The organism is Mycetohabitans sp. B3, assembly GCF_021498065.1.
Classification (GTDB): Bacteria; Pseudomonadota; Gammaproteobacteria; order Burkholderiales; family Burkholderiaceae; genus Mycetohabitans.
Window position 1 is genome coordinate 1 of sequence record NZ_JAHLKN010000001.1, and the last position, 53,809, is coordinate 53,809.

A 53,809-nucleotide genomic window follows, 5' to 3' on the forward strand; every position below is an offset into this window, starting at 1 on the left:
GTCTCCCACATAAAACACCGCTTCTTGCATCTTCGCGGCCAGCGCCCCAACCGGCTCGCCTGAGTCCAGCCCATCGAGCAGCATCGCTGCAGATTCACCATACGCTTGCGCCACAGCCTTGACCTGCGCAATGGTCCATGGATTGGCGCCCTTCATCTTCCGGTGAGCCTGCGAATAACTCAGCCCAAGGATGCGCTGTACCTCCACCGCATGTTGGCGTTTGCCAACACCATGGCGGTTCAGTAAATCATGAATTCGCATGGCAATCGCCAGCGACTCTTCTGAAACCTTGTCTTCGCTTGAAAACATGTAATGTCCGAATCGTTCTGCTCGGCCCCAACTTTAGGAGAAAACGCGCATCACATGCAATGTTCTTTTAAGAAACCCAGCAAAATATTGCTTGACATACGATGTTTAGCCGCTAATACTTGCATTCCGTACAACGATTTGACTTGCCATTGATGGGGTAAAGGGTATCCGCCATGAACGTAATAAATCCGACATGGTGCATAGGTTCAGGCAAACGCAATGGATTGAATGGCCTATGCCCGCGTCAATTCAGCGTTGCTTGTCGCGGACTCGATGAGCCGATATTGCAACGGTAAGACGTACGCCTGAACGGACTGGTCAGCCGGTTGCCCTCAATTGACGAATCCCATGCAGTTCAAACGATTGATAACGCAAAAGGCCATGCAATTCATTGCATGGCAGTAATCGCCGCATTGCGCCGCCGGGTTCATCCAAACCACGAGGCGCGTCTACGACATCGAACCGCTCCCGATGGCGCGCAGCCCTATCTGTACGGTTCGATCATGCTGGCCAATGTGAAGGCAAAAGCCACGTGGCCGTTTCCCTTAACGTGGAGGCAACAACGCTGACAATGAACGAGCGTAGTGCAGGCAGGCTTGGACAGCAGGCGACAGTACAGCAAGACACGAACGGACCGGTCCCACCTTTGCGGATTAGGTGCCACGGGTGTCGAAGGCGGGACACAGCGGCATCGGAGGTGGCGGCATGAGCTTCGAGTCAGGTCCACGCGCGAACGCCGCCTTGGAACGGCCGTTGACACGTGACGAGCTCAGCCGCCATGCTGTCGCGTTCGAGGTGGCCAAATGGCTGCATATCGGCGCGGCGGCGGTCATCGTATTGCTGTGCATGATGATTATTTACCGCGCGCTGCAGGATATCGACGCAGGCCACGGCGGACAGTGGAAAATCGCCGCGGCGTTGTTGATCGGCCATCTGGCCGTGCTCTGGGCCATTTTGCGCGCGATGCGCAGCAATCGATATCGGCCGCTGGGCAAAGATGACGAACCGGCTGCCACGCTGCTGCTGGAGGGGATGCGGCACGACGCGCAAGTGCAGGCCTACTGCCAGGCCATCCAGGACGAGCCACGCGCGTTGACGGGCCATGACATCGACGTCTTACAGCGTTATCGCCAATCCATGAGCGTAGGATCCGGCTAGTTCATCCGCGCTTGACACGCCGCCCGCACTCGCCGTAAAGTGAGCGCACAGATCTAGACAAGAGACTATCTGTAAGATGGTCTCTTGCGCGCATCGATCGTGTTGTCTGTTCAGGCCTCTTACAGAATCATGGGAATGGAGGCCGGCAGTGCAAGCCATCGCGATCAAGATTCGTGGCATTGAAGACATCATATCGTTCCTCGACTCACAGCCCCGCATCGCGGGCAGAGCCGGCCTCATCTGGTGGCTGTCGCTCGGTGGGTTGTTTCTCGACGCATTCTCGAATTCAGCGCTAAGCGCGGGCCTCGGGCCGATGACGCGCGATCTCCATCTGACGGCGGCGCAGGTGGCGCTCATGACATCGTTCGCATCATGGGTGGCGATTGCATTCAATCCAATCGGCGGTTGGATGGCCGACCGCTGGGGCCGGATCCGCCCCCTAGTCATCGCGAAACTGCTGTCAGTGCTCGGCGCAGTGCTGGTGGTATTCGCGCCGCGCTTTGAAGTGATCCTGCTGGGGCGCTTCTTCGTTGGCATGGCGTATGGCATCGATTTCGCGATCGCCATGGCCATGCTGGCCGAGTTCACACCAGCACGCTTGAAAAGCCGCCTGAACGCGTGGCAAGGCATGTGGTACACGGCGGTATGCACGAACTTGTTGTTGGCGTTGCTGTTCCACTCATGGAACGTTGGGGATTCGATCTGGCGCTACTCGGTTGCGGCCACTGCCGTATTTGGCGTCGCCATTTTGCTCATGCAGTTTGCATTCCTGATTGAAAGCCCGATTTGGCTCGCTCGCAGGGACAGACTGGATGACGCGGCCCGCGCGATGGCGCAAATCTATGGTCGACCATTCGTCGCTGCGCCGCTGCATGAGCGCGTGCCGCTGGTTAACCCGGCAACGCGCGGGCTGGCCAACGTGCTGTTGATCTTTCGCGGTGTGTACCTGCCGCGCACGGTCCTGGCGGCCACCGTGCAGATCGGACAATCGATCGAGTACTTCGCCATCGGCTGGTATTTGCCGCTGATCAGCGCGGCGCTGTTCGGCAAGGATTTCGTGTACGCGACGCTCGGTGCACTAGTGTTCAACGTATTTGGTATCGCGGGTGGCTTCACTTCGCCGCTGATCGCGCGCCGACTGGGCTTGCGGCATGCATCAGCCATGGGATTTGCAGCGGTCTTCGCGATGTTGCTGATACTAGGCCTGTTCCATGCCCAGATGCCGCTATGGGCATGCGTGGTTATTCCATCGTTGTTCATTCTGCTTCATTCCGGCGGGCCGGGAGCGAATGGCAAGAGTCTGTCGTCACTGTCGTTCCGCGGCGAACTGCGCGCCAGTGCCAACGGCGTTGTCGGCGCGCTCGGCTCGATCGGTGCGGCGCTGGGACTGCTCGTCTTCCCGCTGTTCCTGGAACGATACGGCCTGGAGCAGACCTTCCTGATCCTGGCCGTCGTGCCGTTTGTCGCCAGTGTGATCTGCTTGACGATTCGCTGGGATCCCACGCGCACAACGATCACTCCGGATAACGAGCCGGACGCACCCCAGTTCAAGAATGCCCCGTCGTCCAAGCCAGCGTTGACGAACCCCGCCATCGAGAAGACCCAACCATGACCGCGCATCGAAACGCCATCCTTGCGATCGACGAAGGCACGTCTGGCACACGGGCCGCGCTAGTCGACGCCAGTGGACACGTATCCTGCCTCGAATATCTGCCGCTACACGTGGACAGTCCGCAACCAGGGGTCGTCGAGCAAGATGCGAATGCGATCCTGGACAAGACCATCGCGGTCTGCTACGCGACGCTGGCACAGGCTGCACAGCAAAAGGTGCGTATCGTCGCGGTGGCCATCGCCACCCAGCGGGCAACGGCCGTACTATGGGACACGCACACGGGACGGGCACTGGTCCCCGCGATGGTCTGGCAGGATACGCGTCATGCGGCCGATCTCGAGCGCCTGGCCGCCACCTGGGACCGCAGGTTGGTGGCAGGCGTAGGCCGACCCGCCGGCGTGCGCTCGCCGTATCTATGGGCGGCCCATCAACTACGCACGGTGCCGGCGATCGCCGACGCGTTCCGCGCCCGCCGCCTCGCGTTCGGCACGATCGACACTTGGCTGCTATGGCACCTATCCACCGAGCGTACATGCGTGACCACGCCGACCAATGCGACTTCGGCGAGTGCCTATTTGCTGGGCGAGCATCGGTATTTCGACGCCTGGATCGATGCGCTGGGCTTTCCGCGTGAGCTGCTGCCGGCGTTGCGCGAGGACGCGGACACGTTCGGCCGCACCCGGCCCGAGTTACTCGGGATCGACGTGCCGATCCTGGCCTGCGCGGGCGACCAGCTTGCCGGCGCGATCGGACTCGGGTGCCTCGACCGTGGGCAATCGATGTGCGTACACGGCACGGGCAGCTTCGTCGACCTGCTGACGGGCCCGGCCTTACCGTGCACCACGCTCATGGATGAGCATGGGCACCAGCACCAGCACCAGCACCAGCACCAGCACCAGCACCAGCACCAGCACCCACCATCATACGGCGCAACGCTGGCCATAACAGCGCGCCGCCATGGCGGCGTTTCACACTATTCGCTCGAAACCTTCGTCGCCACGACGGGCTGCGCACTGAATTGGGTTTGCGACACGTTGCGCTGGTTCGACCATCCGGCGCAGATCAGCGCCCTGGCCCGCACCGTGTCGTCGGCGCGCGACGTGCTGTTCGTCCCCGCATTGACTGGGTTGCGCGTGCCGCAGATGGAACCCTGCGCCCGCGCATCGCTATCCGGGATATCCATTGCGACCACGCGGGAAGAGGTCGCGTTCGCTCTCCTCGAGGGCATTGGCCATTCGGTGACGTCATGCATGGAGGCGAACCAAGCGGTGGCACGTATCGACGTGCATGAGCTGGTGGTCGGCGGCGGCCTATCGGGCAGCGACGTGCTGCTGCAGATCCAGGCAGATCTGAGCGGCCTGCCGGTGCGGCGTATCCGCGAGAGCGACCGCGCGAGCCTGCGCGGCGCGGCGTTCCTGGCCGGCGCCTCGGGCCTGTTGTGGGACTCACTGGACGCGGCACGCGCCACGCTGGTTACCGACGCGGTGTTCGAACCGTCGCCCGACACCGGCTTGCGGCAACAGCGGCGCGCGAGATGGCACGCGCGCATCCAATCTGAACTTGCCCATGCGGCCGATTTCGATCACGGTTGAGTACGGAGATTCACCAGTATGATTTTCTTACCATCCAGACGGCCCAGGCAGGATCGGGCTGCGATGACAGCCACATCGCCACTGCACGTAGTGCGTGAGGAACAGCTCGCGCGCCTGGGCGGCGACACATTCGACATGTTGATCGTCGGCGGCGGCGTCACCGGCGCCTATGCGGCACTGGACGCGAGCCTGCGCGGCTACCGCGTCGCGTTGGTCGAGAAAAGTGACTTCGCATCCGGAACGTCATCCAAATCCTCGAAGATGGTTCATGGCGGCCTGCGCTACATCGAGCAGGGCAATCTCAGCCTGGTACGCCACTCGCTGCTGGAGCGGCAGCGCCTGCGCCGCAATGCGCGCCACCTAGTGCAACGGCTGCCGTTCCTGTTCCCAGTGATGGAGCGCGACGGCGTATTCGACAAGCGCCTGGCGAAGGCCTTCGAGAGCCTGTTGTGGACGTATGACCTCGCCGGCGGCTGGCGCGAAGGCATCCTGCACCAGAAACTGACCAAGGCTGAAGTGCTGTCGCACTGCCCAACGTTCAACGAAGCGTACTTAACCGGCGGCTTCATGTATTTCGATGCGCGCGTGGACGATGCGCGGCTGACGCTGACACTGGCGCGCACCGCGGCGTTCCACGGCGCGGCGCTGGCCAATCATGCGCGCGTGGCCGAGGTTACCCGTAATGCGCAAGGACGCGTCGATGGTGCAATCGTGCATGCCGACGGCCGCGAGATCCGCGTGCGCGCCGGCGTGGTGATCATGGCAACCGGCGTCTGGCTGCGCGACTGGGACGGGCGCCGCAAGGGGGATGCACCAGCGCTCCAGGTACGACCAGCCAAGGGCGTGCATGTGGCGATTCCGTGGTTGAAGATTCGCAACGACTGCACCGTCACGATCCCGGTGCCGGGCCGCAACCGGCGTGCGACGATCACCCGCTGGGGCAACGTCTCGTACCTGGGTACCACCGACGAAGACTACGACGGCAACCTGGACAACGTGTACTGCACACGGCAAGAACTTGATTTCCTGCTGGAAGGCGCCCGCTCGGCTTTGAAGACGGACCTGCAGCCGCACGACGTAGTGGGCAGCATCGCCGGCTGCCGGCCGCTGGTCGGCCCCCCCGGCGGCAAGACGATCGAGATGCGCCGCAACCATGAGATCCACATCGCGTCCGACGGCCTGGTGACGATTGTCGGCGGCAAGCTGACGACCTCCCGGCACATGGCGGAGCAGACCATCGACGCGGCGCAGACAGTCATCGGCAAACGCGCGCCATGCCGCACGAAATCGGCCTACCTGCTGGGCGCGGCCGGCTACGACCCGCAGGCGATCGTCGCCTCGGGCGGGCTGGCCGCGCATCTGGGCGAGCGCTACGGCACTGAGGCGCGTTTCGTCAGCGACCTGATCGATGCACGCCCGTCACTGCTCGCCCCGATCGTCGAGGGCTTGCCGTACAGCGAAGCGGAAGTGGTCTACGCTGCGCGCCATGAGTTGGCGCGCAGCGTAGACGACGTGCTGTCGCGGCGCACGCGCGCACGATTGATGGCGCGCGATGCGTCAGCCCGCGCCGCACCGCGCGTGGGTCAGATTCTAAAGGCGGAGCTCGGCTTGTCCGACGCGCTCGTCGCCAGCCAGGTGCGCGACTACGTCGCGGCCGTCCAATACGAGAAATCGGTCCTCATCGGAGATAACGGATGATCAGCAAGGAAGCCATTCAGCGCGGCTACAACCGCGGCAATTATGTCGTCGGCGCTCACACGCCGCCACCGTACTCGCTGAACCTGCCCAGTGTGCCGTACGACGCGCCGGCCGGCAGCATGCAACGCGCACCGGTGCAGGTCTCGGAGCGGCAATGCGACGCGCTGCGGGAAATCGCCGACGAGGTGATCACACAGCCGGCACAAGTGGTCGCGTGGACCCGTGACTGGTGGGCTGCCTCGATGGTCACGGAAACCGCCGGCCGGCCGGCCTCGCCGCACGCCGTTGTCGTACGCGTGTCCAGCGTCGCGCAGGTCCAGGCGGTAATGCGCATTGCGCATGCGGCGTCGATCCCGGTGACGGCGTCGGCCGGGCGCAGCAACGTCACCGGCGCGGCGCTGCCGGTGCGTGGCGGCATCGTGCTGGACTTATGCGGCCTAAACCGGCTACTCAGCGTAGATCAAGAAAGCCAGCTCGTCGAGGTGGAGGCGGGTATGTTCGGCGACGTATTCGAGGCGTCGCTGCAGCGCGAGCACCAGTTGACGACGGGACACTGGCCGTCGTCGTTTGGTATCAGCACCGTGGGGGGGTGGATCGCCTGCCGAGGCGCCGGACAGCTGTCCACGCGCTACGGCAAGATCGAGGACATGGTATACAGCATGGACGTCGTGCTGGCCGACGGCTCGCTGATCAGCGTCGGCGGCTATCCGCGCGCAGCGGTCGGGCCGGACCTGCAGCAGCTGTTCATCGGCAGCGAAGGCACGCTGGGCATCATCGTGCGCGCACGATTGAAGCTGCACCGCCTACCGGACTACGGTCGGGCGATTGCCTATGGCTTCGACTCGTTCGCCGCCGGCCTGCACGCATGCCGCGAAATCATGCAGCGCGGCGCCCAACCAGCGGCGCTGCGTCTGTACGATGCGCTCGAAAGCGGCGTGCAGTTCGGCCTGCCAGACACGAATGTGCTGCTGATCGCCGACGAGGGCACGCGCGAGATTGTGGATGCGGGGATTGCGGTCTGCGAGCAGGTGTGCAAGCCGCAAGGGCAGCGGCTGGCTGGGGAAGCGATCTTTGAGAAGTGGCTCGACACGCGGTATCTGACCGGCAAAAGCGCGGAGGGCTTCAAACGCAGCCCGGGGTTCGTCGCCGACACGCTGGAGATGGCGGGGCGCTGGCGCGATCTGGCCGCGATCTATCGCGATGTGGTCGATGCGCTGCAATCGGTGCCGGGTACGTTGGCGGGCTCCGCGCATCAGTCGCATGCCTATGTGGACGGCGCATGCCTGTACTTCTCGTTGCGCGGCGAAGTGGCCATCGAGCAGCGCGCCGCGTGGTACCGCCGTGCGTGGGACGCGGCCAATGCCGTGCTGATCCAATACAATGCGACGCTGAGCCACCACCATGGTGTAGGTCTACTGCGCGCGCCCTACATGCGCGACTCGCTGGGCAGCGCGTTCCCCGTGCTACAAGCGCTCAAGCGTACGCTGGATCCGAAGAACATTCTCAACCCTGGTAAGCTCGGCCTGGATGACGACATCGTCCCGCCGGCAAGCTGATATTTTGATATGGACAAGTCCCTCGGAGCGCGTCTGGCCCGACATCCTGTGATTGCAACGCTGTATGGCACCGAGCAGCTTGACAGCTTCATCGGCAGCGCGGCCGAAGTCGGCATCGTGGCCAACGTCGAGCTGCGCAAGCTGCAGGCGGTCGTGGTCACGCTGACGCGGGCCGGCAAGTCCGTGATCGTCAATATCGACAGCTGCGATGGGCTGTCGCAGGACAAGGGCGGCGTCGAATATCTCGTCGATATTGGCGTCACCAGCTTAGTGTCCACGCGCGTGGCGACGGTGCAGCGCGCCAACCGCGCCGGTTTGATGACAATGCAGAAGGTTTTCGTGACGGACCGCTCGACGTGGCCGCGCAGCATCAAGGCGATCGAGCAGAGCGATCCCAATTTGGTGCAGCTGATGCCGGCGCCGATGCTGCCGCACCTGCGTGAGCAAAACCGTGCGGCGCTGCCACCGATCGTCGCGTCGGGCTTCGTCTGCAATGAGCACGATGTGCGCCAGGCGCAGGCGCACGGCGCGGTGGCAGTGTCCACCAGCGACAGTCAATTGTGGAACCTGGATCGCCGCGCGGAACGCGCGACGAACCGTGGAAGAGGGAATCAACAGTGAAGCCGCCCTACTTGCAGGTCATTGCCCACTATTTCGCCAAGCCCGGGCAGAGTGAGCGCGTGCTAACGCTGCTCGACGCGCTCGCGCGCGCCACGCGCGATGAGCCGAAGAACCTGGACTACCAGTTCTTCCGCTCGCCGCACGATCCTGACCATTTTGTGATCCTCGAGCAGTATACTGATGCAACGGGGCTGGACGAGCATCGGCAAACGCCGCATTTTCAGCAGCTCGGTTACGGTCAGATCATTCCGATGCTTGAACGCCGCGAGGTCAGAAGCCACATGGTTCACGGAGCAAGCCAATGACCCCCTTCCTCTTTCAGACCGTGCCGACCGTGATCGTGGAGTTCGGCGCGGCACGCCGGCTCGGCGCATTGCTGCGCGAGCACTTCGGCACACTGAGCCGACTGTGCGTGGTCACCGACGCGTTCCTGCATCGCAGCGGACTGCTCGGGCCCGCGCTGGCGGACCTCACCGCGCAGGGCTGGCATGTCACTGTCATCGATGACGTGGTGGCCGATCCGCCCGAACAGGTGGTGCTCCACGCCGCCGCGCGTGCTTCGGCCGTCGGTGCCGAAATCGTGCTCGGACTCGGCGGCGGCTCGTCAATGGACGTGGCCAAACTGATCGCCATCCTGGTGGCCGGGCAGCAACCGCTGGCCGAGATGTACGGCGTAGGCAACGTACGCGGCACGCGCGTGCCACTGGTGCAAATGCCGACCACCGCGGGCACCGGCTCGGAAGTCACCGCGGTGTCGATCGTCACGCTCGACGAGGCGCGCAAGATGGGCGTGGTCGCGCCACAGCTGTTCGCTGACGTCGCGATTCTGGACGCGGAACTCACGCTTGGCCTGCCGCGTGCGACGACCGCGGCCACCGGCATCGATGCCATGGTGCATGCGATCGAGGCGTACACGTCGGCACGCCTGAAGAACCCGCTGTCAGACAGACTCGCGCTGCAGGCGCTGGAGCTGTTGTCCCGCCACCTGCTGCCGGCGTGCGACAACGGGCAGGACCGCGCGGCGCGCGAGGCAATGCTACTCGGCGCGATGCTGGCCGGGCAGGCTTTCGCCAATGCACCGGTGGCCGCCGTGCACGCGCTCGCGTATCCGATCGGCGGCCTGTTTCACGTGCCACACGGCTTGTGCAATGCACTCGTACTGCCCCACGTACTGCGCTTCAACGCGAACGCAGCCGCACAGCAGTATGCGCAGCTTGCGTCGATCGTCGCACCCGACGCACGCGGCAGCGACGAAGCCAGGACCGCGGTATGGATTGCACGGATCGACGCGCTGATTGCCGCCACCGGGATCCCGAGGACGCTGCGCGAAGTCGGCGTCGGCCGGCACGATCTGCCGAGAATGGCCGCTGATGCGATGCTGCAGACCCGTCTGCTCGTGAACAATCCGCGTGAAGTCCGCGAAGCCGACGCCCTCGCCATCTACGAGCAGGCTTGGTAGGACGCCCACGTTTCGTGGACCTGGCCCACATGTCTTTCTTTGCGACCGTGGGCTCGGCCCGCACGCCTTTCTTTGCGATCTTGCCATAGGCCGATTTGGGCAGCGCGTTCCAGAACACGAATAAGCGCGGACCTGTGTAGCGCGCAGTCGGGCATGCCGAGTACCGCGACCTCATGCACGGCCGGGCTACGCACGCCAATCTCGTTTCATTAACACGCATACGTAGCGCAGCGCCGCCCGCGCAGCATCCGCTTGCGCACCACTCGACGGTCGATGTCACCGAGCTGCACCGGGAGTCGTTTCTGATATCGCCGCGCCAGACAGTGCCGTACCTTTACGATACGATCCTCACACATTACAAACGATGCGGCTTCACGCTGAAGATTCGGCCCGAAAACCGCTATTAGCAGACTATCATCAAGCTGGTCGGCCACGGGATTGGCGGGACGGCAGGGGCGCGCGCCCGGCGCAAAAGGGCTGTCGGAAAAGGCGGTGGACCAGGCCCATCCCCGAGCCGGCATCGAACTTGCGCACGACCATCGACGTCTGTCGAAGAAGGCCGAGGAGAGTCGATACCATGCATCCGACGATGCCCCCTGCCGACACGGCGCCGATATGGCCGTCACTGGCCGATCCGCGCCCGGCACATCATCCCCCAGCATTCGTCCATCCGGGGCCTCCGACATCGCCACGCATCGCTCAAGTGCTGACTCATCACAGCACGCACGAGCTACTCATCACGCTGCCGCCGGGCGCTAACTTCGCAACCGCACTGCACCGGACACTGGATGGCTTCACGCAGCGCAGCGGCTGTGCGCGCATCAGTGGCGGCGGCGTATGCGCGCACGTCGAATATCACGTCATCATTCGTGCCGCGCACGCTGGCCCACCGTACGTGTATGGCCCGCCAATCGTCTGTGACGGCGACGTCACGCTAGTGGATGCGACGATCACGATTGGTCGGTGCGAGGACGGCAGCCGCGTGCTGCATTGCCATGGCGGCATGATCGATGCCCGCGGCAGGCACCACGGCGGCCATTTGGACCTGCAGCGGACCGTGGTCGGCCATGAGCCGATGCGGGTCAGGGTATGCCTGTTCGACGAGGTGGAACTGGTCGTCTCCCATGATCCGGAAACCACCTACGACCTGTTGCAACCGATAAGGACACCGCTCGTATGAAAGACCACGTCATGATCGAATCGGGCCGCCTGGGGCGGCTGGTCGTCGCGCGCGTCAAACCTAACGAGGACCTGATCACGTCGCTGGAACACCTGTGCGACGCGCACGGGGTCGAGCGGGCGCTGGTACGCGGTGCGGTCGGCAGCCTACTCGGCGCGACACTGCTGCTGCCGCAGCGTAGTACGAGCGCGGCCATCACGGTCGAGGGTCCCGGGGTCGAAATCCTGAGCCTGTCCGGCGAAATATCGCGTATGGCCGCAACGGGCTGTGCGTCGTCGATCAACGGCATGGTCGCGGACCCGAACGGGCGGATGTTCGCGGGACGCTTGCAACGAGGCGGCAACCGCTCGTTTATCACAATCGAGGTGTCGTTGCAGGAGTGGCTGGTCGACTCCATCATCGAAGGTCCCGCCACGCCGTGACGTTACGCTGCCGCATAGCGGGCTGAATGCCGCGCAAGCGCGACGAAGGCGGCCAGGTAGTCGGTATCGGCATCCGCCTCGCGCATACCCACGAAGATCTGCTTGTCGATGCCGTCGCGTCCCAGCCGCACCGGCTCGATCGGCATCTTGTCCGCATATTCCTGCACCAGCCAGCGCGGCAGCGCGGCAACGCCGCGGCCGCTGGCGACCATTTGCACCATGATGTCGGTGGTCTCGATCGTCTTGTGACGCTTCGGCCGCACGCCGGCCGGCACCAGGAATTGCGCATACACGTCGAGCCGGTCGATATCGACCGGATAGGTAATCAGCACTTCGCCGGCCAACTGCGCCGGCTCGACGTGCGTGCCACGTGTCAGTGCATGTCCGCGCTGGACCACCAGCACCTGCTCGTAGTCGAACACCGGCTCGAAGCGAAGGCCCGAGCGGTGCAACGGATCGGGCGTAACCAAGATGTCGATGTCATAGACGAACAACGCGCCAATGCCGCCGAACTGGAACTTCTGCTTCACGTCCACATCGACGTCCGGCCATTGTGCCAGGTACGGCGACACCACCTTAAGCAACCATTGGTAGCAGGGGTGGCATTCCATCCCGATGCGCAGCGTGCCACGCTCACCCTGCGCGTACTGCACCAGACGTGCCTGCGCGTGCTCCAGCTGCGGCAGTACGCGATTGGCGACCGATAACAGGTATTCGCCCGCCTGCGTCAGCCGCAGATTGCGGCCTTCGCGGCGCCAGACCGCCGTGCCCAGCATCTGCTCCATCTTCTTGACCGTGTGGCTCAGCGCCGATTGGGTCAAGCACAATACCTCGGCGGCAGCGGTCAATGAACCCCGCCGGTCAACCTCGCGCACGATCGCCAGGTGGATACGTTCGAGCATATTGAAATATGAAAATAACTAATGGGCCGATGAAATAATGCCACTTTTTTTCATGGATCCCAACCCCTATGATCGACGCACTCTTGACCCACCCTCTATCAAATTATGGCCATCACGCACAATCTGGGCTTTCCGCGCATCGGCGCGAAGCGGGAATTGAAATTCGCCCTCGAGTCTTACTGGAAGGGACAGTCCTCGCTAAATGAACTGAAGGCAGCGGGCGCTCAACTGCGCCAGCAGCACTGGGCCGACCAGGCGAAACTGGACTGGTCGCCGGTAGGTGATTTCGCGTTCTATGACCAGGTGCTCGACATGAGCTTCACGCTCGGCAACCTGCCGGAGCGAGTACGCGAACTGGACGGCGATTCGCTGGACAACTACTTCCGGATCGCGCGCGGGCGTTCGGCCACGGACGGCGCATGCAGCTGCGGCGTGCAGGCCGGCGAGATGACCAAGTGGTTCGATACCAACTATCACTACATCGTGCCGGAATTGAGCGCGTCCACGACCTTTTCGCTCGATGCATCGCGCCTGCTCGGTGAGTTCGAACAGGCACGTCGCCTTGGCGTGAAAGCCAAGCCGGTGATCATCGGGCCGCTGACGTACCTGTGGCTCGGCAAAGCCAAGGACGACTCGGACAAACTTGCGCTATTGCCAAGACTGCTGCCGGTCTATGCGCAATTGCTAGATGAACTCGCCGCGTGCGGTGCCGAGTGGGTGCAGATCGACGAACCGATCCTCGTCACCGAGCTCGATCCGCAGTGGCAGCAAGCGTTCGTGCGCGCCTACGACACGCTGCGCACCGATCGCGTTAAGCTGCTATTGGCTACCTACTTCGGCCAATTGCAGGAGAACCTGCCGCTTGCATGCCGATTGCCAGTGCAAGGCCTACACGTGGACACGCTCAATGCGCGCGATGAAGTCTGCGACGTCATCGCGGAGCTGCCGGCCGAGCGCGTGCTGTCGCTCGGCGTCGTCAACGGCCGCAATATCTGGAAAACCGATCTCGTCGCCACGCTCGACTGGCTCGAGCCGATCCACCGGCAACTCGGCCAGCGGCTCTGGCTCGCGCCGTCGTGCTCACTGCTGCACGTGCCGGTGGATCTGGCCAGTGAGCGCGAACTCGATGCCGAGCTACGTTCATGGCTTGCTTTCGCACTGCAAAAACTGGACGAACTCAACGTGCTTGCTACGGCACTGAACAACGGTAGGCAGGCCGTAGAGGCTGACCTGCGGGACAATCAGGCCGCCATCGCGGCGCGTAAGGTATCGGCGCGCGTGCATAACCCGGCCGTCAAGGCGGCGCTCGCGCGCATCGACGCCGACATGGAACGCCGCACCAGCCACTACCCGGAGCGCGCGCGCAAACAACACGAGCAGTTGCAACTGCCGCCGTATCCGACCACGACAATTGGCTCGTTTCCACAAACCGAAGACATCCGCCAGGCGCGCAGCCATTTCCGCCGCGGCGAACTGGACGAGGCGAGCTACCACGCGGCCATGCGCGAGCAAATCGCGCGCAGCGTGCGCGAACAGGAAGCGCTGGGGCTTGACGTGCTCGTGCATGGTGAGGCCGAGCGCAACGACATGGTTGAGTATTTCGGCGAGCAGCTCGAAGGCTATGCGTTCAGCCAATTCGGCTGGGTGCAGTCGTATGGCTCGCGGTGCGTGAAACCGCCGATCATGTTCGGTGACATCCGCCGGCCAAAGCCGATGACGGTCGAATGGATCCAATATGCGCAATCGCTGACTCACAAGCCGATGAAAGGTATGTTGACCGGGCCCGTGACGATCCTGAACTGGTCATTCGTGCGTGACGACCAGCCGCGTGCCGTGTCGTGTCAGCAGCTTGCGCTGGCAATCCGCGAAGAGGTGCTTGATCTGGAGCGCGCGGGCGTGCGCGTGATTCAGATCGACGAAGCGGCCTTGCGCGAAGGCTTGCCGCTGCGCAAGTCGCAATGGCATGAGTACCTGCAGTGGGCGGTCGGCGCGTTCCGCATTGCGGCCAACGGCGTGCGCGACGACACGCAGATCCACACACACATGTGCTATTCGGAGTTCAACGACATCATCGCGTCGATTGCGGATATGGACGCAGACGTCATCACAATCGAAACATCGCGCTCCGACATGGAACTGCTCGATGCGTTCGATCACTTCAACTATCCGAATGAGATTGGACCGGGCGTGTACGACATCCATTCACCGAACATCCCGACGCAGGAGCACATCGTCCAGTTGATGCGCAAGGCGGCCGAGCGCATCCCAGCCGAACGCCTGTGGGTTAATCCGGACTGCGGGTTGAAGACACGCGCATGGACAGAAGTCATCCCGGCGCTGCGCAACATGGTGGCCGCCGCGCATACGTTGCGCGGCACTGCATAGCGCGCGCTCAACGGCCTCGGACCGCGAGGCGCCACAGCGACGTCACCTCGCGGGCCCGCGCCGCATGCAACGGATCCGCGACGTCCGACGCTTTGGGATGACGCGGCCGGATATCGGCGCGGTCGAGCACCTGTAAGCCGGCCGCGTCGATCATCGCGAGGAAAGCTTCGCGCGGGCGCAAGCCAAGATGCTCGGCCAAGTCCGACATGATCAGCCAACCCTCGCCGCCGGGTGTCAAATGCGCCGGCAGGCCGGCGAGGAATCCTCGTAACATGCGGCTGTCCGGATCGAACACGGCATGCTCGATCGATGCGCTCGGGCGCGCCGGTACCCACGGCGGATTGCAGACCACCAGCGGCGCGCGACGTGATAACGGAAAAAGATCTGCCTGCACGACCTCCACTTGCGCGGACAGCCCCAGCCGGGCGACATTCTCACGCGCGCAATCCAGCGCGCGAGAATCAACGTCCGTCGCGATCACGCGCCGCACGCCGCGCCGGGCCAGCAATGCAGCGATCACGCCGGTACCGGTGCCAATGTCGAAAACAAGCGCATCGGCACCCTCTGGCAACGGCGCCTGCGCTATCAGGTCCAGGTATTCGCCGCGTACGGGCGAAAACACGCCATAGTGCGGATGGATCCGGTCACCGCCGAGCGCGTCGATGACCACGCCCTTGCAATACCACTCGAACGCGCCGACTATCCCCAGCAACTCACGCAGCGAAACGACGCTTGCCGCATCGCCGCCGGGCGGCGGGCCGTATGCGTGCGCGCACGCCTCACTCAGGTCCGGGGCACGACGCAGCGGTATCCGGTAATGCCCATCGAGCGGCACCAGCAGCATCGCCAGCGTGCGGGCCCGTTGCGATTGCGCCAGCCGGTGCAGGTTGAACATTTCCTGTGGCGTCGCACCGCCCTTGGCCCGACGACGCTCAACACGCCGCGCGATGGCCTGCAGCAGCTGCCGCGCGTTATTGAAGTCGCCCCGCCACAGGATTGCGGTTCCCTCGCATGCCAGGCGATAAGCGTGATCGGCACTGAGCGTGTCATCGGCCGGTACGACGCGCCGCGGCGGCGGCAGCCCAGCGTGCGAGCGCCAGCGCGCATGGCGGGTCTGGCCGCCTTCAGTCCAGTTCAGCATCGGGCACTCAGGTTCGCTCATCGTGTCACCCGCGACAACAAACCGGTTGGCGCGGCGACTTCAATGCGCCGACGCCGAGGCAGGCCGAAGCTCGCACTGTACGTCCAGCTTGCCGGCAGCGCCGAAATTGAGCGTCAACGGAATCGTCGTGCCGACTTTCAGCGTGCTCTTGGGCTGTTCGAGCATCACGTGATAACCGCCCGGCGCAAACTGCAGCGTACCGTGGGCCGGCACGTCAACCGCATCCACATGGACCATCCGCGACGTACTGCCGTTGCTCTGCGTCTGGTGCATCATGACCATCCCGAAGGCCAGCGCATCGACGCCCAGCAGCGAAACCGGCTTGTCTGCGTTGTTTCTTATCGTGAAATAGGCGGATGACGGCAGGGTCGCCGGCATCGTGCGCACCCAGCAGCCGCTCACCTGCACCCCCGCCAGCCCAGCGGCCTGCGTGGTGGCCTGCGCGGCGGCGGGCACGCCAGCGCCCAGCATGGCAAACAGCGCCACAGTGGCGCCTATCAGAGACTTAACCTGCATTCCTACCTCCGAAATCGAACGGCGAACAATCGAACAGCATCGCAGCATTATGCCAACGTCACGGCCAGATAGACTGCATAGAGCACGCCGTTGAACAGCAGCGCCCAGATCGGCAGGCCGCGACCGCGCGACAGCGCGCGGCACCACGCTGCCGCGACCAGTGTGATCACGATACCAGTCAGCACCTCGATGCGCGGCTCCCATGGCGTGAGCATAATGCCCAGCGCCGGCAGCAGTGTGCCTTGGAACACCATCGCGCCGGTGAGGTTTCCAAATGCGAGCGTGTCCTTGCCGCGACGCACCCACAAGATGCTGTTGGTCTTCTCGGGTAACTCCGTGGCGATCGGGATAATCAGCAGCGACAACAGCAGCGGCGACACGCCCAGCAGCTGGGAGACTCCGTCCACGCCATGGATGAATCCCTTCGCGCCGCCGACCAGCAAAGCCAGCGCGAGACCCAGCTGCAGTACGATCGTCACGAGCCGGGTCGGGACACCAAAGCGCGACAGATGCATGACGTGTGGCGCCTCGGTGCCGTGTCCGCCAGCTACCAACGCTTGCGAGGCGTGCAACGTCGCATACACGTAGCGTAGATACACGCATACGAGCGCGGTGCTCAACCCTGCCCGCACCAGCACATTCGTATGCGGCACGTACATCGCAGCGGCCGATAACGCAAACGCAAACAGGAAATAGTTGAGATCGCGGTTGATGCCGCCGGTCTCCGGCCGTATCCGTCCGCAGAGCCCACGCTGGCGCAATACCGCAACGGTCATTAGACACGTGGACAGCGTCGCAAGCATCAGCGGCGCACCTAGGATCGCGCCCACGCCAATCTCCTCGTTGAGCCGCTCGCCGCGTCCCGACACAATGGCGATCAGCGGAATCGACGTCTCGGGCAGCGCAGTGCCAACCGCCGCGAACAATGAGCCGGTCACGCCCTCGGATAGTTTCATCCGCTCGCCCAGGTGTTCTAGCGCGTTCGTGAACAATTCGGCGGCGATCAGGATCACCGCGAGCATCAGCACGAGTTCGAGCACGAGCCAAGTCATGCGCACGCTCCCGTCGCAACGGGCGGCATGACCCAACGGGCAGGCGGGTAAGGGGAATGGGGATGTTGCACGATATCTCCACGGTCGGACACATGAACCATGACGCGGCGCAACGGTCCGACCGGGACGAGGCGCGGCGTCGATGGTCTGGCCAAACCCGGGTGGGCCGAGCGCGCCACGGCATGAGCCGGAGACTGTTGGCGCGATCTTCCTAGCGTACCGGCATCGGACTCACGCGACGCGGCCACCGGGCCGGCCGCCGCATCGCATCCGCGACCCGGCAACGCAGGAAAGGCTACTCCCCAAAGACTGGCGTATTCTAACCGACACGCAGCGGCTCGCATAGAATGAATGCTGCACAGCACCGCGTACCCGCTAGCCCTTATCCGAGACACTGCTGAACATGGCGCGCATCATTCCCGACGACTGGAAACACCTGGACGCAGCAGGCGCCGCCGCCCGCGAGCGCGAGACGTTGACCACGCTGGCCGAGCAACTGCCGGACGGCTACACGGTCTATCACGGCGTGCATTGGACCCGCGTGAACCAGGGCTTCTCAGTATTCGGCGAAGCGGACTTCGTCGTGGTGGGCCCGTCGGGGCGCCTGATGGTGATCGAGCAGAAGTCGGGATTCCTGCGCGAAACGTCTACGGGCCTAGTTAAGGTCTATCTGCAAAAGGAACGCAATGTCGCAGTCCAGTTGGCCCGCACGATCGAAGGCCTGCATCGACGCTTCACCGCGGCGTTCGGCGCCGGCACCTATTGCATCGAGGCGCTGCTGTATTGCCCGGACTATATCGTGCGCGACCCGGGCATTGCTGGCGTCGCCCCAGAGCGCATCGTCGATGCGACGCGTAAAAACCAACTCGCCGCGGTCATCCAGCGCGCGTTGCCGCCCGACGAGGCCCCCTTCGACTGTGCTGCCAAGCTGCATCATTTTCTGTCCGATCACCTTGCGCTGACGCCGGACGCCAGCGCACTGGTCGGGCAGGCAGACACGCTGGTCACGCGGCTCTCCGGCGGCCTAGCCGAATGGGCGCGGCGCCTGTCGTTCGAGCCGTTCAGGCTGCGCGTGACCGGCACGGCGGGCTCAGGCAAGACGCAATTGGCGATCCAGGTGATGAAGGACGCGCTCGCACAGGGCCGGCGCGCGCTGTACGTATGCTTCAACCGTCCACTGGCGGACCATATCGCGCGCGTCGCGCCGCCGGGCGTGAAGGTCGCGACCTACCACCAGCTGTGCGACTGGGTCGTGCGCGACAGCGGGCAAGAGCCGGACTTTGCCTCACCGGATGTCTTCGGTTGGCTCGACGCACGCTTTGCCGACGTACCCCCCGATGAGGCGTGGCGCTTTGACGTATTGATCGTCGACGAGGGACAGGACTTCCGCGCGCATTGGGTCGCCGCGCTGCAACGGCTACTGGCGCCGAGCGGCGCATGGTGGTGGCTGGAAGACCCGATGCAGAATTTGTATATGCGCGAACCAGTCCCGTTGCCAGGTTGGGTCACGTTGAATGCTAGCGTCAACTATCGCAGCCCACGCGAGATCTTCGACTACTTGCGTGAGGTGATCGGCCCGTCGTTCACCGTCGAAAGCGGCAGTCCCTTCGGTGGCTCGGACGTTTCCGTGTCGACCTATGATGGCGACGATCCCCTTGAGCCGACCAAGCGCGCTATCACTCAGGCATTGTCGCTGGGTTTTCGCAAACAGGATATCGCGCTGCTGTCGTTCCGCGGCCGTGAGAAATCACGCTTTGCCGCACTGGAACAGCTCGGGCCGCACCGGCTGCGCAGCTTCACCGGCCGTTACGATCTGTTCGGCAATCCCGAGTACCGCGACGGCGACATGCTGTACGAATCGATCCACCGCTTCAAGGGCCAAGCCGCGCCCTGTGTCATCCTGACCGAGGTAGATTTTGATGCATTCGACGAGCGGGCCGCCCGCAAGCTTTTTGTCGGGGCAACCCGCGCCACGATGAAGCTGATCGTCGTGATGTCCGCCCGCGCTGCGGCGCGGCTGCCGCGACGCTAAACGCCCGCTTAGCCTTATCTGGCCGAATAATGCTCAAGAACACGCCCGCCCTCCCGACGACGGATGCGTATGCCCAACGCCTGGCGTTGTTGGCACAGCCCGCGCATCGCCCGTTGCTAGCGCAAGGTCTGCGTGGCGTCGAGAAGGAGAGCCTGCGGGTCCAGCACGATGGCACGCTGGCACCCACGCCGCATCCGGCCGCATTGGGCTCGGCGCTCACGCACGAGCAGCTGACGACCGACTATTCCGAAGCGTTGCTCGAGATCATCACGCCGGCCGGGCACGCCGCCGATGTAATGCTGGAGCAGCTCGATACGCTGCATCGCTACGTCTACGAATCAATCGGCGACGAGTTACTGTGGAACGCGTCGATGCCCTGCGTGCTGCCGCCCGAGGAACAAATCCCGATCGCGCAATACGGCACGTCGAATATTGGCCGGCTCAAGCACGTTTATCGGCGCGGACTGGCGCTGCGCTATGGCAGGGCGATGCAGTGCATCGCCGGCATTCACTACAATTTTTCGTTGCACGAGGACATTTGGCGCCTGCTGCAACAGCACGAACAAGTCGACGGCTCGCCGCTCCAGTACCAGTCGGATGCCTACCTTGCGCTAATTCGCAATTTCCGCCGCAGCAGTTGGCTGTTGATGTTGCTATTCGGCGCCTCGCCAGCGCTGTCACGCAGCTTCATGCGCGCACGCGCGCATGCGCTGGATACGTTCGATGCCGACACGCTGTTCCTGCCGTACGCGACCAGTCTCCGAATGAGCGACCTGGGCTACCAGAACACATCCGCACAGGCGGCATTGCGCGCGGACTACAACAGCCTGGACGGTTATCTACATAACTTAGCGAACGCGGTCAGCCAGCCCTATGCGCCGTATGAGCAGTTTGGCACCCAGCGCGACGGCGAGTGGTTGCAGATCAACACCAACGTACTGCAGATCGAAAACGAGTTCTACTCGACGATCCGCCCGAAGCGCGTCACGCGACCAGGCGAACGGCCGCTGCACGCGCTCGCGTCGCGCGGCGTGCAGTACATTGAGGTGCGCCTGCTGGACATCGATCCGTTCGAGGCCATCGGGATCTCGGCCACCACCGCGCGTTTTGTCGAAGCGTATCTGTTGTTTTGCGCGCTGGACGCGAGCCCGTTGCTCCATGAGGCGGAGTGCACCGAAGCAGGCAACAACTTCACCCGTGTGGTGACGCAGGGGCGGCGTCCGGAACTTGAATTGTCCCGCGGCGGCCGCCCGGTGCCCTTGCGGGACTGGGCCGTCGAATTGCTCGAGCGGATTGGGCCGGCCGCGGCGTTGCTCGACGCACAGGAGGGCGGCAGCCGATATGGCGACGCACTGGCCGCGCAACGCGCGAAGGTCGAGGACTTCTCGCTGACCCCTTCGGCACGTGTATTGGAAGACATGCGCACGACCGGGCGCTCGTTCACACGCTTCGCGCTCGAGCACAGTGCGCAGCACGCTGCGCAGATGCGTGCCCGGCCGCTGCCGCGCGGGCTGCATGCCCATTATGCGGCCCTGGCAGCGCGCTCGCTGCAGCAACAAGCCGAGATCGAGCGCACCGAAGTCGGCCACTTCGATCAGTTCGTCGCAGCTTACCGCGCGTATACGCTGAACCGGATCAGCGTCTGATGCCCACCGCCGCGCACGGCGACAGCTTCGGCGTCGGCCAGTCGTACAGCGGCCGATAAGCGATCGGCGTGGTGAACGCATTACGCATCGATGGGTTCCGCGCCGAGCGTTGCAGCGCGGACCGCGCCACCGCGCCGTTCCGCGTCGAGCAACGCCGCCTTGCGCTGCAGCCCCCACCGGTAGCCGGCCAACGCACCGCTTTTCTGGACCACGCGATGACAAGGAATGACCAATGCCACCGGATTCGCGGCACATGCGGCGGCGACCGCCCGCACCGCGTTCGGCACGCCAAGTTCAGCCGCGACCTCGGTATAGCTGCGCGTCTGTCCGTACGGAATCCGGCGCAGCGCGTCCCAGACGCGGCGCTGGAACGCAGTCGCCACCCCATCGAACGGCAAGTTCGTCGGATCGGCACGTCCGTCCAGGTAGGCGTCGATACGCTCGACGTAGTGCGCGAGGCGTTCAGGATCGCAGACCCGCTTCGCGTTGCGAAACTCGTCGTGCAATGCGTGTAACAGTGAGGCTTCGTCGTCACCGAACGCCACTTTGCACAGGCCGCGCCCGGTGGCCGCGATTAGTACCGGACCCAGCCGACTCGAGGCGATCGCATAGGCGATCGTCATGCCGGCGCCATGTTTGCGGTACGCCGACGGGGTCATGCCCAGATGCCCTCGTGCGGCATTGCGCAGCGGCGACGCAGATTCGAAGCCGGCGTCCAACGCCGCATCGGTCACGCTGCTGGCCGAACGCAGCGTTTCGCGCAGCCGCTCAGCGCGCAAATTCGCGTGATATTGGCGCGGCGAGATACCCATCATGCGACTGAAGACGCGCTGTAAATGATAGGGACTCGTGTGGACCGCGTCGCCGAGCTGCGCCAGCGTGACGCGCTCGTCGATCCGTTCGGCTAGCACCGAACAGGCCCGCGCGACCAATTCGACCTCGCGGGGAACACGTAGCGGCTGGCAGCGCTTGCACGCGCGGAAACCCGCCGCCATGGCCGCGTCGGCGGACGCGAAGAAGCGCACGTTTTCGCGCCGCGGCGGACGTGACTTGCACGACGGCCGACAGAACACGCCGGTCGTGCGGACCGCAAAGAAGAAATACCCATCGGCGCACGGGTCGTGCGCGCGTACCGCGTTCCAACGCGCATCATCGCTCGCGTAATCGCCCGGCGCGCCGCTGGATGGACTGGCTGTATCGTGCGTCATGACGATCGAATGATACGTCTTCGGCAGGGACGCGGGGGCGACCGCACGCGGTGAACCGGCCCGGTGTGCCGGATAAACTGGCATGGTGGCTCGATCACTCATAATGGACCTGACCTTTACTATGGATAGCGTGTGATTCACTTTATCGATGTCGCCGTACCCGGGCGCCACGTATCTTGCGCTGTCATTCGGCAGGACAAAGCGCTGGTTCGACACTATTAGGAACGGATCATCCGCCGATCGATAGAATGCTTACTCTAAAATTTCCACGCAAAGATGTTGCATTGCAGCACCCGAATCAGTATAGTGAGAACCGTCTCCTCCATGTCTCCTCCTGATATGGATTCAGCCCGCTTGATGAGCGGGTTTTTTTTATGTCGCTGTCACGCGCAGGACGCGAATCCGTCGTTCCAAGCCCTTCTCCGTCATGATGACGGCCTTGCCCAACATGGCGCTGTCCACGAACGAATCCAACGACCGCTTGCCGCCGTGCCAACCGCTGTCCGCGTCCCTGTCCAATACACCGATCAGTGCTGCTCGGTGGCATCGCCGTGTACTCGCGCTGGCGATACCGATCATTCTGGCAAACCTAACCCAGCCGATCCTTGGCGCGGTGGACACGGCCGTCGCGGGCCACCTATCGGACCCAGCGTATCTGGGGGCGGTCGCCGCTGCAGGCCTGTTCTTCAATTTCGTTTTCTGGGGCTTCGGCTTCCTTCGCATGGGCACCACCGGGCTCACGGCGCAGGCATTCGGCGCACGCGACACCGTCGCGTTGCGCGCGACGCTGCTGCGCGCATTGGCACTGGCGACCATAATTGGCCTAGTCGTGCTCGCGTCGCGCACGCCATTGATCAGTGCCGCGTTGCGCCTCATCGGCGGCAGCAACGCACTGCAGCAGTATGCGAGCGACTATTGCCACGCACGGATCTGGGCCGCCCCACTGGCACTGTGCAACTACGTGATACTGGGTTTCCTGCTGGGCTGCCAGCGTGTGCGCGTCGCGTTGTTCATTCAACTGTTGATCAATGCCGTCAATGTGGCGGCGGTACTGCTGTACGTCTATGTCTTCAACTGGAGCATCACCGGTATCGGTGCGGCTACCGCGACGGCCGACGCGTGCGGCTTCGCGCTGGGCGCGTGGCTGCTGTGGCGACAGCGGCCACGCGCGCTGCCGCCATTGCGCTGGACTACGCTTGTGGATACCGGCGCGCTGCGGCGATTGGTTGCGCTCAATCGCGACCTCTTCGTGCGTACGCTGTGCCTGCTGACATGTTTCGGCTGGTTCGCGCACGCCGGCGCGGCACAGGGCGACCTGGTGCTGGCAGCCAACGCACTGTTGCTGAACTTCCAGACCTTCATGGCCTATGCGCTCGACGGATTCGCCCATGCCGCCGAGACGCTGGTTGGGGCCGCCATCGGCGCGCGCCAACGCGATGCCTTCCGTCAGGCTGTGCGGACCACGATGGTGTGGGGCGGGCTCGGCGCACTGGTTTTTTCGCTGGTCTACGCGAGCGGCGGCACATGGATCATCGGCTGCCTGACCGATCAGCATGCGGTCCGCGATACGGCCGTACGCTTTCTGCCGTGGGCCGTGGCGCTGCCGGTGATCTCCGTCTGGGGCTTTCTATTCGATGGCGTGTTCATTGGCGCGACGCGCACGCGGGACCTTATGTGGGCCATGGCAATATCGCTCGCCGTGTTCATACTGGGGACGGTGACGCTGCCCGGCCCGTTCGGCAACGATGGGCTATGGGCGTCACTGCTGCTGTTCATGGCGGCGCGCGGTATCACGCTGGCGTGCGTGTTGCCGCGTATCGACGCGCAGTTGGGCGGAATATCGCCAAAGTGATGCCACAGCCCGCTCGACAGGCCGATAGCATGAGACCGCGGCGGCCGCACGTCCGGCACTGCAGTGCCGGACGAATAGCGTTGTACGGCAGCCTGGCCACTTATGCGAAAAGCCCTAGGGCTATACGCAATCAAACAATCCAGTGCGCCGCGGCGCACGGTGCGTCGGCGATAATCGGGTCACGCTCGACGCGCATCGCACAACAACGGAGGACACTTTCATGGGTAACGCTGTATCGATCGCGCTGATTGTCGGCGGTATCGTGCTGCTGTATTTCGGCGGCACATCACTGCACTCATTCAGCAATGACGTGTCACGCCTGTTCACCGGCACGCCGACCGAGCGCACCATCACGCTGCTCGCCGCCGGCGCGGTGGCATTGGTTGCCGGCATCGTCGGGCTCGCGCTCAGCTCGCGACGCTAAAGTACGCAGGACTGGTGCGTGAGCACGCGGCGGTGCACCCGGTCCGGATGCCACGCGTGCTCACCGCCCGTCAGCGCTCACAGCGGCACTTCCGGCTTGGCCGCCGAGCGCGTGCCCGGCACCGGTGCATTACTGACGCCATGGTAGGTGAAGACCAGCGAGAACTTGACGTCGTCAGTCAGGTTCTTGCCCGCCGAATGCAATGTGTTGCAGTGAAAGAACACTACGTCGCCCGGATTTAGCACCGGGGAAACCGCCGTGCTGATCAACGCTGCATTCTCGGGCACGTCCGCGCGAAAGAACTTCGCCTCGTCAAAACGCTCCGGGGCAAAATCTACCGCGTGTGATCCTGGCACGAACCACAGCGCGCCGTTTTCCACGGTCTCCGTACCGAGCGCGAGCCACACCGATACCAGATCCTCGCGCTCGAATGCCCAATACCGGACGTCGCGGTGCCAGCCCGTCAGACTGCCGTATGTTGGGTGCTTGGTCATCATGCAATTATGATGCGCGCGCGAAAGCGACACGTGCTCGCCAAAATACAATTCCATCCAGTTGCGGATTGCCGTTGACGTGGCCCACTGTCGATACAATGCATCGCGCGCGTAGGCGTCCAGCAAACGGCGTACCGTATTGCCGCCGGGCGCGGCGTGCGATTGCGGTGCGCCGGGATAGCGCAGATCCGCCTCAAATTCCACCGGTCCCTGCGGCTGCGTAAGCTCGGCTCGCGCCGCCTGCTTGATCGCTTCGCAACGCTCGGCCGGCAACAATCCGTGCACGACGACAAAACCGTGCTGCCTCAGCAACTCGACCTGCCCTCTCTTTGAGAAATGCTCCGCCATCGCATATCCGGTTCAATGACTTCGATTCCAACGATTTTACGTGCAGTACGCGTGGCACGCTTCCAACCTATGTTTTTACCCTTGAACCCCCACGCGGCGGCGTGGTCCGTGCCACTGTTGGGTAAGCTATTTCGGGTGTAAGCTGAGTCCGTTACCGCTGCAAAATGGCGCTTCGGCGCTTTCAATATCGAGTCAATGATCATGTCAGCCCGTTTGTCTAAACGCATGTCCGCCACCGTCTGGCGTGCCGCTCACATCACGCGTATCGCACAACGGCGCGCCGCGCGTTCACTGCGCCATCATGTCGCGCGCACACGCGCGCTGGCCGCGCATTTGTCGCACACTATCGCGCAGCGCTGGAGCAGCAGCAGCGTACGCGCGTGGGCGCACTCGCTCGTCCATCTGCGTCTACACAGCATCTGGCGTGCCTCGCTGGGCCGCTCGGTGCGCGTTGCGCCGGCGCGAGCGCTGCGCCATCCGCGCCAAAGGCCCCGCCTTCATCTGGTGCGCGCGCCGCGCCGCCATGCCCCTCCATCCGGCCCCTGGTCGCCGTATTTCGGCAGCCGCTGAACCGTGCCGGCCCCGGACACCGGGGCCACGCCGGCAGCGCGCGACGCACGTGCCGTGCCCGCCGGCGACGCCTACCTGCAGTCGAGCCGTGCCGCGGCATCAGCTGCCGCAGATCTCGGAAGCAGCGGTCGGCGCCGCCACCGAGCCGGTTTCGATATCCAGTCGCGCAACGTCCCAGCCACCGCCGAGTGCCTTGATCAGTCCGACCGACGCAGTCATGCGTTGACCAGCCAGCGACTGCAATGTCTGCCGCGCGGATAGCAGGCTCGCCTGTGCGGTGAGCACCGACAGGTACGCGGCGGTACCGGCCTTGTATTGGTTGAGTACGATGTCCAGCGCCTGCTGAGCCGAATCGACGCTGGCTTGCTGCAGCATGATCTGCTGCTCCAGGATCCGCAAAGAACTCAGGTTGTCCTCGACATCTTGGAGCGCCGCCAGCACGGTCTGCCGGTACACCGCGACTTGCTCGTCGTAGGCAGCACGTGCCGCGTCGACTTTTGCGCTGCGCAAGCCTGCATCGAAGATCGTCGCGGCCAGCTCCGGGCCAAGTGACCAGAACCGCGACGGCGCCCGCAGCAACTGCGCCAGCACCGAACTGGAGAATCCTCCTTGCGCCGACAACGTCAGCGAGGGGAAGAACGCGGCCATCGCCACGCCGATCTGCTCGTTAGCCGCGGCAGCCTTGCGCTCGGCGGAGGCGACATCCGGGCGGCGCTCGAGCAGCGCGCTGGGCAACGATACCGGGATCGCCGGCGGGGTCACGTCAAGCGGTGTGGGTGGCAGCGAGAATGTCGAGGCGGGCTCGCCGACCAGCACGGCGATCGCATGCTCATAGTGTGCCCGGGCGATACCGTTGCCAAGCGCGGCGGATTGCGCCGACTGCAATTGTGTTTGCGCCTGAATCACGTCCGAGCGCGGCACGATACCTTGCCTGTATTGGTTTTGGGTCAACTCGAGCGTGCGCTGATACGCGGCCACGGTCTCGTCGAATATCTTTTGTTGGGCGTCCAACGTGCGCAGCAGGTAATAATTCTGCGCCAATGTCGCCTGCGCGGACAGTCGCGCATTGGCAAGATTGGCTGCAGCCGCCTGCTGCCCAGCCTTCTGTAACGCCACTGCGCGGGCAATTCCACCCCACAAGTCCGCCTCCCATGATGCGTCCAGCGACATACTGAAGTGGTTCGATACGCGCGAGCCGCCGGTCGCCACCCCGCTTGTCGTCGTGCCGCGCGACGCGCTGCCCGATCCGACACGGCTGCCGGAGGCCGACCCGCTGAGGGTCGGGAACCAGCTTGCGCGCGCCTCGGCAGTCAGCGCGCGCGCCTGCCGGTACGCCGCAGCGAACTGCGCGACGGTCTGGTTTGCGGCGTTGAGCCGGTCCATCAACGCGTCCAATTGCGTATCGCGATAAACGGCCCACCAATTGCCACGGTCCTGCTGATCGGCTGGTTGCGCCACTTTCCAGCCGGGCGCGGCCTCCTTGAAACTCGACGGTACTACGACGCCCGGACGCGTGTAGTTGGGACCCACCGCGCAGCCGCTAAGCAATAGTGCGAACGCCAGCGCATAGCGTAAAATGAAGGTACGGTCAGGCGCGGCGGTATCGCGTTGCGCCGCCGGAAAATCGCAAAAGTCCAAATGCATTGAAATTCCTATAACCGGACGCGGCGCTCGGCCCGTTGAACAGCCTGCCGCGCAATGCGAAGCATAAACCGCCCAATACGCCGGCGCGTTGATGAACTTCATGGCAAAACGACCCTTGCAAAGCCGCTACCTCGCGGCCGGACTGATCAACACAGGGCCTCGATGGCGAAAACGAAAAACCAGCAGCGCCATTTTATTGCCTATGCAATCTTTTCTTCAAGGTAGCCTAGGCTATGTTTTCTCGCTGCATTGACCTACCTGCCTAGGTTTCAGCGCGCAAAGGTGATCGCGTATGTTGCGTCATCGATGCGGCGACCCAGCAGGTTTAACAACCCGGCCAGACTGCCGCGGGCCTCGCTCGTCGAACGGGCGGTGCCATTGAACGAGAAGCGCCCTTGCTGCCACTGCCCGGCGCCGTCCAGTTGCAGCGGGCCGCTCAGCGTCGCCAGTTGCAGCGCCGCCGCCGGGCCTTGCGCAAGCAACGTGGCACGATAGCTGCCGAGTGGCCGGACCGGCGATATGCGCGAGGCCATGTCGGTCAGCCGCACGGTGAGCTGTCCATACGCCTGCTGGTTCAGCACGCGCATGTCGGTCCAGGACAACCGCACGTCACCTTGCAAATCCAGCGTATTGAATGGTGCGCCCAGCCCTTCGAGCAACGTGGCGGGCAACGCCAGTGAACCAGCACCGAGCACGGCCTGGCTGCGCGACGCGTCCAGCGTGACCGGCTGGTGCATGGCTTCGGTATGCTGCAGCGTCATGTGCAAGCGGCCGCCGAACAGCGGCCAAAAGGCAGTGTGCCATTCGACCCGGCCAGGCAGCAGCGTCGAATTGGCGCGATCGTTGCCGGGCGCCAGCAGCAGCGTGGCTGACCCGTGCCACAGCGAGCCAGCCGGATCCACCAAGTTCACCCGTCCGCCGGTGGCCCGCCCGAACTGCGGCGTGATCCACGCGGCGGGCGCGATGCATAACAGCGTAATGAGCACCGCCAAGCCGCCCGCGACGATCCAAGGCAACGCGCGCGCGATCCGGTGCCAGAAAAAATTCATCGTGGGTCTCGTCGGATCATTTTGTATTAGCCGGCTGCAGCGTCGCGGTGACGTCCACCTGGCCGTCATCCTTCAATGCACTGATATGCGCCTGCGAAACCTTAACCTTGAACTGCCGGCGCACATCGTCCAGCCACGCAACCCAACTGCCGAACTGCCCGTTCTTCAATTGAAGCTGGACGTTGGGACCGGCCACGTTCAACTGCGTCGCCGCCAGCCCGCGTTGCGCGAGCGACGCGGCCAACGCCTCCTTAAGCGCATTGCCGGTAGGCGCACGGCCCTGCGCCTGTACGGCGAGTGAGCGGGCCTCATTCGCGTCGGCCGTCATCTGCGCCAGGCGACGCTGCATCGCGGGCAAGTCAGCGCGCAGCTTTGCGCGGCCACTCAGTGCGGGGCCCAACGCCACCGAATACAGCACGACCAGTGCCAGCACGACGCCGCCAATCGTGATCAACTTCTTCTCGCGCGGCGCCCGCTCGCCCCAAAAATCGCTCAGAGCCGTCGCTACGGCGCTTTTCCCTTTCATCGTGCACTCCTGATCGTCCATTTGCTGGTGCTGGTATCTACCTCGCCGGCTACGCCATGGCGGGCCAGGCGTTGCGTCAGTCCGTTATCGACGGCGACCGACGGCTTGAACGTCACCTCCAGCGCACGGTTGCGATAGTCCAGCTGCGCGATCGTATTGGACGGCACTGGCCCCAGCGAGCGGGCAAGCGCATCGGCCAGCGACAGAAAATCGTCTGGCGCCGGCTCGCCGACAGCCAGCCGCAACTGGTCCAGTTGCCGCGTCATCTGATCGGCCGGATCGAGCACGACCGTGGTTTTCGGAAAGGCGCTGAGCAACAACTCGGTCATCTGTATATTGATTGCATCACGCTGCCTCGCCAACATCAGCCATTGCACGTTCACGCCAATCACCGCGGCGACGATCGACGCGAGCGCAAGCGCGATGGGCAAGCGCCAGCGCGCGAGCGTGGCGCCGGACAGGTTCCACAATTGCGGCGCGAACTCGAACTGGCATAGATCGAAGTCCTGCGCCAGCGCGTTGTGTGCCAGCGTCTCGAACGTCAGCGGCAAGGCCTTAATATGCGTAGCCGGCGCCGCCGCGTCATTGCCATCAAGGCTGGCGTGCAGCTCGCTGCCCGGCACCCCGGTGAGCCGATAAAGGGTAACCGGCGCATCGGCGGCCAGGGCAGCAAGCGTCGGCTCCAGCGCATCGACCGGCACCGCAAAGCCCTCGCCAAGCGCACCGCGCGCCAGCGCCAGCTCCCAATGCGGCCCAAATGCGCCAGCCAGCTCACCCGGTTCGCCGAGCAGCGTGGCCGGCTTCGTGCGCACGACATCGCCGAGGATCGCGGCGACGATCGGCAAATGCGCAGGAACGCCGGCCTCATCACCCACCTCAGCATTAGACAGGTCCGCGCCGCCGCCGTCAGCCGCGACCCGGGGCCGTGCCACGCCGGCGGCAGCCTGCGAGTCAACCTCGTCCAGTGCGTGCTGCACGGCGCCCGGTTGCGGCAGGCATCGCGTGACCGGCACCGCACGCAGCGATGTATGGCCAGCGCTGCGAAACGCATCACAGATGAAGCGGAACCAGCCGCGGTCAATCGCGGCGACCACGCGCTTGCCGTCGATCGGCCCGGCCGGATCGAGCGCGATGTGGCAGGTCTGCGCATCCTGGATCAGATGATCCTCGATGACATTGGGTAGTGCCTGGCGCAAGCGCGGGCCCTTGAGCGGCGGCACTGTCGCGGCCAGCATCAGCAGGTCGCGCGCGGCTAGTATCAGCACGGTACGGGTGGCGCGTGGCAGCAACGCCAGCGACGCACGGCCGGCGCGTTGGGTCCGGCCTTGCTTGTCGAGCAGCAGAAACGGCAGATCCGGCAGTTGCCATTCTTGCGACGGCACCGCCGGGTCGCGCGGCGGCAGTTGGACGATCAGCGTGGTCAAGAAGCAGTCCTCGTTCGATGACGGGGTTGAATTGCAAGGCAAGGAAGCGCGACGCGAGGCTGGCGCATCACTCGTCCCTCACACTGACGACGCGCGTGGTCTTGGTCAACGCGTCGCGGTATATCAAAGTCGTACGGATCAATTCGGCACGCTCATGCTGGACTTTGCCATGCACGATAAAGTAGTTCGTGTCGACGCCGATTGTGTTCAGGTTCCTCCCCACCGCGGGGATGCCAGCCGCCTGTAGCGCGAGCTGCACGTCGCCCGTATTGCGAAAGAACACCGTGCTGCGGCGCGCCACCAGCGCTTGCGCCGCACCGATTGACATACCCGGTATAGTGGCGGCGATCACTTCGGCGTTGGCGGTATTCATGTTGAGCACCGTGCTGGTTGGCAGCACGATCACAAACGGCTTAAGGCGCGCGACCATCTCCGGCGTAAAACCGGCCACATCCAGCAGCGCGGTTGCATCAACCATCTGGATCGGCCGACGCGCGGCCGCATCGTCACCGCCTTCGAGTCCCGGCTTGTCGGTCAACTCGCCGCTGATCGCTGAGCCGGCCGCTGCCTGCTGAACGGACGCGCCACTCGCGCCAAGCGACGCCTGTGCATTCGTCTGAAAGCGCGTCGCGGAGCCCGCCAGGCTGTCGCGCACCGCACTGGCGACACGGCCGGCCAATTGTCCATCCAATCCCAGCGACGACAGCAATCGCTGGAACGCCAGCAGTTGGTTCGGGTCAACCGCGATGACACCAGGGCGTGGAATGGTGACCAGATTGCGCAAGTTAAAGCGCGCCTGCGCATCCTCGATCGAACCGGACAGGTACGTTGCGGCCCCTTCCTCGGCACGTACCTCGCCGATCTGGCCGAGAAAGTCGGACAGGCGCGTGCGTGCGATGGGCACGCCCCAGATACCACCCAGGTATGTGAAACTCGGCGTGGTATCGCCCTCACTGCGCAGAATCAGCCGCGTCCAATCGGTCGCACCGCGCGAAATCCAGCGCGCCTGTGCCAGCAACCGCTGGTTCTCGATCCGCCGGATCTGCACCTGCTGCCGCCACAGCATTGCGGAGACCAGCATGGCCGCAAGCGCGACCACGAATAGCGCCGTGACGATCGCGGCGCCGCGCTCGGCGCGCGTACGCCGTGGCGGCCGAGCGCAACGCAGAAGATCTGGACGGCGATGGGCGCACATCATCATTCCCCGATCAACAGGACGCGCGTGAGCGGCGCGCTGACCTGCGGCGCGCGCAGCGTCACCTCCAGCCCTGTGGCCGCGCGCAGCAGCGGCGCGGCGTTCAAGCCGGGTACCCTGAGGTTGTTCATGCTCTTCGCGATGGTCGCGTCAACATCGGCCATGGAACGGGTCCAACCGACTTGCGGCACAAACAGACGCATGCGCATCGCGCTAACACCGCCGATCAGCGACACCTCGCTCCAGCCATCCAAGCCGCCACGCAGCGCACTGCGCAATTGTCCCCGCGTGGCGATCGGCGGCGACGCGAGACGGATGATCCGCCCATTGTCGAGCCGGTAACGCACCACTTGCAACCGCGGCGCACTGTCCTGGGCGAACAGCAGACGCACGATGCGCAGCTCGCCATTACCGATCGCCACCGCCGCGGTGCCCGCCTGGTCATCGGTGGCCGCCTGTCGAGCGTCCGCGCGCATCTGATCGAACAGCTGCGCCAGGACGCGCTCGTCCTCCATTGAGCGGCTGATCGCCTCGCGGCTGCGCGTGATCGAATCCAACCCGCGCCACGACAGCACGGCGATCACCGCCAGGATCGCAATCGCGACCAGCAGTTCGATCAGCGTGAAGCCACGCTGCTGGTCAGAGCGAGCGGCTGGTTTCATTGGCGATGACCGTAACCATTTGCACCAGGTAGCCCGGCTGCCCCGGGGTGGCGACAAACACCTCAACGCGCCGGAAGATCGGATTCGGGGTGGCCGATACTCGCTCCGTACAACTCAATGCGAGATTGCCCTGCGAACAGTCAAACGTGCGCGAGCCGATATTGGGCCACGCCTTCGTCAAATGCAGCCTGGCTAGTTCGTTGTCTGCACTCCAACCCGCATACATGCGCTTGTTCAACTCGCTGCTATTAACGGCCAGCACGCCGACCGCACGCAACGATGCAGCAAGCGCGATCGCGATGATCGCCAACGCAACCAGCACCTCGATCATCGTGAAACCACGTGTGCCGCGCCTCATCTCAATGCACCTCGAAGCGGCCATTGCCATTGCCGGCGATGCTGACCTGACCGATCGCCGAATAAAGCGTGACCTGCACCGGCGTGTCGATGCTCTCCAGCCCGAACACGATCCGGCTGGCCGTCTCGTCCGATCCTGGATAACGTATCGCCACCCCAGTCACTTCCGTGTCCCAGCGACGCGGCGCAAGCAGATCGTCACGCAGTGCACGCCAGCCATCCACGGTACGCACCTCGAAGCGATAGCCGCCTGCTACCGGCACCCAGGCGATCGGCTGGGAACGCACCTGCGCCTCGTCGCCGGCCGACTCGAACAGCAACGCCAGACGCTGCGCCTGCTCGTTCAGATCCGTGCGCGGATTGCGCGTCATCGTCAGCGTCGCCATCGATACCAGGATGCCCGCGATCACCAGCACCACCAGCATTTCCAGCAGCGTGAAGCCGGCCGCCCCGCGCGCGCCTCGGCACGGCTGCACACAGCCAGCGCCGCGCGCCGCGGCGCCACGGGCGATCATCGTCACGCCCATCACACGAGCCATGAGCTGCGCGCTGGCTCGCGCACTACTGCCACGAGCCGATGTCGGCGTCGTTGCCCTCACCGCCTGGCTTACCATCGGCGCCATAGCTGAACACGTCGATTTCGCCGTGCACGCCCGGGTTCAGGTACTGGTAAGGGTTACCCCAGGGATCATTTGGCAACTTCTCGAGGTAGCCCCCTTCCTTCCAATTGTTTGGCACCGGATCCGTCGACGGCTTCTGGATCAACGCACGCAAACCTTGCTCCTGTGTCGGATACCGGCCGTTGTCGAGCCGGTACAGCTTGAGCGCATCCATAATCGTATGGATGTCCTGGCTCGCCGCCACGCGGCGTGCCTGATCGGGACGACTCATAATCTTGGGCACTACCAGGGCGGCCAGGATCCCAAGGATCGCGATCACGACCATAATTTCAATCAGCGTAAAACCACGCTGGCGGCGCGCCGACGTGCCGGCCTGGCGGCGAATCGTTGGTCTTGCGTATTGCATTCCTACCTCGTTACTCGAATTAACTGAAAAAAGCCGTCGTGATGCGCCAGTGCATCGGCGCTCATCGACCAGCCTCGTGCCGCAGCCATTTTAAGCCGCTGTCCGGGCGACCGGTCCGTACGGCCGCCGTTTTGCGCTCCCCCGTGGCGCCATGACGCACGCGCTCGCCATGCCGTCTGCTGTGATCTAACGCCATGCACTCTTCTCAATGTCATATAAGCTCGTACAATATCTGCCATGAACTTTCTGACTCAACGCCTTGCGGTGCGGCTTTTATCGCTCGCCTTGTTCGCCGTGCTGTGCGCGACCGTCACTTACTGGGTCGTCACGCTCGGCTCCCGCGACACCGCACCGCTTCCAGCCGCCGCGCCGGGCCGTCTGCCGGTCACCATCGACGCGGCGCAGACCCTGTTCGGCTCGCACGCCGGCGACACGCGTGTGGCCAACATCCACCTGTCCGGCATCCTCGCGCTGGCCGACGGCGCGGCCGCGATCGTGTCGTACGGCGCTGACCCGGCCCGCGCGATATCGCTAAACAGCCCGATTGCGCGGGGTGTGAAGCTCGTCGCCGTGCGGCAGCGCTCGATCGTCGTCGAACGCAATGGCGGGCGCTCGGAAATCTTTCTGCCCCCCAACGCACAAGGCCAACCAACGATCTACGTGCGCTGAACCACAGGCAATGAACCACGGCGCGGCGACCCCCGCCGCGTCGCGGCGCTCAGCCCACCATGCTGTTCAACTCGATGATCGGCAGCATCACCGCCAGCACGATCATCAGCACCACCCCGCCCATCGCGAGGATCAACAGCGGTTCCAGCAAGCTGGTCAGGAACATCGTGCGTCGCTCCAGTTCCAGCGCCTCGCCTTCCGATGCACGGTCGAGCATCGACGTCACGTCGCCCGTCGCTTCGCCGGAGCGAATGAGATGCACTAACACTGGCGGAAAGGTACGCGTGTTACCCAACGCGCGTGACAGCGAGGTTCCCTCGCGCACGCGTACGATCGCCTCATCCACCAGCGAACGCATGGCACGATTGTTCAATGTTTCCCCGGCGGCCTGAAGCGCGCGCAGAATCGGCACGCCGGCGGCGGTCAGGATCCCGAGCGTCGACGCGAAGCGCACCGTGTTATAGCCGCGCACCAGCTTGCCGGCGAGCGGCGCGCCGAGCAGCCAGCGATCAAACGCCAGGCGCGGCCCGCTTTGCTGCAGGATGCGACGCACGAGCCAGATCGTGACCACCACGGTCAACAGAATCGCCCACCAGCCGTGCCACACGAACGACGACAGCGACATCATCATCACCGTTAGCAGTGGCAATTGCTGTTTCGTGCTCGCGAACACGCTGACCACCTGCGGCACCACGTAGCTGAGCAGGAACGTCACAATGCTGAACGCCACCAGCGTGACAATGGCAGGGTACGTGAAGGCGAGTTGGATCTTCGAGCGCAGCGCGTTGCGCTGCTCGATATAGTCAGCCAGCCGGGACAGCACGAGCCCAAGCTTGCCAGTATGCTCGCCGGCCGACACCAGTGCGCGATAGATCTCTGGGAAATCGCGCGGATGCTGCGCCAGCGCGCCGGCCAGTGACTGACCGCCGAGCACTTCGGCACGGATGGCAGCAATCAACTCGCGGATGTACTCGCGCTCGGCCTGGTCCGTCAGCACACCGAGCGCTTCGTCCAACGGCAGCCCGGCGATCAACAAGCTAGCCAGCTGGCGCGTAAAAAGTGCCTGCTCACGCTGCGACAGCTTGCGACCGAATACCAGCCGCTGGCTGCGCTCGCCACGCGCGCGGCTGCCAGCGGCCTCAACCAGTAGCGGCGTCAACCCTTGCGTGCGCAGCTGCGCACGCGCGGCGCGCGCGCTGTCGGCCTCGACGACGCCGCGTTGCGACTTGCCTGTGGCGTCAATCGCCTCGAATCGGAAAGCGGGCATAAGCGGTCCGTGTTATTCCCCGCCGGTCACGCGCAGCACTTCCTCGAGCGAGGTCACGCCGGTGTCGAGCCAGCGCTGCGCATCCTCGCGCAATGTACGCATGCCGCCCGCGCGTGCGCGCTGGAGCAGTTCGGCATCCGATGCATTGCGGTGAATCAGCGTGCGGATCGCGTCATCAATCACCAACAGTTCATAGACACCACGGCGGCCGGTATAACCTGAGTGGCCACATTGGTCGCAACCGACCGGATGCCACTGCACGCGGCCATCATCAACGCTCTGTCGCTTACATACCGGACACAACTGGCGCACCAGACGTTGCGCGAGCACGCCCAGCAGGCTCGACGCGAGCAGATAGGGCTCCACGCCCATGTCGGTAAGCCGCGTCACCGCGGATGCCGCATCGTTGGTGTGCAACGTGGCCAGCACCAAGTGCCCGGTCAGCGACGCCTGCACCGCGATCTGCGCCGTTTCCAGGTCGCGGATTTCTCCAATCATGATGATGTCCGGATCCTGCCGCAGGATTGAGCGCAGCGCGCGAGCAAAATTCATCCCGATGCGATCATTGACCTGCGTCTGCCCAATGCCGGACAAGTCGTACTCAATCGGGTCCTCGACCGTCATGATGTTCGACGTCTCGGTCTCCAGCCGCGACAGCGCCGCATACAACGTCGTGGTCTTGCCCGAGCCAGTCGGGCCGGTCACCAGCACGATGCCGTGCGGGCGTCCAATCAGCTTGTCGAATTGCGCAAGCGTATCGGGGCCCATTCCCAGCCGCTCTAGGTTCAGTCGCTGCGCATCCTTCTCGAGCAGCCGCAGCACCGCGCGTTCACCGTGACCAGTGGGCAGCGTCGATACCCGAACATCAACCGGACGCCCGCCGACGCGCAACGTGATGCGCCCGTCCTGCGGCAAGCGCTTTTCGGCGATGTCCAGTTGCGCCATGATCTTGATGCGCGAGATCAGCGCGCCATGCAGCGCCTTTTTTGGCCGCACCACGTCGCGCAACGTGCCGTCCACGCGAAAACGCACGACCGACGTGTGCTCAAACGGCTCGATGTGGATATCCGACGCGCCTTCGCGCGCAGCTTGTGTGAGCAGCGCATTGATCATCCGAATAATCGGCGCGTCGTCCTCGGACTCGAGCAGATCCTCGACCTCCGGAATGTCCTGCATCAGCCTGGACAAGTCGACTTCGCCCTCGACCTCGCCGACCACTTGCGCAGCGCTGCCATCCTGCCGCGCGTACGCGCTGTTGATCGCCTGCGTCAATTCATCTGACGGCAAGCGGGTCAGCGTCAGCGCGCCGAAGTTGCGCGCCACCTCAGCCAGCGCCGCGGCACTGGTGCGCTCGCTGATCCAGACATCCAGTCCGCTGGCGTGCTGGTGCGCGATCAGGATCTGGCCGCTGCGCGAGAACGCGTAAGGCAGCAGCCGCGCGGCCAATGGCGACGGCGGCTCGCGGCCGACAACGGTTTCGTTCGAAGCAGTCACGGTACGCATCAACGGACCTGTCGTTACAGAAAGGGCGGGCGTCACGGACGCTGTTCGGGCGTCACCGTAGAATCGACCGGCGACGCGGGCGCCGGCAACGCGCCCACCGGTGCAGCAGCATCGTCGACGGACGCGTTGGTTGCACCGGGTGCACCCGGTGCAGTATCAACAGAGGGCGGTGCGCTCGCCGCTGCCGCGCCATTGTCGCGCGCATCAACTCCATTGCCATGGTACGGTCCGCCGCGGCCATATGTCGAGCGCAGGTCGAACACGTTGTTCGCTGCGGGCCCGCCTCCCTCGTTCGGCCCCAGCGGCGCGGGCGGCAGCAACGGCGTTTCGCGGTCCTTGATGATCCGGTTATCCGATTGGTATGCAGCCTGCTCAGCACGCAAGTACTCGTAGCGGTCCAGCGCCAATTGGCTACTGGTGCTCTGGTCGCGTACGATCACCGGACGCAGGAACACCATCAGGTTCGATTTCGTGCGCGCCTTCTGTTCGCTACGGAACAGGCTGCCGAGCACGGGGATATTGCCCAGCCACGGCACCTTCGAATTGCCGTTCATGTAGTTGTCCTGGATCAGGCCGCCGAGCACGATAATCTCGCCGTCGTCCGCGAGCACGGTGGACTGGATCGAGCGCTTGGTGATCGACACCCCACCAGGGTTGGACTGCGTGCCTTGCTGCACGGCGGAATCCTCCTGGTAGATTTGCAGCTTCAGCACACCGCCCTCGCTGATCTGCGGCTTGATATGCAGCGTGATCCCCACGTCCTGGCGATCGAACGTGTTGAACGCGCTGACCGACGTCGTCGTATTGGCGGTCGGCGTCGCGTACGAACCGGTCACCACCGGTACGTTTTGGCCGACCACGATCCGCGCCTCTTCATTGTCCAGCGTGATTAGGTTAGGCGTGGACAGGATGTTGGTATCGCTGCTCGTGGCCAGTGCCTGCAACAGGCCGCCCAGACCGAAGACCTTACCGAAGCGGTGCAACAGGCCGATGTTCAGGCCGTTGTTGAGCAAATTGTTCGGGCCAATCTGTGCAGCCGCGGTGGCCGGGTCCTGCGCGACGATGGCGCCGGTGGCGCTCAAGCCGACGATGCCCTGGCTGCCGTTTGCATTGAAGTTCGAGCCGCCATACAACCCATTGTTGCCGTTGTTCGACAACAGCGCGCCCTGCCATTGGATACCGAGGTTGGCACCGGTGGTCGCGTTCATGTCCACGATTACCGCTTCGATGTAGACCTGCGCCCGGCGCTGGTCGAGCTGGTCGATCACGTTGCGGATGTTCCGGTACAATGGCTCTGGCGCGGTGATGATGAGCGAATTGGTGGCTGGGTCGGCCTGCACGATGCCGCCCTGCGCATTGTCGTCGTTGCTACTCTCCTTGTCGCTGAAACTCTGGTCCCTCGACTGCCCGGAGCCGAATCCGCCGATGCCGCCACTGCCCGACAGCGGGTTGCGGCTCATCGCACTGGACGAGCCCGACGGCAGCGGTGGCAGCCCAGAAGCGCCAGTGGAGGTGCCAAGACCGCCGCCGAATGAATCGGATTTACCGCCGCTGCCTAGCGATTCCGAGCCCGTTGCGCCGCGGCTGCCCTGTCCGAGCATGCCGCGCAGCGTCTTGGCCAAGCGCACCGCTTCCGCGTTGCGCAGCGGCACCACATGGATATTGCCCGGTTGCGTCGTCGGCGCGTCCAGCGTCGCAATCAACGATTTCGCCGCCGCCAGCCTTGACGGGCTCACCGCGCGCAGCAGCACCGAATTGGTCCGCGGGTCGGCGTTCACGCTCACGCGCAGCGTCGCATCGGTGCCCCCGATTGCACCCGGGTCGAGCAGCTTGCCCAGTTGTTGCGCGACATCGACCGCGCTGGCGTTCTTCAACGGCACGATCTGCACTTGTGTCCCGGCCGACGTGTCGATGCCCTGGATGATCCGGCCGATACGGCGCACGTTGTCCGCGTAGTCGGTCACCACCAGCGTATTGTTCGCCGGATAGGCGGCAATTTGGTTATTTGGCGAGATCAATGGGCGCAACACCGGCAGCAGGTTGTTCGCTGACTCATTGCGCAATTGGAACACTTGTGTGACCACTTGGTCGCCGCGGGCCGGCGTCGTGTTGCCGATATAGGTCGGCACGCCTTGCAGCTTCGCATCGGCTTCCGGCACGACCTTCAGCACCCCATGGTCCTGCACCAGCGCGAACCCCTGCATCCGTAACGCGGACTGCAGCGTCTTGAGCGCTTGATCCTGCGGCACCGGCTGCTCGGAAACGAGGTTCAATTGCCCCTTAACGCGGGGGTCGACAATGATCGTCTTGTTGGTCGCCGCGCCGACTGCCTTGGCGACCTGGTCAATATCGGCATCGACGAAATTCAAGGTGACCTGCGCGCGAGCGGGCGACGCCCCGAGCACGGCGGCGATCAGACCCGCGACCAGCAGCGAACGCGCCATGCGCCGCGCAGGAAAACGATTCTGTGTCATTGGATAGTGGTGTTTGGCGCCGGCCGGGCGGTGCCCAGGCCGATCAATTATGCAAGTAGTTTGGTGTGATGCCGCAAAAGATGCCATGCGGGGTGCCAAAATTGCAACATTAACAGCTTTTTAACGCTGAACTATCACAAGAACGATCATTCGTCGAATTCGGACAAAAAGCTATCTCTAACCGATCCTTACTTGCGCACGCATTGCTCACCATGGCAAAAATGCCGGCGGCGGATTATTCCGCCTGCCGCCTCTGTGAGCAACCGCCTAGTTCCGCCGCCTATCGTGCCAGATAATGGGCCACGCGCGGCACAACTCGGTGGCGTGCCGCGCAGTGACGCGTGCCGGCGCGAAGCCACGCCCCAGACCGGGCATCCCAATGCGTTACCATGAGCGACGAAGTGGCACGAGGGTACACGTGCCGGCACGCGCCGGCCGTGCCGGAGTCGCATTGTACACGCCGGGTGCCGCCTTGAAACTGCTCCTGTCCGAAACGATGAAATTGAGATCCGTCACCTCGATCGCCTTTGCCGCCAGCCTGCTCGCGCTGACGTCACCGCGCGCGCATGCGGACTGCTTCGACAACGCGGCTGCCTATCATCACGTGAATCCACTGATCCTGCGCGCGATCGCGTGGCAGGAGTCGCACAACCGACCTGATGCGCTGCACAAGAACGCGAATGGCTCGACCGACTACGGCCTGATGCAGATCAACTCGATCCACCTACCCAAGCTTGCGTCGTACGGCATCTCGCACCAAACGCTCATGGAACCATGCAAAGCCGTCTACATCGCCGCCTGGCACTTACGGCGCCAAATGGACAAATACGGCAATACCTGGCAGGCGGTCGGTTCTTACCATTCCGAAACACCGGCGCTGCGCGACAAGTACGCTAAGCAAATCATGGCGATCCTGAACAAGTGGAACCTGCTCGCACAACGCTGAGCTAAGCGGCACAAGCGACGGCGGCAGGTGTAGAATGTGACGATAACTTCCGCCCCCCTCCCTGTCACCGTACTCTGCGGCTTTCTTGGCGGCGGCAAGACCACACTGCTCAATCATATCCTCGCGAACCGCGCCGGCTTGCGCGTGGCCGTCATTGTCAATGATGTCGCGTCGGTCAATATCGATGCGCAACTGGTACGCGGCGCGAGCGAGCTGTCGCACGTCGATGAACGGCTCGTCGAGCTTTCGAATGGCTGCATCTGCTGCACGTTGCGCGACGCAATGGCAAGCAGGACAGGAGGGCGCCGATCCGTCGGCATGGCAGGAATTCGCCGACCCGTTTCCGCAATGGAGCGAAGCGTTCGATCACGTCAGCGATGCCGATGACCCACCCAAGAACACACCCGGGGTTGCCGGCGTTCGCTAGCCGATCAATGTACACCGCGGTGCCGCGCGCCACGTCCGGCGCGTTCGCCGGACGTGGCGCGGGGAAAGTGCACCCGCTCGCGGGCGGCGGGCGGCACGGCTGCCTGCGTCAGCGCTTACCGCTTGTTGACGGCATCCTTGAACGCCTTGCCGGCCGTGAACTTGACCGTCTTTGCAGCGGGAATCTTGATCGTCTCGCCGGTCTTCGGGTTACGGCCAGTGCGCGCTGCGCGCTTGCCCGAGCCGAAGCTGCCAAAGCCAATCAACTGGACGCTGTCGCCCTTGGACACAGCCTTCTTAATAACTTCGAGTAGCGTGTCGAGCGTCTCACCGGTTTGCGCCTTGCTGGCACCGGTCTGCGCGGCGACCGTGTCGATCAGTTCCTGTTTGTTCATACGTATCCTTCTAAAGTTGGTTGATTATGAACGCCACAAACGCGCCGATTATACGTGCGCGAGCCCTGGCGTCGAGTCCCGCGATCTTGCTGCAAGCGTTCCGCAAGCCACCTGCGACGATGCAACGTATAGCGTTGCCGCCTCCCATCTCGAACTGGTGCACCCCTACGTGCGTAGACGGTACTTGCTATGATAACCACGGCAAACCCTTTATTGACAAGGGTTCTGCAGAATTTACCTGCTCTTTCATGCGCTGTGCGCAGTTTATGCCGAAAAGGAACGCGATGTTCGCTCCCATCCCGATAAAAACCCGGCCAGCGTTGGTTTTTGCCAACGTTAGAGCCCAATGACTGGCCCGCTCATTGCCGCGCAGCTTGCATTGCGCGAGGACGGCACCCCTTATTCGCCGCTGTTCAATGATGTCTACCATAGCGCGATGGGAGGTATCGGCCAGGCGCTGCACGTATTCGTTACGGGAAACCGACTGCCCGCCAATTGGCAACACAAAGCGGTGTTTTCGATCGTGGAGACCGGCTTCGGGCTCGGCTTAAACTTTCTCGTCACATGGTCGCAATGGCGCGGCGACCCCTCGCGATGCGATCGGCTACATTTTGTTTCCGTCGAAAAACATCCGTTCAGCCGCGACGATCTTGACACGCTACTCACGCGCCTGCTCGATTCGCATGCCGAACTGGCAGGCCTTGCGCGCGAGCTAGTAAGCGCCTGGCCCATGCTCACGCCCGGCCTCCATCGGCTGGTGTTCGATAACGGACGCGTCACATTGACACTGGCACTGGGCGATGCAGCGCAAATGCTGCCCAAACTGGCCGTGCGCGCCGATGCGTTCTATCTCGACGGCTTCTCGCCGGCCAAGAACGACGCGCTATGGTCGCCCGCCATCTTCAAGGCGCTGGCCAGGATGGCCGAAGTCGGCGCCACGTTCGCCACTTATACCTCGGCCGGCAAGGTCAAAGCCGCGCTCACCGGCGCCGGTTTCGTGCACCGTAAGGCACAGGGCTACGGCGCCAAGCGCGACATGCTGGTCGGTGAATTTGCACCGGCCTACCGGGTCCGACGCCACGAACCGCCGCCGCGCGCTGCCTGGACGCACCGCCATGCGATCGTGGTCGGTGCGGGACTGGCCGGCTGCGCAGTAGCCGAGCGGCTGGCTGCGCGTGGCTGGGCGATCACACTGCTGGAACAGCGCGAAGCACCGGCGAGCGAAGCGTCAGGTAACCCGGCGGGCGTGTTCCATCCGATGATCGCGCGCACGGTGACACCCGCCACGCGGCTCTCGAGTGCGGGCTTTCTGTATGCGCTGCGAGCCTGGCAGACATTGGCCGACGCCGGCCATACGCTGCATTGGCACGCCGGCGGGCTGCTGCAGCTCGCGCAAGACGACGTCGAGGCCGCGGCGTTACGCAACGCCCTCGCCGCGGCCCGACTGCCGACTGGATTCGCCGTCGCGGTGGACCGCGATGCAGCCAGCGCCTACGCTGGCGTCACGCTTGAACGCGGCGGCGTCTGGTTTCCCTATGGCGGATGGATCGCGCCGCCATCGCTGTGCTGCGCCCAATTGGCCGCGGCCCGTACCGCGCTCGCCGCAAACGGCCAAAGCCCGGCGTGGCGCACGCTGTTCAGCGTGCGCGTTGAGCAACTCGTCCATGATGTGGAAGGCTGGCACGCGCTTGATGCAACGGGCAGGCGGATCGCCACGGCACCCGTCGCGGTCATCGCCAACGCGCACGACGCGGTCCGTCTGTGCCATTTAGCACACGCGCCGGTGCGATCGGCCCGCGGGCAATTGACAATATTACCACATGCCGCACCGACTTCGCTTCGTGTGCCCGTAATGGGCGATGGCTACGCACTAGCACTGGATAACGGCCGCCTGATGACCGGTGCCAGCTACGACATGGATGACACCGGCTTGGACGAGCGGCGCGCGTCACACGACGAGAATCTCGCCCGTCTGCGCGCGCTAATACCGGGAATTGCGCCGTCAATCGACTGGGCCAAGGTACAGGGGCGGGTGGGCCTACGCTGCGTGGTCAGTGACCGGCTACCCATGGTTGGTCCGCTAGCGGACGAAGCGAATCCGATGGCAGCCGGCGCCTCCCAGTCCGGCGCTCGGCTGCCGGATCTGCAACGGCGCTCTGGCCTGTACGGTGCATTCGCTTATGGTTCACGAGGACTCGTGTGGTCGGCGATAGGCGGCGAATTGCTCGCCAGCCAGATCAACGGCGAGCCTTGGCCCCTGGAGCGGGACCTGGCCGACGCATTGGATCCGGCGCGTTACCTGCTGCGGGCACTGCGCGCTGCAGCTCAGCGATAGAGCGGCGCAGTGACCTGACGTCCGTTCGCGGTTATCCACCTCGTGCTGTGGATAACCGTATGGGTTACTGACGCACGGCATGTGGACCCATTCTGGGTAACAGCTGGCTGTGAACTTGCGGTCAGAAAGTTGTTCGGCGAAAGCAGTGCGCGCCACACATTTTTTCCGAAGACTTCTCAGTATGGCAAGTAGATGTTTACAAGAGGTTAACTTAGGTTATCCACAGGCAGAGCACCGCGTTGTTAACTGCTACTACGTTTACATATACGGTAAACCTTAAAACCAACACTCGGTCATGCCGAGTTAGACAAATGGGCGATATGTCAGGATCACCTACACAACACAGCCAGGTTTCGTCATGCATCAAGTCAACTAAATTCACTACTCGCTGTTCTTCGTGCGCTGTAAACAATTGGCCATTCCACCCATGCAGTACGGTTTGCTAACCCAGCTGTCGCATGTACTAAGGGTGGTTTGATTACGTGGGAGTCAAGTGAACAAGACCCAGTGCCAATGCATCGAGCAGCTACTCGGGAACAGACGCACATCCGTCAAACTCCTCAAATAGCATCGCGAGTGGCATACATCGGTCAAAATCACCCATCACTCGTGCCTAACCAATGCGTACCACGTTGTTTTTACCGACTCAGGCGTATCGATTTCGTTTGAAATCCACAAAGTTGCTTCGAGATAGCCGGGCTATGGCAAAATCGAGCACTTTCTACTCTGCTCGTATTTGCTCGGGCAGCCAATCCGGCTTATCCGGCATCGCACGGGACACATAGCTACAACGATCTGCGGTGCAACAGCGGACGCGCCCGTCAGGCGACGCAGCCGCCACCTTGACGGAACGTGCCCAACCGGTCGTATCAGGCTGTGGATTGCTTCACGCCGTGGTATTTCGATGCGGTGTTCGCACAGGGTATATCGCCACGCGTGCCGCCCGGCGGCCACGCGCAAACCGGCGACGATCGTAGATAATGAGCCAGCCGCGCCGGTGGTGCGCAACGACTGTCCTCTAGGCAAATACTTTGCAGAAACGCTGGATACTTGACAGGAGAAGGCATCACGATGAAGTCGGCGTTTTCTTTTTTTCCGAGCTGGCCGCTGGTTCCCGACGCGGTTTTCTATGCCGGCCTCATCTTACTGATCGCCGGGTTGTGCGGTGAAGCCTGTTGGCGGGCGTTTCGCTTACCGCGCATTACCGGCTATGCGATCATCGGCCTGGTGGCTTCGGGCACCGGTGCGCATGCGATTGATGCGACATTGGGTTTTTCGACACGCTTGTTAATGGACGTGGCACTCGGCTTATTGCTGTTTGAGCTTGGCAGCCGTGTCGACTTGCGTTGGTTGCGCAAGAATCCATGGCTGATCGTATCGAGCCTGGCCGAGGGGGCGTTGACGTTCATCGCGGTGTTTGGCGCATTGCTGTCGTTGAAGATGCCGGTCGTCGAGGCAACCGTGCTGGCGGCGATCGCGATCGCCACTTCGCCTGCGATGGTAATCCAGTTAAAGACCGAACTGCGTGCACAGGGGCAGGTCACGCAGCGTTTGCTGACCCTCGCGGCACTCAACAGCATGTACGCTGTCGTATTGGTGAAGCTGGTGTCTGGCTGGTTGCACCAGGAGTACTACGGCAACGCGTTCGCCACGATTGTGCAGCCGATTTACTTAATTGTCGGCTCGTCGGTGTTGGCCTATGGGCTTGCGCGCAGTTGTAATTTCCTGTACCGGCGTATCGGTTTGCAAGACGAGCATTCATTTGTCGCGATCTTTGGCCTCGTGCTCCTGGCGATCGCCATCGCGCATCTGTTCAAGTTGTCCACGGTTCTGGCCTTGCTCGCAGCGGGAATCATCTTCAAGAACTTGGATGAGCGCCCGCAGCTGTGGCCTGAGCATTTCGGCAGCGCCGGCTGGCTGCTAACCGTGATCCTGTTTGTGTTGACGCTACTTAGCTTCCAATGGTCGCAGATCGCCATGGGTGGATTGGCCGCGCTTGTGTTAATCGTCGCGCGCTTCGTCGCCAAGCTGGTGGGTGTACTGGCATTTGCTAAGCCCAGCGGTATCGACCTGCGTCAAGGTACTGCGCTGGGCGTGTCGCTTGCGCCGATGTCCGCGCTCGCGTACTTGCTGATGGACGACACCTATGCGTTGTATCCTGACTTCGACCCCGCGTTTCGAGCCGTGCTGATGTGCTCGATTGTCACGCTGCAACTGGCTGCGCCACTGCTCGTGTATTGGGGACTGGCGCGCGCGGGTGAACGGCGTCAATGACAATTGGTGCAGCCGCGATATGCGGCTGCGGCCAGGTGTACAACAAGCGAAGCATCCAGAGGCGTTGATTATGGCACTCGAACCCTTCATCAATTCGGAGCCGTTCACGTTCGGCATCGAGCTAGAGATCCAGGTCGTCAATACGCACGACTATGACCTGACCAAGGCCGCATCCGATCTGATGCGGCTGATCAAGGACCAAAAGGCCCCAGGCGTGGTCACACCCGAGATCACCGAAAGCATGATCGAACTGTCGACCGGCATTTGCCGCTCCCATGCACAGGCGCTGGACGAGCTTCGCGCGCTGCGTGACATGCTGGTTTGCGCGGCCGATCAACTCAATGTCGGGCTATGCGGCGGCGGCACGCATGCATTCCAGCAATGGAACGAGCGGCAGATCTTCGACATGCCGCGGTTCCAGTATCTATCGGAACTGTACGGCTATCTGGCCAAGCAATTCACCGTGTTCGGCCAGCATGTGCACGTCGGCTGCCCGGACGCGGACAGTGCATTGTTCCTATTGCATTCGATGTCGCGGTATATTCCGCATTTCATCGCGTTGTCAGCCTCATCGCCATACGTGCAAGGTGTGGATACGGGATTTCATTCGGCACGGCTAAATTCGGTATTTGCATTTCCGCTCTCGGGCCGCGCGCCGTACGAGCTGACGTGGAAAGGTTTCGAGACGTATTTCTCGAAAATGGTCAGCACCGGCGTGGTGAACAGCATGAAGGATTTCTACTGGGACATCCGGCCGAAGCCCGGCTACGGCACCATTGAGGTACGCGTGATGGATACGCCGCTGTCGATCGATCGGGCTGCGGCGATTGCGTCGTACATCCAGGCGCTCGCACGTTACTTGCTGCTCGAGCGGCCGCTGACGCTGTCCGAGGACGACTATCTCGTCTATACGTTCAACCGTTTTGAGGCATGCCGTTTCGGACTTTCCGGTGTATTTGTCAATCCACAGACCCGTGAGCGGCGCACGATCGGTGAAGATATCCTGGCAACGCTTGCTGCACTAGAGCCGCATGCACGCGCGCTGGGCTCGATCGGCGCGCTGACCGATATCGAGCGAATTGCGCGAGGCGGCGAGAATGATGCGACATGGCTGCGCAATGTCTTCAGCCTGGAACAGTCGTTACCCGAAGTGGTGCGGCAGCAGACGCTACGCTGGCGAGGCTGACACATTGCCGCGTTGCCACTATCGCTGTGCCGGCAATTGTTTCGTAATCCCGGATGTATGGCGTGTGGTGGCCGCGCCCGGATCGACTTATTGAATAACGAATAGCCCCACGGAACCCCAGTAATTTATCGTTGTCCGCCATAATATGTAGGCATCCGGAAAGCTTGGTAAAGGTTCGAAATGTTTGCGCTTAATACGGTAGTGGGCTCGATTCGACATCCTCACCAAGATTATCAGAATTTTCGTATAGAACAATAATAGTCGTTAACAAAGGCGGGCCCACAGCGTGGAAAACTGCAGAAAACACTAGTACATCAATATGTTATGAAAATGATAACAATAGAGATTGCGGCGTTGCTACGTTGGATCGCGATGAACAGAGGTTAGCTTGCCGCTACCGTCGGACACTTATTCAGAATTGATGCACCATGATCGACGCCGTTTTTTCACGGGTTTATCCACCGTTTATGTTTGATTGCGACATGACCTATCATTCAGGATCGCATAGAATGGACACGTCGATCTGGTAACGTGGCCACAGAACATCGTGGTACGAACTTTCATTGTTGGCGTTCTGGCGCATGGCTGCGCGGCGCCAACAGTGAACCGGGCGGCGGGAGCTGCAGTGCATTGCTGCAGGTTCCCATCTTTATAATTATCTTGGATGGATTGCAAAACACGACTATGAGCGAAGGGGTCTACGGCGATAGGGTAACCGGTCGAATTACCCATGGGTTGCTGCGGCTGAGTACGGCAATGCGCAGTCAGGCCTGGGGCTGGGCAGAAGGCGTGGGCCTAACGCCGACCCAGGGAGAAATCCTGGTGTTGTTGATGCAGCGCAAGGGACCGATGCGTCTAGGCGAGATCGCGCGTGAAACGGCATTGACACCGGCCACCACCAGCGATGCAGTCAGTACCTTGGAGAGCAAGGGCTTGGTCGAGAAACGCCGCGCGCTGGACGATGGGCGGGCGCTCGCGGTGCGCCTGAGCGCGCGTGGCAAGACGGCTGCCAAAAAGGCGTTGCAATGGCCCGACTTCATCGGGCATGCACTCAGTGTGCTGCGCACGGAGGAGCAATCGCACTTCTATCGCTCGTTGTTGAAGATGATCTGGCAGATGCAGGAGAAGGACCATATTCCACGTCATCGGATGTGTGTCTCATGTACTCATTTTGTGCCGAGCAAAACGCCGAAGAAGACACCGCACCGGTGCGAGTTGCTCGATCTGTCGATGGGCGACACAGACCTGCGGCTCGATTGTTCGGTCTTTGAAGAAGCCGACGTACCCACACAGAAGAGAACCTGGAAGATCTTCTCGCAAGCTGTCTGAGGGGGAGCGCCGCAACGTCGTCGGCTGCGCGACATGACGCTCGCGAACCGGATCGTCATGTCGCCGATGTGCCGGTATTCAGCGTTGCAGGGCCGGGCCGCAAACTGGCACATGATCAGTTTGGGCCAACTGGCGCTGTCCAGGGCCGGCATACTGGACCATCGAGGCGAGCGCGGTGGAACCGGCTGGCCGTATCACGCCAGCGGACCTCGGATTGTGAGACATGCGCGGTACGGCTCGTCGGTGCGATCCGCGATGCATTCGATGCGTGCCCGCGTTGAACAGCGCAATGGTGTGCGTGTACGATGCGGAGTTTCACAGTTGATTCTTCGGGGAAGGACGATTCGATGAGTTCACGCAGGATCGCCGTACGCCGCTCTGGAGTGCATGGCAAAGGCGTGTTCGCGACCAGCAGGATTGCGCCGGGCGAGCAGCTGATCGAATACAAAGGAGAGCGCATTTCCTGGAAGGAAGCGCTGCGTCGCCATCCGCACGATCCTGAGCAGCCGAACCATACATTTTATTTTGCGCTAGATGATGGCACAGTGATCGATGGTAAGGTTGACGGCAACAGTGCGCGCTGGATCAATCATTCGTGTGCGCCGAACTGCGAAGCGCAGGAGGTCGACGGGCGCGTATTCATCCATGCGATCCGTACGATCGAGCCGGATGAGGAGTTGTTCTACGACTATGGGCTGGTCATCGACGCACGACTGACAAAGAAGCTGAAGAAGGAATATGAATGCCGGTGCGGCGCGAAGAAGTGCCGCGGTACGATGCTCGCAACATCGTCGCCGGTGTCCGGCAGCGGCGGTAAAAAGCCGCGTGCCAGCAGCGGCGACGTGAAGCCGCGCAACAGCAGTCGCCAGCACGGCAATTTGGCCTCGGTGAAGAAAAAGCGCTGAACGCGGCGGGGCCCGTGCCGGCCAGGCCGGGTTGTATTCGTAGGCCGCGCCAGAGTTCAGTGGGCCGGTCCCGGCGGCGGATCATCGTGTCCAGGCTGGCGCAACGACGGCAGCGGCAGGCGCACGATAAATCGTGATCCGCCGCCTGGCGTGTCTTCATAGTGGATCGAGCCACCGTGCAGCGCGATGATGTCCCGCACGATGGCCAGCCCCAGGCCCGCGCCCATCGGCCCTTCGCTGCCGGTCTGCGCATCGCCGCGGAAAAAGCGCTTGAACAGGTCGGCATGCAGCGCCTTTGGCACACCGGGGCCGTTATCCTCGACAACCACTTCCGCCCAGCGGCGCAGGTTGGCGGGCGGCCGGGCTCCGGGGGCGCGCTTGGCTGATTCGACGGCCACAGTCGCGCGATCGTCGGCCGATTCGGCCTCGGAGAGCAGGACATCGACATGGCCGACCGTGACCGTGACGGTGCCGCCGCCGCTGGGCCGCGCCGGTGGTACATATTTGAGCGCGTTATCAATCAAGTTGCCGATGACCTCGCGTAGCAGCACTGGATTACCCCGCACGATCAGCGGTTTGCCATCCAGTGGTGGATCGTAGTGAAAGCCCAGATCCAGCTGCGCGGCCAGCGCACGGGGCACCCATTCCGCGCCGGTGTCGAACGCAAGCTCGGTCAGGTCGATATCGACAAATCGCGCGTTTTGCTCCTCCGGTTCCGCACGGGCTAACGACAACAATTGGTTCGATAGGCGCACTGCGCGGTCTGCCGAGGTGCGCAGCTCGTGTAGCGCAAGCCGCAACGTCGTATTGTCCTTGGCCACGCTGGCCTGTTCGGCATGCAGCTTGACTGCGGTCAACGGCGTGCGCAGTTGGTGCGCGGCATCGGCAATGAACTTGCGCTGTGCGTCTAGCGCCGCTTTTAACCGATCGAGTAACGCGTTCAGTGCACTGGTCAATGGGCGGATTTCCAGTGGCACGTGTGTTTCATCCACGGGCTCCAGCGATCGGTGCGTCTGGCGGTTCAGCGAGTCAGCCAGGTCGGTGAGCGGATTCAATTGCTGGTTGACTACACGCCATACGATTGCCCAGCCGGCGAACAGCAAAATTAGCAGCGGTATCATGATCGCGACGAGGAATTCAGCGGCGATTTGGTAGCCGTGTGTGACGTGCTGGCCCACCTCGATGATGATTGCATCGCCGTTTACCTGTTCGACCCGTACCTGGGCCACCCGCACCAGGCTGTCGCCATAGCGGGCGTCGAACACGTACGCGTAGTGCATGTGGCGCACCCGCGTGCCGTGCAGCGGCAATGCCGGGTCGCCAGCGATCAGCTGATTGCCGCGGCTCACCCGGTAGATTAACTGCTGCACCGGATCGGAAAACATCGCATGCGTGAGCGGCGGCACGGTCCGCGGCGCGTCCGGCCCAGACAGCTCGACCTGCCGTGCAATCGCGCTGGCCAGGTCGATCATCGAACGGTCAACGACTCGCTCGGTGTATTCCCACGCGAGCCAGTACGCGATGAGTCCGCTCATCAACGCTAGCATTGACAACGGCGCCGCCAGCTTGCGCAGCAGGGAGCGGCGTAGACTCTTGGCAGCAATCACGGATTCTGGCGGATTTCCTGAAGCAGGTAGCCGAAGCCGCGCACGGTCACGATTTCAACGCGGCAATGCTCAAGCTTCTTGCGTACGCGGTGCACATAGACCTCGATCGCCGTGTCGCCGAGGTCGCCGCCGAAGTGCGTCAGGTGGTCCTGCAACTGCGCCTTGCTGACCACGCGCCCGTGGCGCAACAGCAGCATCTCAAGCACCGCGAACTCGCGCGGCGACAACTCGAGCGGCTTGTCGTCGTTGAAGATGCGCCGATCGACGCCGGATAGCCTCAGGCCGCCGAGGCTTACCTCCGGACGCGGCATGTCGCCATGCGACCCGCTGCGGCGCATGATCGCACGGATCCGGGCCTCGAGTTCGGCCGGCTCGAACGGTTTGATCATGTAGTCGTCGGCGCCGCTGTTCAAGCCCTGCACGCGGTCGTCCAATTCGTCGCGGGCGGTTAGCACGATGACCGGCGTATGGCGATTCGTCTGCCTGAATCGCGCCAGCAACGTCATGCCGTCGATGCCCGGCAAACCCAAATCGAGAATCACAAGTTCATGCCGGTTCTGTGTCAAGGCCTGTTCCGCAAAAATGCCGTCGTGGACCATGTCCACCGTAAAGCCCGCCTGCTCTAGGCTGCTCTGGATACCCCGTGCGATGGGGCGGTCATCTTCGATCAGGAGAAGTCGCATGAAAGTCGCTCAAGTACAATGGGTTGGACCGCCTGCCGGGGCGACAAGGCCCCGCGTTTTGCACAAGGGCCCGCGATGTCCAATATCTCGATTCACGAACTGGAAGCTGCAATCAACTACTGGCGTGCTCGCTCGCCGTCCACCGGTGATGAATTGCGCCTGGGCAACGAGGCGAGCGCGTTATCGAAACCTTATGCGCTTTTGATTGTAACGCGTCAGCACGCCATTCCGGAGGACGCGCTAGACCCCGTGGCGCGCGAGGCGTGGCAGGCTTACATACGGTTGAACGGGCGCTGACATTTGTGAAAGGCAGCGCCCGCGCGAGCCTTTAACAGCATGACGCGCCGACGATCGAATCGATGAAGCCGGCCAGCTCGACGTCACGCGTGGTGATGCCGCCTGCCTCGTGCGTGGCCAGTGTGATCTCGACCCGATTGTAGACATTGAACCATTCCGGATGATGGTTCATTTCCTGCGCCTTGATCGCCACACGAGTCATGAAGCCGAACGCCGCGTTGAAGTCGGCGAACTGCAACTTGCGCTGAATCGCGTCACGGCCGCTGACCGGCTGCCATGCGGGCAATGTCGAGCCGAGCTTCGAGCGCTCGTCGGCGCTGAGTTTCTGGATCATGTCGTCACTTGTTTCTGCAGCAGGTCAACATAGGCATGCGGCACGAGGTCTGTGTCGGATACACCCAGCTTGCCGAAGATATCGAGTGCTTCAGCTTCGCCACCCGCCTCCTCGTCATCCTGTGCGAGCACGACTTCAAGTTCGACGAAATCACCTAGGCCGTCGACACGATCCAGATGGATCCGGGTGCGGCCGGCCAGGTAGACGGTGCGCTCCTTTGTGACGATGCCGCTCGTGCCCAGTGCCGCAGCTAGGAGCGCATGCGTGGCGTGCGGATTCGCGACCGGACAGCGCTGGTAGAACGACACCTTTGGACCATCGCGGTCATCGCGTTGGTAGAAGATCAACTCGGCTGGCGTGCCATCCTCGAACTGCCGTAGTTTCAGCCTGCCGCGCGGCACATCGTAGAAGTGATCCTGCTGGCGGTACACTAACGGGGCGTCGCCGTTGGCGAGCGCCGCCGCGCGCTCGCGCAGCGCGTCGATGTTCGGAATCCGGGCCTTCATTTCGATGTTACGTGCCATTGATCTCTCCACGACGATGGGTGCGGTAAATGGCCGAACGGCGCTTGCCGCGCGGCTGCTCATGCAGCTTAGCGTATCATCGTGTCATTGTGCCCATTGTTGTTCGACTAGTCGCAGCGCAGCAGCAATCGCTGGCTCGTGGTGGCGCCGGCGAGTATGACTACATCATTGTGGGGGCGGGCACGCCATGCTGCATGCTGGCGAACCGGTTCTCGGTGGATCCGGGCATCCGGGCCGGGGGTCGAGCAGATGATCCAGACATGACATGTTTTCAAGCGAAGACAAGATTTCAGAAGAGTCGCTGGCGATTGCCATGCGAATTCATGATTTACTGAACCGCCATGGTGTTGGCAAACGCCAACATGCGGCGGAGGTACAGCGCATCCTTGGGCTAAGTTATTCGCAGGCTCACCGGAAGATGAAGGGCGCCAATCCGTGGACCATTGCGCAGGTCAAGGCTGTGGCGCAAGCGTATGGTGAATCTGCGGCGATGCTGCTCGATGGGCTGGACTCAGGCGAGCCGGTTGGGGCGCTGGCCGCGAAGATGCAAGAAGCGGTGTTTTATGTGGGAGAT

Annotated in this window: 50 protein-coding genes and 2 pseudogenes; 28 read left to right on the forward strand and 24 right to left on the reverse strand. The window is 63.1% G+C overall.

Going from position 1 to position 53,809, the window contains the following annotated elements; translation table 11 throughout:
- The coding region (locus KQH55_RS00005; protein ID WP_255763038.1) for a helix-turn-helix domain-containing protein at nt 1–309 on the reverse strand (309 nt) is incomplete at its 3' end.
- A 705-nt stretch (nt 310–1,014) separates the two neighbouring features.
- Here KQH55_RS00005 and KQH55_RS00010 point away from each other — a divergent pair.
- From KQH55_RS00010 to KQH55_RS00055, 10 genes are all read left to right on the forward strand, one after another.
- Complete coding sequence (locus KQH55_RS00010; protein ID WP_139337416.1) at nt 1,015–1,467, forward strand: hypothetical protein; 453 nt, start codon at nt 1,015–1,017, stop codon at nt 1,465–1,467.
- A 148-nt stretch (nt 1,468–1,615) separates the two neighbouring features.
- The gene (locus tag KQH55_RS00015) at nt 1,616–3,079 is read left to right on the forward strand and encodes an MFS transporter (protein WP_076785817.1); all 1,464 of its coding nucleotides are present in this window, start codon (nt 1,616–1,618) and stop codon (nt 3,077–3,079) included.
- Nucleotides 3,076–4,671 (forward strand): FGGY family carbohydrate kinase, encoded by a 1,596-nt coding sequence (locus KQH55_RS00020; RefSeq protein WP_235089936.1) that lies wholly within the window; start codon nt 3,076–3,078, stop codon nt 4,669–4,671. Before KQH55_RS00015 ends, KQH55_RS00020 begins: the two co-directional genes overlap by 4 nt.
- Before the next feature lie 18 nt (nt 4,672–4,689).
- Nucleotides 4,690–6,369 (forward strand): glycerol-3-phosphate dehydrogenase/oxidase, encoded by a 1,680-nt coding sequence (locus tag KQH55_RS00025; RefSeq protein WP_235089938.1) that lies wholly within the window; start codon nt 4,690–4,692, stop codon nt 6,367–6,369.
- Nucleotides 6,366–7,925, forward strand: a complete 1,560-nt coding sequence (locus KQH55_RS00030; RefSeq protein WP_235089939.1) for an FAD-binding oxidoreductase — start codon at nt 6,366–6,368, stop codon at nt 7,923–7,925. The genes KQH55_RS00025 and KQH55_RS00030 overlap by 4 nt, the downstream gene beginning before the upstream one ends.
- Before the next feature lie 9 nt (nt 7,926–7,934).
- Entirely contained in the window at nt 7,935–8,546 is a 612-nt protein-coding gene (locus KQH55_RS00035) for a glycerol-3-phosphate responsive antiterminator (RefSeq protein WP_076785821.1), read from the forward strand.
- Nucleotides 8,543–8,851, forward strand: coding sequence for a putative quinol monooxygenase (locus tag KQH55_RS00040; protein ID WP_076796720.1), 309 nt, complete (start codon nt 8,543–8,545; stop codon nt 8,849–8,851). The genes KQH55_RS00035 and KQH55_RS00040 overlap by 4 nt, the downstream gene beginning before the upstream one ends.
- Nucleotides 8,848–10,005 (forward strand): iron-containing alcohol dehydrogenase, encoded by a 1,158-nt coding sequence (locus KQH55_RS00045; RefSeq protein ID WP_076796721.1) that lies wholly within the window; start codon nt 8,848–8,850, stop codon nt 10,003–10,005. Before KQH55_RS00040 ends, KQH55_RS00045 begins: the two co-directional genes overlap by 4 nt.
- A gap of 577 nt (nt 10,006–10,582) precedes the next feature.
- Nucleotides 10,583–11,185, forward strand: coding sequence for a hypothetical protein (locus tag KQH55_RS00050; RefSeq protein WP_076796722.1), 603 nt, complete (start codon nt 10,583–10,585; stop codon nt 11,183–11,185).
- The gene (locus tag KQH55_RS00055; RefSeq protein WP_235089940.1) at nt 11,182–11,607 is read left to right on the forward strand and encodes a PPC domain-containing DNA-binding protein; all 426 of its coding nucleotides are present in this window, start codon (nt 11,182–11,184) and stop codon (nt 11,605–11,607) included. Before KQH55_RS00050 ends, KQH55_RS00055 begins: the two co-directional genes overlap by 4 nt.
- 2 nt (nt 11,608–11,609) lie before the next feature.
- Here KQH55_RS00055 and KQH55_RS00060 read toward each other — a convergent pair whose 3' ends face one another.
- Nucleotides 11,610–12,509 carry a LysR family transcriptional regulator gene (locus tag KQH55_RS00060; protein ID WP_076785827.1) on the reverse strand — a complete coding sequence of 300 codons (900 nt, stop codon included), beginning with the start codon at nt 12,507–12,509 and terminating at the stop codon, nt 11,610–11,612.
- Between the two features lie 105 nt (nt 12,510–12,614).
- Here KQH55_RS00060 and metE point away from each other — a divergent pair, with 105 nt between their 5' ends.
- Nucleotides 12,615–14,894 carry a 5-methyltetrahydropteroyltriglutamate--homocysteine S-methyltransferase gene (gene metE / locus KQH55_RS00065; protein WP_076796723.1) on the forward strand — a complete coding sequence of 760 codons (2,280 nt, stop codon included), beginning with the start codon at nt 12,615–12,617 and terminating at the stop codon, nt 14,892–14,894.
- A 7-nt stretch (nt 14,895–14,901) separates the two neighbouring features.
- Here metE and KQH55_RS00070 read toward each other — a convergent pair whose 3' ends face one another.
- From KQH55_RS00070 to KQH55_RS00080, 3 genes are read right to left on the reverse strand one after another with little or no spacing between them, the layout of a single operon-like run.
- Nucleotides 14,902–16,056: a class I SAM-dependent methyltransferase gene (locus KQH55_RS00070; RefSeq protein ID WP_076785829.1), complete on the reverse strand. Its 1,155-nt coding sequence runs from the start codon at nt 16,054–16,056 to the stop codon at nt 14,902–14,904.
- A 39-nt stretch (nt 16,057–16,095) separates the two neighbouring features.
- Complete coding sequence (locus KQH55_RS00075; protein ID WP_235089941.1) at nt 16,096–16,572, reverse strand: copper chaperone PCu(A)C; 477 nt, start codon at nt 16,570–16,572, stop codon at nt 16,096–16,098.
- Between the two features lie 47 nt (nt 16,573–16,619).
- Entirely contained in the window at nt 16,620–17,624 is a 1,005-nt protein-coding gene (locus KQH55_RS00080) for a sodium:calcium antiporter (protein ID WP_076785830.1), read from the reverse strand.
- A gap of 403 nt (nt 17,625–18,027) precedes the next feature.
- On the opposite strand from KQH55_RS00080, the gene KQH55_RS00085 reads away from it, so the two are divergent.
- Complete coding sequence (locus tag KQH55_RS00085; protein ID WP_235089946.1) at nt 18,028–19,656, forward strand: ATP-binding domain-containing protein; 1,629 nt, start codon at nt 18,028–18,030, stop codon at nt 19,654–19,656.
- 29 nt (nt 19,657–19,685) lie between these two features.
- Complete coding sequence (gene gshA / locus KQH55_RS00090) at nt 19,686–21,302, forward strand: glutamate--cysteine ligase (protein ID WP_235089948.1); 1,617 nt, start codon at nt 19,686–19,688, stop codon at nt 21,300–21,302.
- 80 nt (nt 21,303–21,382) lie between these two features.
- Here gshA and ada read toward each other — a convergent pair whose 3' ends face one another.
- Nucleotides 21,383–22,510, reverse strand: coding sequence for a bifunctional DNA-binding transcriptional regulator/O6-methylguanine-DNA methyltransferase Ada (gene ada / locus KQH55_RS00095; protein WP_076797322.1), 1,128 nt, complete (start codon nt 22,508–22,510; stop codon nt 21,383–21,385).
- A gap of 427 nt (nt 22,511–22,937) precedes the next feature.
- Between ada and KQH55_RS00100 the strand changes: the two genes are divergently transcribed.
- Both KQH55_RS00100 and KQH55_RS00105 read left to right on the forward strand, forming a co-directional pair.
- Nucleotides 22,938–24,362, forward strand: coding sequence for an MATE family efflux transporter (locus tag KQH55_RS00100; RefSeq protein ID WP_235089950.1), 1,425 nt, complete (start codon nt 22,938–22,940; stop codon nt 24,360–24,362).
- A 220-nt stretch (nt 24,363–24,582) separates the two neighbouring features.
- Nucleotides 24,583–24,786 carry a DUF3185 family protein gene (locus KQH55_RS00105; protein ID WP_041753951.1) on the forward strand — a complete coding sequence of 68 codons (204 nt, stop codon included), beginning with the start codon at nt 24,583–24,585 and terminating at the stop codon, nt 24,784–24,786.
- Nucleotides 24,787–24,863: 77 nt separating this feature from the next.
- On the opposite strand, the gene KQH55_RS00110 is transcribed toward KQH55_RS00105, so the two are convergent.
- Nucleotides 24,864–25,628, reverse strand: coding sequence for a phytanoyl-CoA dioxygenase family protein (locus KQH55_RS00110; RefSeq protein WP_076796725.1), 765 nt, complete (start codon nt 25,626–25,628; stop codon nt 24,864–24,866).
- A gap of 201 nt (nt 25,629–25,829) precedes the next feature.
- Here KQH55_RS00110 and KQH55_RS00115 point away from each other — a divergent pair, with 201 nt between their 5' ends.
- The gene (locus KQH55_RS00115) at nt 25,830–26,198 is read left to right on the forward strand and encodes a hypothetical protein (RefSeq protein WP_139337418.1); all 369 of its coding nucleotides are present in this window, start codon (nt 25,830–25,832) and stop codon (nt 26,196–26,198) included.
- Nucleotides 26,199–26,297: 99 nt separating this feature from the next.
- Here the strand turns inward: KQH55_RS00115 and KQH55_RS00120 are convergent, their stop codons facing one another.
- The 9 genes from KQH55_RS00120 to gspG all read right to left on the reverse strand — a co-directional run bounded on the left by KQH55_RS00120 (nt 26,298) and on the right by gspG (nt 34,081).
- Entirely contained in the window at nt 26,298–27,842 is a 1,545-nt protein-coding gene (locus tag KQH55_RS00120; protein WP_076796726.1) for an efflux transporter outer membrane subunit, read from the reverse strand.
- Between the two features lie 269 nt (nt 27,843–28,111).
- The gene (locus KQH55_RS00125) at nt 28,112–28,891 is read right to left on the reverse strand and encodes a type II secretion system protein N (RefSeq protein ID WP_235089953.1); all 780 of its coding nucleotides are present in this window, start codon (nt 28,889–28,891) and stop codon (nt 28,112–28,114) included.
- 16 nt (nt 28,892–28,907) lie between these two features.
- Nucleotides 28,908–29,438, reverse strand: a complete 531-nt coding sequence (gspM, locus tag KQH55_RS00130; protein WP_373566340.1) for a type II secretion system protein GspM — start codon at nt 29,436–29,438, stop codon at nt 28,908–28,910.
- A complete protein-coding gene (gene gspL, locus KQH55_RS00135; protein ID WP_235089958.1) occupies nt 29,414–30,841 on the reverse strand; it encodes a type II secretion system protein GspL in 1,428 nt (475 codons plus the stop codon). Before gspL ends, gspM begins: the two co-directional genes overlap by 25 nt.
- A 67-nt stretch (nt 30,842–30,908) precedes the next feature.
- Nucleotides 30,909–32,042 (reverse strand): type II secretion system minor pseudopilin GspK, encoded by a 1,134-nt coding sequence (gspK, locus tag KQH55_RS00140; RefSeq protein WP_235089959.1) that lies wholly within the window; start codon nt 32,040–32,042, stop codon nt 30,909–30,911.
- Complete coding sequence (locus KQH55_RS00145) at nt 32,039–32,698, reverse strand: type II secretion system protein J (protein ID WP_076785840.1); 660 nt, start codon at nt 32,696–32,698, stop codon at nt 32,039–32,041. Before KQH55_RS00145 ends, gspK begins: the two co-directional genes overlap by 4 nt.
- On the reverse strand, nt 32,676–33,086 hold the full coding sequence (gene gspI / locus KQH55_RS00150; RefSeq protein WP_076785841.1) for a type II secretion system minor pseudopilin GspI: 411 nt from the start codon (nt 33,084–33,086) through the stop codon (nt 32,676–32,678). The genes KQH55_RS00145 and gspI overlap by 23 nt, the downstream gene beginning before the upstream one ends.
- Nucleotides 33,058–33,594 carry a GspH/FimT family pseudopilin gene (locus KQH55_RS00155; RefSeq protein ID WP_373566341.1) on the reverse strand — a complete coding sequence of 179 codons (537 nt, stop codon included), beginning with the start codon at nt 33,592–33,594 and terminating at the stop codon, nt 33,058–33,060. Before KQH55_RS00155 ends, gspI begins: the two co-directional genes overlap by 29 nt.
- A 22-nt stretch (nt 33,595–33,616) precedes the next feature.
- Nucleotides 33,617–34,081, reverse strand: a complete 465-nt coding sequence (gene gspG / locus KQH55_RS00160; protein ID WP_076785842.1) for a type II secretion system major pseudopilin GspG — start codon at nt 34,079–34,081, stop codon at nt 33,617–33,619.
- A gap of 237 nt (nt 34,082–34,318) precedes the next feature.
- Here gspG and KQH55_RS00165 point away from each other — a divergent pair, with 237 nt between their 5' ends.
- The gene (locus KQH55_RS00165) at nt 34,319–34,750 is read left to right on the forward strand and encodes a general secretion pathway protein GspC (RefSeq protein WP_235089960.1); all 432 of its coding nucleotides are present in this window, start codon (nt 34,319–34,321) and stop codon (nt 34,748–34,750) included.
- 49 nt (nt 34,751–34,799) lie between these two features.
- Here KQH55_RS00165 and gspF read toward each other — a convergent pair whose 3' ends face one another.
- From gspF to gspD, 3 genes are read right to left on the reverse strand one after another with little or no spacing between them, the layout of a single operon-like run.
- Entirely contained in the window at nt 34,800–36,017 is a 1,218-nt protein-coding gene (gene gspF / locus KQH55_RS00170; protein WP_235089961.1) for a type II secretion system inner membrane protein GspF, read from the reverse strand.
- Between the two features lie 12 nt (nt 36,018–36,029).
- A complete protein-coding gene (gene gspE / locus KQH55_RS00175) occupies nt 36,030–37,520 on the reverse strand; it encodes a type II secretion system ATPase GspE (RefSeq protein ID WP_076796732.1) in 1,491 nt (496 codons plus the stop codon).
- Between the two features lie 32 nt (nt 37,521–37,552).
- Nucleotides 37,553–39,994 carry a type II secretion system secretin GspD gene (gene gspD, locus KQH55_RS00180; protein ID WP_235089962.1) on the reverse strand — a complete coding sequence of 814 codons (2,442 nt, stop codon included), beginning with the start codon at nt 39,992–39,994 and terminating at the stop codon, nt 37,553–37,555.
- A gap of 496 nt (nt 39,995–40,490) precedes the next feature.
- Between gspD and KQH55_RS00185 the strand changes: the two genes are divergently transcribed.
- From KQH55_RS00185 to KQH55_RS00195, 3 genes and pseudogenes are all read left to right on the forward strand, one after another.
- A complete protein-coding gene (locus KQH55_RS00185) occupies nt 40,491–40,940 on the forward strand; it encodes a lytic transglycosylase domain-containing protein (protein WP_076797326.1) in 450 nt (149 codons plus the stop codon).
- Between the two features lie 36 nt (nt 40,941–40,976).
- Nucleotides 40,977–41,219, forward strand: a pseudogene (locus tag KQH55_RS00190) (GTP-binding protein); the annotation flags it as partial.
- Nucleotides 41,191–41,367 (forward strand): hypothetical protein, encoded by a 177-nt coding sequence (locus KQH55_RS00195; protein WP_170872373.1) that lies wholly within the window; start codon nt 41,191–41,193, stop codon nt 41,365–41,367. The pseudogene KQH55_RS00190 and the gene KQH55_RS00195, both read left to right, overlap by 29 nt.
- Before the next feature lie 115 nt (nt 41,368–41,482).
- Here KQH55_RS00195 and KQH55_RS00200 read toward each other — a convergent pair whose 3' ends face one another.
- The gene (locus tag KQH55_RS00200) at nt 41,483–41,761 is read right to left on the reverse strand and encodes an HU family DNA-binding protein (RefSeq protein WP_076785847.1); all 279 of its coding nucleotides are present in this window, start codon (nt 41,759–41,761) and stop codon (nt 41,483–41,485) included.
- A 346-nt stretch (nt 41,762–42,107) separates the two neighbouring features.
- Here KQH55_RS00200 and mnmC point away from each other — a divergent pair, with 346 nt between their 5' ends.
- From mnmC to KQH55_RS00230, 6 genes and pseudogenes are all read left to right on the forward strand, one after another.
- On the forward strand, nt 42,108–44,096 hold the full coding sequence (mnmC, locus tag KQH55_RS00205) for a bifunctional tRNA (5-methylaminomethyl-2-thiouridine)(34)-methyltransferase MnmD/FAD-dependent 5-carboxymethylaminomethyl-2-thiouridine(34) oxidoreductase MnmC (protein ID WP_076796734.1): 1,989 nt from the start codon (nt 42,108–42,110) through the stop codon (nt 44,094–44,096).
- A gap of 1,071 nt (nt 44,097–45,167) precedes the next feature.
- Nucleotides 45,168–46,370, forward strand: coding sequence for a cation:proton antiporter (locus KQH55_RS00210; protein ID WP_076785849.1), 1,203 nt, complete (start codon nt 45,168–45,170; stop codon nt 46,368–46,370).
- Nucleotides 46,371–46,440: 70 nt separating this feature from the next.
- Nucleotides 46,441–47,556 (forward strand): YbdK family carboxylate-amine ligase, encoded by a 1,116-nt coding sequence (locus KQH55_RS00215; protein WP_076787538.1) that lies wholly within the window; start codon nt 46,441–46,443, stop codon nt 47,554–47,556.
- Between the two features lie 684 nt (nt 47,557–48,240).
- Nucleotides 48,241–48,885, forward strand: coding sequence for a MarR family winged helix-turn-helix transcriptional regulator (locus tag KQH55_RS00220; RefSeq protein WP_076785850.1), 645 nt, complete (start codon nt 48,241–48,243; stop codon nt 48,883–48,885).
- A gap of 33 nt (nt 48,886–48,918) precedes the next feature.
- Nucleotides 48,919–49,102, forward strand: a pseudogene (locus KQH55_RS00225) (oxidoreductase); the annotation flags it as partial.
- A gap of 130 nt (nt 49,103–49,232) precedes the next feature.
- Complete coding sequence (locus KQH55_RS00230) at nt 49,233–49,790, forward strand: SET domain-containing protein (RefSeq protein WP_076785851.1); 558 nt, start codon at nt 49,233–49,235, stop codon at nt 49,788–49,790.
- A gap of 56 nt (nt 49,791–49,846) precedes the next feature.
- On the opposite strand, the gene KQH55_RS00235 is transcribed toward KQH55_RS00230, so the two are convergent.
- The gene (locus KQH55_RS00235) at nt 49,847–51,337 is read right to left on the reverse strand and encodes a sensor histidine kinase (RefSeq protein WP_235089964.1); all 1,491 of its coding nucleotides are present in this window, start codon (nt 51,335–51,337) and stop codon (nt 49,847–49,849) included.
- Between the two features lie 56 nt (nt 51,338–51,393).
- Nucleotides 51,394–52,080: a response regulator transcription factor gene (locus KQH55_RS00240; protein ID WP_076785853.1), complete on the reverse strand. Its 687-nt coding sequence runs from the start codon at nt 52,078–52,080 to the stop codon at nt 51,394–51,396.
- Between the two features lie 75 nt (nt 52,081–52,155).
- Between KQH55_RS00240 and KQH55_RS00245 the strand changes: the two genes are divergently transcribed.
- Nucleotides 52,156–52,377, forward strand: a complete 222-nt coding sequence (locus tag KQH55_RS00245) for a DUF3717 domain-containing protein (RefSeq protein WP_076785854.1) — start codon at nt 52,156–52,158, stop codon at nt 52,375–52,377.
- Between the two features lie 31 nt (nt 52,378–52,408).
- Here the strand turns inward: KQH55_RS00245 and KQH55_RS00250 are convergent, their stop codons facing one another.
- Both KQH55_RS00250 and KQH55_RS00255 read right to left on the reverse strand, forming a co-directional pair.
- Nucleotides 52,409–52,711, reverse strand: a complete 303-nt coding sequence (locus KQH55_RS00250; RefSeq protein ID WP_076785855.1) for a 4a-hydroxytetrahydrobiopterin dehydratase — start codon at nt 52,709–52,711, stop codon at nt 52,409–52,411.
- Nucleotides 52,708–53,235, reverse strand: a complete 528-nt coding sequence (locus KQH55_RS00255) for a class IV adenylate cyclase (protein WP_076785856.1) — start codon at nt 53,233–53,235, stop codon at nt 52,708–52,710. Before KQH55_RS00255 ends, KQH55_RS00250 begins: the two co-directional genes overlap by 4 nt.
- Before the next feature lie 265 nt (nt 53,236–53,500).
- Between KQH55_RS00255 and KQH55_RS00260 the strand changes: the two genes are divergently transcribed.
- The coding region (locus tag KQH55_RS00260; protein ID WP_255763039.1) for a helix-turn-helix domain-containing protein at nt 53,501–53,809 on the forward strand (309 nt) is incomplete at its 3' end.

Bases quoted from the DNA above. Each gene is read 5' to 3' on its own strand.
- KQH55_RS00010 (WP_139337416.1), top strand. From the start codon at position 1,015: ATGAGCTTCGAGTCAGGTCCACGCGCGAACGCCGCCTTGGAACGGCCG.
- KQH55_RS00020 (WP_235089936.1), top strand. From the start codon at position 3,076: ATGACCGCGCATCGAAACGCCATCCTTGCGATCGACGAAGGCACGTCT.
- KQH55_RS00025 (WP_235089938.1), top strand. From the start codon at position 4,690: ATGATTTTCTTACCATCCAGACGGCCCAGGCAGGATCGGGCTGCGATG.
- KQH55_RS00030 (WP_235089939.1), top strand. From the start codon at position 6,366: ATGATCAGCAAGGAAGCCATTCAGCGCGGCTACAACCGCGGCAATTAT.
- KQH55_RS00035 (WP_076785821.1), top strand. From the start codon at position 7,935: ATGGACAAGTCCCTCGGAGCGCGTCTGGCCCGACATCCTGTGATTGCA.
- KQH55_RS00045 (WP_076796721.1), top strand. From the start codon at position 8,848: ATGACCCCCTTCCTCTTTCAGACCGTGCCGACCGTGATCGTGGAGTTC.
- KQH55_RS00050 (WP_076796722.1), top strand. From the start codon at position 10,583: ATGCATCCGACGATGCCCCCTGCCGACACGGCGCCGATATGGCCGTCA.
- KQH55_RS00055 (WP_235089940.1), top strand. From the start codon at position 11,182: ATGAAAGACCACGTCATGATCGAATCGGGCCGCCTGGGGCGGCTGGTC.
- KQH55_RS00060 (WP_076785827.1), bottom strand. From the start codon at position 12,509: ATGCTCGAACGTATCCACCTGGCGATCGTGCGCGAGGTTGACCGGCGG.
- metE (WP_076796723.1), top strand. From the start codon at position 12,615: ATGGCCATCACGCACAATCTGGGCTTTCCGCGCATCGGCGCGAAGCGG.
- KQH55_RS00070 (WP_076785829.1), bottom strand. From the start codon at position 16,056: ATGAGCGAACCTGAGTGCCCGATGCTGAACTGGACTGAAGGCGGCCAG.
- KQH55_RS00075 (WP_235089941.1), bottom strand. From the start codon at position 16,572: ATGCAGGTTAAGTCTCTGATAGGCGCCACTGTGGCGCTGTTTGCCATG.
- KQH55_RS00080 (WP_076785830.1), bottom strand. From the start codon at position 17,624: ATGACTTGGCTCGTGCTCGAACTCGTGCTGATGCTCGCGGTGATCCTG.
- KQH55_RS00085 (WP_235089946.1), top strand. From the start codon at position 18,028: ATGGCGCGCATCATTCCCGACGACTGGAAACACCTGGACGCAGCAGGC.
- gshA (WP_235089948.1), top strand. From the start codon at position 19,686: ATGCTCAAGAACACGCCCGCCCTCCCGACGACGGATGCGTATGCCCAA.
- ada (WP_076797322.1), bottom strand. From the start codon at position 22,510: ATGACGCACGATACAGCCAGTCCATCCAGCGGCGCGCCGGGCGATTAC.
- KQH55_RS00100 (WP_235089950.1), top strand. From the start codon at position 22,938: ATGATGACGGCCTTGCCCAACATGGCGCTGTCCACGAACGAATCCAAC.
- KQH55_RS00105 (WP_041753951.1), top strand. From the start codon at position 24,583: ATGGGTAACGCTGTATCGATCGCGCTGATTGTCGGCGGTATCGTGCTG.
- KQH55_RS00110 (WP_076796725.1), bottom strand. From the start codon at position 25,628: ATGGCGGAGCATTTCTCAAAGAGAGGGCAGGTCGAGTTGCTGAGGCAG.
- KQH55_RS00115 (WP_139337418.1), top strand. From the start codon at position 25,830: ATGTCAGCCCGTTTGTCTAAACGCATGTCCGCCACCGTCTGGCGTGCC.
- KQH55_RS00120 (WP_076796726.1), bottom strand. From the start codon at position 27,842: ATGCATTTGGACTTTTGCGATTTTCCGGCGGCGCAACGCGATACCGCC.
- KQH55_RS00125 (WP_235089953.1), bottom strand. From the start codon at position 28,891: ATGAATTTTTTCTGGCACCGGATCGCGCGCGCGTTGCCTTGGATCGTC.
- gspM (WP_373566340.1), bottom strand. From the start codon at position 29,438: ATGGACGATCAGGAGTGCACGATGAAAGGGAAAAGCGCCGTAGCGACG.
- gspK (WP_235089959.1), bottom strand. From the start codon at position 32,042: ATGATGATGTGCGCCCATCGCCGTCCAGATCTTCTGCGTTGCGCTCGG.
- KQH55_RS00145 (WP_076785840.1), bottom strand. From the start codon at position 32,698: ATGAAACCAGCCGCTCGCTCTGACCAGCAGCGTGGCTTCACGCTGATC.
- gspI (WP_076785841.1), bottom strand. From the start codon at position 33,086: ATGGCAATGGCCGCTTCGAGGTGCATTGAGATGAGGCGCGGCACACGT.
- KQH55_RS00155 (WP_373566341.1), bottom strand. From the start codon at position 33,594: ATGGCTCGTGTGATGGGCGTGACGATGATCGCCCGTGGCGCCGCGGCG.
- gspG (WP_076785842.1), bottom strand. From the start codon at position 34,081: ATGCAATACGCAAGACCAACGATTCGCCGCCAGGCCGGCACGTCGGCG.
- KQH55_RS00165 (WP_235089960.1), top strand. From the start codon at position 34,319: ATGAACTTTCTGACTCAACGCCTTGCGGTGCGGCTTTTATCGCTCGCC.
- gspF (WP_235089961.1), bottom strand. From the start codon at position 36,017: ATGCCCGCTTTCCGATTCGAGGCGATTGACGCCACAGGCAAGTCGCAA.
- gspE (WP_076796732.1), bottom strand. From the start codon at position 37,520: ATGCGTACCGTGACTGCTTCGAACGAAACCGTTGTCGGCCGCGAGCCG.
- gspD (WP_235089962.1), bottom strand. From the start codon at position 39,994: ATGACACAGAATCGTTTTCCTGCGCGGCGCATGGCGCGTTCGCTGCTG.
- KQH55_RS00185 (WP_076797326.1), top strand. From the start codon at position 40,491: ATGAAATTGAGATCCGTCACCTCGATCGCCTTTGCCGCCAGCCTGCTC.
- KQH55_RS00195 (WP_170872373.1), top strand. From the start codon at position 41,191: ATGGCTGCATCTGCTGCACGTTGCGCGACGCAATGGCAAGCAGGACAG.
- KQH55_RS00200 (WP_076785847.1), bottom strand. From the start codon at position 41,761: ATGAACAAACAGGAACTGATCGACACGGTCGCCGCGCAGACCGGTGCC.
- mnmC (WP_076796734.1), top strand. From the start codon at position 42,108: ATGACTGGCCCGCTCATTGCCGCGCAGCTTGCATTGCGCGAGGACGGC.
- KQH55_RS00210 (WP_076785849.1), top strand. From the start codon at position 45,168: ATGAAGTCGGCGTTTTCTTTTTTTCCGAGCTGGCCGCTGGTTCCCGAC.
- KQH55_RS00215 (WP_076787538.1), top strand. From the start codon at position 46,441: ATGGCACTCGAACCCTTCATCAATTCGGAGCCGTTCACGTTCGGCATC.
- KQH55_RS00220 (WP_076785850.1), top strand. From the start codon at position 48,241: ATGAGCGAAGGGGTCTACGGCGATAGGGTAACCGGTCGAATTACCCAT.
- KQH55_RS00230 (WP_076785851.1), top strand. From the start codon at position 49,233: ATGAGTTCACGCAGGATCGCCGTACGCCGCTCTGGAGTGCATGGCAAA.
- KQH55_RS00235 (WP_235089964.1), bottom strand. From the start codon at position 51,337: ATGCTAGCGTTGATGAGCGGACTCATCGCGTACTGGCTCGCGTGGGAA.
- KQH55_RS00240 (WP_076785853.1), bottom strand. From the start codon at position 52,080: ATGCGACTTCTCCTGATCGAAGATGACCGCCCCATCGCACGGGGTATC.
- KQH55_RS00245 (WP_076785854.1), top strand. From the start codon at position 52,156: ATGTCCAATATCTCGATTCACGAACTGGAAGCTGCAATCAACTACTGG.
- KQH55_RS00250 (WP_076785855.1), bottom strand. From the start codon at position 52,711: ATGATCCAGAAACTCAGCGCCGACGAGCGCTCGAAGCTCGGCTCGACA.
- KQH55_RS00255 (WP_076785856.1), bottom strand. From the start codon at position 53,235: ATGGCACGTAACATCGAAATGAAGGCCCGGATTCCGAACATCGACGCG.